Here is a 57,671-nt window from a genome sequence, read left to right on the forward strand (position 1 = left end):
AAGGACGAACTCCAAATGATAAATTTACTATTCAACACCGTTTGACATAGTTCCCTCATTTTTTGCTTGCAACAGTATTAGTCGTTCAGTGTGAACTGCAGCTTCATCTGCGGTGCAGCCAGGGCAACCATCTGCCCGAGGAGCTTGTTGGAGTTGTCGAAGGAAACCTGTGCCATCTTGGCGTTCATGCCTTCAAGGTAGGCGTGAATGTCAGCGGCGTTCTTGTATTCCTGGTCTGCTTCAATCTGCAAGTGCCGTGCAGCCGCAACCGTGTTCTGTTCGAAGAGGTTCTCGAAGTCTTCGAACAGGCCGAAGTTGGTGTCACCGAGCACAGCCAGTGTGCAAGAAAGCCAGTACATCTTGGTTGGTTCGTAGGTTGGCTTGGTGTCGCGGTAGCTTGCTGGGGTGTCGTTCACGTTGGCGTAGAAAGGCATTACGGCGTTGAACGTGTTTGGACCAAAGGCCAACCAGTGAATTGCCGCGATTTCTGCCGGCACATCGTTGCGAATCTGCAGGATGTGCAGTTCCTGGTTCCGGTTGATGCCGATTGGCCGCATCTGCTTCTTGTCGGCAGCAGAACCCGTGCCGTATGGGTCGTACTTGGTGTTCTGGTAGTGGGAACTCAGAACCCACTTCACATCCTCGATGCTAATCTTCTTGTCGGTCCGGCAAATGAATGGCAGGTCCTGGTCGATTGGCGTCGTGTCGAATTCAGGGTTGAAGTACTTCTGGCCGTACCAAGCACGGGGGTTGTTGTAACGCGTGTCCTTGATGGTGGCGCTACCGAAGATGTGGCGCAGGTTGTAGCCTTTCTGGTCTGGGTTCATGTGGTAGGTGGCGATGATGTCCTGCAAATCTGGCGCGGACATCGTGTCGTCGGAATCGAAGTCGAAGTCGTCGATGTTCATGCGGTTAGGCGCAATCACGTATGCGTCATCAGGAATCCGCTTAGCAGCCCAGTGGTGACCACCGATAGATTCGAACCACCAAACTTCCTGGTTGTCAGAGAAGGCAATCCCGTTTGATTCGTAGGTCCCATACTTCTCGATAATCGCACCAAGCCGCTTGACCCCTTCACGGGCGGAGTGGATGTATGGCAGCGTGATGGTTGGCATGTCTTCTTCACCAATCCCGTTGTCATCCAGGGGATCAACGCCCAGAATTCGTGCGTTGGTCGTGATGGTTTCGGTGGAACTCATGGCGATGTTCTCGGAGTTGATGCCTGATGCACCCCAGATACCGTCCTTATCGTCAGCGTTAGGCGTGGACGTGTAACGCAGAGGGTTGTCGGGCAGGTCAATGTTGAACGTGCTCAGAACACTCTGGTAGTGCCGTGGCTGGTCTTCGGGCTTAACCACGATGAACTTCTGTGGCTGCAGAGGCACATTCCCGTCTTCATTACGCGCAATGATGGTGGAACCGTCAATGCTGGCGTCCTTCCCCACAAGGACCGTGGTGCAAGAACCTTTAACTCGCTTACTCATTATCTTCGCTTCTTTCTAAATTTGCATAATTCTAGTTTAGTGTAAAGCCGGTGCTGACACAACCGGCACGCACCGACAATCACGCGCTTTTGTGCTGTCACCACTGCTCGTGATTCCAGGTACGACCGTCGATTTCCCCCCGCATTAGTTCCGCGGCGTGGGCTTGCTCCCGGCAGAACTGGGCCAAAGCCTGATAGAAGGTCTTGGTGGCAAAGTCGGTGGCGGCTGCAGCCTGCTTTTGCGCCTCAGAAATCAGCCATTTTTCTTGATCCGTCATCACTCCACCTCCCCGGCCCGCAATTCGCGCACGGTCTGGTGCAGCTGCGTGCTTTCATCTTGCAAGTCGGTGAGGGTGTCAGCCATGAGGTCCGCCCCCCGCGCGCTAAGTTGCTGAGCAAACCATTCGGCCTGCTGCCGCTGCGAATCGGGCCGCGGCAAACTGAGGTACTGCTGGTAGTGCACAAACAAATCCGCATGCTCCTGCTCCGTCATGCGGGCAAATTCGGCAATCAGCAGTGGCGGCAGCATTTGCAGCCCGGTTTTGCGGGCCAACGCCGCAAACGGGGCGAGCAGTGCGTCGACCGTCACGCCTTCACGCCCGCCCAACCGGTAGTCCCGGAGCGGGTGCCCGAAGTTCACGACCAGGCCCAGAGTTTTGCCCGTCAGCAAACCGCCGTCATCATCGTACACGACGCCGCGCACCCACACCTGCTCCAGCCACGCCCACATCTTAGCCGGTGCACTGTACCAGTATAGCGGGAATTGCAGCACAATGCGGTCAGCTGCACGCACCTGAGCTTGCGCCGTAGCAATCTCGGCAGCTGTCAGCGGCTGCTCCCCCAGCTCCAGCCAGGTAGCATCCGGCACCAAAGCGGCCGTTTCTTTCAGGAAACTCTGCGTATTGCTGCCCGCTAAGTTCTGGTGGGCGACCACGATGAGCGTGTGCATGTTCTACCTCCGTTTTTCCGTGGAATAAAAATATCCCTAAACAAAATCAGTTGTGTTATCCACGCCGAATTTTGTTTAGGGATACCCGTTACGTTAAAGATGGAACCTAGGCATGTTGGCCCGTGAGCTTGTCGGCTTCGGCGTCAATAGCTGCGAATCCAGACTTGCCATCCTTCTTTGCTGGGTGCTTAGCGCGGTCTTCTTCAGCCTTCTGAATGAGGGCCTTGCGCTGCTCCTTACTGAGTTTTCCTGCCATGTCTTCTCGCCTCTTCTCATAGTCACGCTATGCAGACTCATGGTCTGTAGATTGCTTGAAGTGTTGGAGGGTTATCAACTCTCTACGACGATTATTATAGCACTCGCATTCGTTAAGTGCTAATAACTTTGGTAAAGTTTTTGCTACGCGTTCTTGTGCACAACTCGCAGTTTGCTGCGGCCGGTGCCGTCCGGGACCACCTGCAGTTGGTCCGGAATGCCGGCCTTGAGCGTGTTCACGTGGCTGATAATGCCGATGGTGCGATTTTGCCCCTCAATCGATTCGAGGGCCTCCATCGCTAGGTCCAAACTGGCACTATCCAGCGACCCGAAGCCTTCGTCGATGAACAAAGCATCAATGGCCACGCCGCCGTTTTCCTCTTGAATTACTTCTCCGAGCGCGAGCGCCAAGCACAGGGCCGCGATGAAACTTTCGCCCCCCGATAACGTGTGCACGGACCGGGTTTCGCCGACCTGATCATCGTACACGTCGATTTCAAGACCGGTGCGATTGGCCCGCTTGACGGTTGAATCGGTATTCAAGATGAACTTGTAGCGTCCACGGGTGAGCTTGCTGAGCCGTTGCGAACCAATCTGCAGCACGCGCTCGAAGTACGAGCCGAGAACATACCGCTCCAAGCCGAGGTTCCGCGGATTGCGGCCGTTAAACGCCCGGACCAGGCTATCGAGGTCGCGGACGGACTGCTCTGTCTTCTGCCAGCTGTGCAACCGCTGGGTCAGCTTAGTAATAATGTTGGCGTTTTGCGTCACGCGCTGATGCTCCCCGCCGAGCTTGCGGGTGAGGTCATTAGTAACGGCCTCCGCCTGCGCGTTTTGCGTCTGCAGCGCGTCAAGGTCGGGCAGCTTGCTGGAACCAATTTGGGTCGCAACTTCTGCCAGCATCTTCTGGTTGGTGACCACACGCGCGGCATAGTCCTGCACCTGGGTGCGCAAAGCTGGCAGTTGCGGCAATGCATCGAGGTCTGCCGCGTAGGTCGCAAGCGGCTCGGCGGCCCCATACTTCGCGGTCAGCGTTGCCGTGACCGTTGCCGTCCGTTGCTCAGCATCCGCTTGCGCCGCCGCGACCTGCTGCTTTTGTTCCTGCTCCTGACCGGCTAAATGCTCAGCTGCTGTTTGCTGTTGCTGCATTTGGTCGTTTGCCGCTGCCAGCTTCAGTTTGAAGTCCGCAGTTTTTTGCTCCAGGCGCTGCTGGTGCCCACGCAAGACTTCCACGTCAGTATCCGCATTAGCTCCGAGCTGGTTGCGCAGACCAGCCACCCGTTCGGTCGCGCGTGAAACCGCAACGGTTGCGGCATTGAGGTCAGCGCGCTGCTTGACCAGAGCATCTTGCAACTGGGGCAGCTGGTCCTGCAGCTGATTCCGCTGCTTCAGCAAGCTTGCCTGCGCGGCTGCCCGCTGCTGCGCGCTAACCTTATTTTGCTTGACCACCACCGCCGCAGCTGTGATGCCGTCAAGCGCCGCCGCAATGGAATCAGCCTTGGCTAAATCCGGAAAGGCGGTGCAGTGGACGTAGCTGTCGTACAAATCCTTGCACGCCGCATTCCGTTTGGTCTCCGCTTCTGTACACCGCGTTTTGGCCGTCGTGGCGGTTGCCTCTCGCTGGGCGAACTGATCTTGAAAATGCTGCAGCTGATCGCTGCTGGCATCGAAGGCTGCCTGCGTCGTCACATCCGCATCCATCGTCGCCAGGTGCGGGTGGTGCGTCGATCCGCAAACAGGACAAGCCTCATCAACGCCTAGCTCATTGGCCAGCAGTGCAGCCTGACTGCGGTAAAAGCCCAGTTTCACTTGTTTGTGCCGCTGTTCATCAGTCGTCAGCGCCACTTCGGCCGCGTGTGCCTGCTTTTGAGTGCGTTCTGCAACTTGGCGTACCTGCGTGAGTTCTGCATCGGCCGCGCTGAATTCCTTGGCACTGGTCTGTAGCTGGGTCAGGGCTAATTCCTGCTTGTGCACCAGTGCCTGAAAATTCTGCAGATCATCGCTGGTAAGCGTCTTGTTGGCCGTCGTCAAGCGCTGCTGCATCCGGGCAACATTCTCTTCTGCAGTAGTGACCGCCCGCTGTAAGGCCGTCGCTTGGGCCTGATCTGCCTGCACGGCCTTCCCGGCATCGGCTAACTCCTGCAACTGCTGAATCGTGGTGGTTAACTGGGCGGCTTCCTGCGCACTAGCAGTCATCGCATCCTGCTGCGCATCCAGCGCCGCCCACGCTTCATGGGCCGCCGCACCGTGTGTCCGGGCCGCACTTAACTGGGCGGATGTTGCCTTGAGTTGCTGCAGCAGCTGCTCAGCCTTCGTGCGAGATTCTTGCTGGCGGGTGTAGTCTGGCTGCTGCGCTTGCACCCATTCCAGCTGACTGATGCGCTGCTTAATGGCATCGGTGGCCGCCGCGCCAGCTTGAAGTTCTGCTTGTTCCTGCCGCAACTGCTTTTGCTTGGTAAAGGCCGCCGCCAGCGTTGTCCCCACTTGCAGCTGCTCAGCCGTTTGCTTCATTTTGGCCTGGGCAGCTTGCAATTCCGCACCATGTCTTTGTAGCTGCTCTTCATCTGCAGCCTGCATGGCATGCATCTGTTTCAGCTTCGTATCCATCTCGCCCGCTGCCAGCTCCTGCCCGGTCGCGGTGCTGAACCCCTCAACAATTTCCTCCATGCGGTCATGTTCGCTAGTCATCTGCGCGCGCAATGTCCGCAGGTGATCTTCAATTGCGGTCTGCCAGTTCTTGTACAGGTCGGTCCCGAACAACTTACGCAAGAGTTTCTCCCGCTCACCGCTATCCGCATCGAGGAACCGGCGAAAATCTCCCTGAGGCAGCAGAACAATCTGCCGGAACTGGGCCTTGTCGAGTTTGAGCAAATCCAGCATGGTTGCTTTAACTTCGGTCTGCTTGGTGAGAACCGCTTTTTTGCCATCCTGATTCGTGATTGTCAATTCGGGTATCCGCGTCGTCAGTTCACCCGTTTTTTTGACCCGCAAGGCACGACGAATAAAATATGACTTGCCTTGGTGGGTAAAATTGAGCTCAACAACGGTATCATCCGCCGCGGACGCGAAGTCGGAGCGCATCGTCAGCGCCACCCGCCCGTTGTCTCCCTTAGCACCGATAGAATCTGAGCCGTACAAGGCAAAGAGCAGCGCGTCAAAAATCGTGGACTTCCCCGCCCCAGTGTTCCCGCTAATCAAAAACAGCGGTGTATCGGCAAAATCCGTGAAGTCTACCGTCTGGTCCGCATACGGGCCGAAATTCACCATGCGTAATTTTTCAAACTGCATTATTCAGCACCTCGCACTTCCTGTAGCGTCGCTTCGGCCCACTGCCGACTGCCAGCAGACAGTGGCGCCCCCGTGGCTTCGGGGTAAAAATCAGTGAGCAAGGCCATCGGGTCCAGGTCCTGAATCTGGGCGTGCATCTCCTGGTCAAGATTGACCTGGGTTTGCCGATCCACCCCGGTGCAGTGGGGGTAGCGTGCGCGCAGGCGGTTCATGAGGTCGGGAATAATCTCCGTATCAGTCAGCGTGAATTGGACAAAGTCGTCCGGGGCCACACCTAAGTCGCGGTCTGGATCCATGATGTGCGCAAAGCTGTCAGTTACGTGCCGAAACTCCGGTGTCTGCGGAATCTGCACGAACTCGCGTGTCATGGTTTCCGTGTCCAGGATGTAGCAGCCCTTCAGCATGTTCGTTTCGGACACATCGTATTTCACCAGCGAACCCGCGTACTGAATGTGGTCGTTCTGAATTGCGTTGCGGTTATGCAGGTGACCCAACGCGACGTAATCGAAGGCATCAAAGGCGCTCACAGGTACGGCGTCCAGACCACCAACGCTAACACTGGTTTCCGACGCCCCACCGTTTTCGCCGACGTGGCTACTGCCGGCGACGAAGAAGTGACTAACCAGCACGTGATGCTTATCTGGGGCAAACAATTCCTCCATCGCGTGCACGGTGCGCGTCACCGCGTCCCCGATGCGGCGCAAACTGTCGTCTTCAAAATAAACCTGCGCCTGGCGCGGTTCGAAATACGGCAGCAGGAAAAATTGCGTGTCGCCAATCGTCACCGGCTGGAATGCGCCGGCGATAGTCGTGTTCACGTGCAGTCCGGTCGCCTTAAACCATTCGTGCCCCGTTGCCAGGCGCGGGCCGGAGTCGTGGTTGCCCGAAATCACGAGCAGTGGCAATTTGTCATCCAGATTAAGCGTCCGCAGCATCTTATTGACGGTCCCGACAACGCGTTCACTCGCCAGGCTCCGGTCGTACACATCCCCGGCGATAATCATCGCATCCACCTGGTTGTCCTTGGCCACCTGACGCAACTTGGCGAAGCTCCGTCGTTGAACGTCCAGCAGGTCAAAACCCGCTAACTGCTTGCCAATATGCCAATCTGCTGTATGTAAAATCCGCATGGTGCCACCTCCATTTTGTATGCGCTTATTATACCGCATCAGCCTATAGCGAACAACTGTTCGAATGCCGAATTTTAAAAAAGTAGCATTGCCTTGCGCGGGGGGGAGTGCGCGGGCAATGCTACTTTTTTCTATATATAGAGCTTAGCGCTTGCGACTGCGAAAACCGAAGCCCACAATCAGCGCCAGCACAACCAGCACCGCCGCGCCAATTAGGTACGGCAGGAACCCGTTGCCCCCAGTCTTCGGGAGGCGTACCTCGTCGGGCACTGGAGGAATCGGGGTGAGCTGGTCGGGAATGGTGACCTGAAGTTTTTCAACATGGTCCTCCCCAACTTCTGCAACTTTCAAGCCATAAGCCTTGTTGAACGGCAAGTCGTCACCATCATAACTAATTTGTTTGAACGATTCGGGGTCATCAATTTTACGTGTGTGTGTATCGCCATCGGCAAACTTAAACTGATCATCGCCGACCTTCTCCGGCCTGCCGAATTCGTTGATTTTGAAGGTAAAGGTACCTTTGAGCGTGTCAAACTTGGCAGGTGACTTAGTTTCCTGCAACTGGTAAGTTCCGGGATCCATCGCTGTCTTGAAGTCCACCCCACTGTCCGTGGTGGTCACCGTCTCTAATTCTTTAGCTTGTCCCTGCGCATCTAACTTGAACAGCTTAAATTCAGCATTTTCAAGCGCGTGGGCGTCATCAGCATTCACCTTGTCCAGATGCAAGATGTAGTGCTTCTGAATTGGATTATCCGGGTAACGGTTGTTCTGAATGACATTGTCTAGCCATTTAATCTGGCCGTCTTTGGTAATTTCCACGTTGAACTGACGGCCATTGTACGGGTCAGTATAGTTCGCAGGGACCCCAGTCTCTTGGATTGTGTAACCAGAGCCAGGAGCCACGTTGGTAAAGTTGACTTGCCCATCAGCGCCACTAATCGCGTTTTGGACAAACTCACCCTTATGGTAGAGGGTAAAGGTGGCATCCGCCAGTGCTTTACTTGTCACACTGTCATACTTAGTAAACGACACGTTAACCGGATCAGGCCGTAACTGTGTATCAACCTTATTAGACATGGCGTAGAACTCATCGTTGTTGTCATACGTGAAGTGCGACATCGCCTTATTCTGGATCAAGTTTGGCGCGTCATTGTCCACGTGGTACTTAATCCGAACCGTGAAGTCCTTGCCGTAATATTGTTTCTGCTTTGATTGCTCGTTAATCGTATTAACGGCACTATCACTTAGGATAAGGTGAATATTCTGTCCAGAAGCTTGTGAGTTATAGGCAAACGGATTACCAATCTCGCGACCATCCAAACCGTACAGCGTCACATCCTGAATGCCGTTTACCGACGTGCCATCTTGTAAATCGTCAAAAATATCCATGCCCGTGGGCAGAACCAGTCCCTGTGTGGACAGATTAATGGTCGGCTGGTTGATGTAGTAGTAATAACTGCCGCCCTTATCGACATAGCGTTCATTCTTGGGCAAGACCCCTGCTGCTAAATCGTTGTCGTCGGGATTGTGCCCGGGTTGCGGATTGCTGAAGTCCCATTTGCTACCCTCTTGCAGTCCAAATACATCCAGGTCGTTGTCGTAGCGCTGGTCAAAGCCTTGACTGTTATCGGCAGGCTCAACCGTCTTGGTTGGTGCGCTTTGCTGCACCGGGAACGGCGAGCTACTGGAAAAAGCGGTCCACGCACGACCCCAGGCGGAGCCGAATGTGAAGTCGTTACTGGTACCGGAGAGTGGGAAGGAAACCGTGGCAACTGGAAAACGTTTCGCCCCGAGATAGTCGTCATCTTTATAGGTAAAACTACCATTCCAACCGTAGTACGTTCCGTTCATGTACCAATGATTCTGATCAGCATATTTGTGATAGCTTAAAATAGTGCCATCACTCAGCTGACCGTCATCAGCGCCATCCCCAGCAAACTCTGTTGATTCAATATAGTTACCACCCTGATTACCGTTAAGTGAATTGAACGATAACTCACCTTCTAGACCAGTAAAATCAATCTTTTCATGAGCTTGAGAAGTAGCGTCATAAAATTCAAAATTGATATCCATAGCCTTGATACCGCCATACAGTACCCCAGAATATAAGTTATCCGAGAAAATAATGTACGGATTGGTGTTAGGTGCCACACCAGACTCAGAGCCATATATAATGTTGGATACCTTAACGTCCGCCCCAACAGTTACGTAATGGCCGTCCTTTAGGGCCATACCAACATTGTCGTAGTTCAAGGTCAACACTTCATTGTCGATGATTTTCCCATTACCGCCGTCGTTTGACTTAAGCCTCGTGTATCCAACCCCGGTCATGCCAGCACCGTTAAGGAAGTTCATGTAAGTCCTGTTATTATCACGCCAACCAATGTTATTACCTTCACTCGCCCAGGTTTGCAGGTCACCACCGCCCCATCGGTTTTCTTGTGGACCAGTTTGGTTTGCCCCATTGAATTTGGAAATTTCGCCGCCCGTACTTGAGTGCATCGTCACATTCGATATCGCATCCGGATCAATTATCAGCGCCTGTCCCTGATTCGTACCAGCATCCCCGGCCACCGTGCTCTTAGATCTGAAGCCCGCGAACGTGATGGGAATCACCAGTACCAGCACCATTAACATTTGTAGTATTTTCTTACGCATCTTGATGGTGCCTCCTGTCAGTTGATTTGTGGAACATTACTGTCTTACTGGCCCGTCCTTTTGCCATTTCAGCCGCCAGATTGTGTAACACAGCAGTGTGAAGATGACCCAGAACAGGGTAACGATGAAAATGACCGCGTAGGCTGTGGCCGCCTGCTTGGCGTGATGCACCGCATCGGCAATCTTGGCCGTGTACGGCACGCGGTGGCCAGTCACCAGCAAGCGGTGCGTGTTAATCATGTACGGCGTGCAAGTGATGAGCGTGGCCAGGTCGCGGCCAGCTTGCCGGGCAAGCGGCTTAACGTTCGTTGGTTTGACCGTTTGCTTGCGCTCCACCTGGTACGCACGGTGGACGCCATTCACGGTAATGACGAATACATCGCCCTTTTTCACCAAGTGCAGGTTCGTGAACAACACCTTGGTCGGAATCCCGTTGTGAGCAGAAATCGCAGTGTGCCGGTCTTTGCCACCAACCGGCATGTCCGTCCCCCGAACAACGCCAGCACCAAGATTAAGTGACGCCTCGGTAGCAACGTCAAATACTGGCAGGCTGAGCTTGATGCTCGGAATGTCGATGGTGCCGAGCATGTGTGCCTTCTCCGCCTTCGACAAGTTGTTCGCGCTGAAGGAATCGCCGACCTGATCACCCTTGGTCTTCTGCAACTCCTGTACCCGTTTTGCCTCGCGCTGATTGGCCGCCGCCGTCATCTGCAAGTTATGCTGCATGACGAAGTGGTTAACCGCCATCTCTGCGAACGGAAAGGCGAACACAAGGAGCCCGGCGCCAAACAGGATAATCATGATGATTTGTCTTGCCTTACCCCGCACCGAACTCGCCCCCTATGAATTGTCAATATGGTGCATGCTGCAATCGGTAGTTATCTGCCAAATGCAGCTATGTAGGCAAGACGACGCGTACCGTGGGCGGCGCCGTCTTGCACTGTTGAATCTAGAAAAAATCGCTTAAGCTTCCTTACCGCGCTTCATCACAATGAAGCCAGCGCCAAACAGTGCCAGGCCAACAAGGGCGAAGAGGATGAACCCCATGCCCCCGGTCATTGGCAGGATAGTACCGGGTTCCTTGGTGTTCTTGATGGAAATGAGCTCGGTTTTTTCAATCTCAGTTTTATCAACGGTAAAGTTGGTTGTTGCAGAAGCGGGCAGCGCGTAGCCATCTGGCGCTTTGGTTTCAATCAACTTGTAGTTACCGTACTTAAGGTCGTTAATGGTCAGATTACCGAGTGTTTCTTTTTCAGAAGAAGTAGTAAATTTCGTTGCTCCATCACGGCTAGCAACCCAAGTGATAGATTCAGGATTGTAATTACCATCTGTAGGTTGTGCGTCGTTTGCAAATTTAAATGAAGCATATTCTCCGTTTGCGTTCACGAGGTAGAATTCTGCCCCACCGAGTTTTTCATCAGTATTGCTAGAGTCAACCTTACTGAATCGGTGACCACCAAATGGAACCAGTGGTACAACTGTTTTAAGCGTGTGCTCATTAGGCGTGTGCCCAAAGTTAAAAGTCAGTTCGTTATCAAGATTATGACCACCCTGAGCGTATTGATTCAGAGTAACCGTGTAATCGATGATTAAGGTCTTACCAGCGTATGGGGCAAGAGCTGCATATTTACTTGATGCAAGGTCGCTGAAATCAAGCGTCCATGATTCTGGGGTCGTCGAAAGGTCCGCACCATCCTGCTTATTGGTAAATTGACCAGCGTCCTTCAATGCCATAGCATCTTCGCCGTCAACAGTCATTTTTGTAATGGCCCCAAAAGTTGCACCAACATCACTCATTGAGTCGCCAACGAGGAGTTGCTGGTACTGTGCAGTACCATCGTGGTTCGTACTAGTGATGTCGGCTGGAATAGGCAAAGTAACTTCATACGTCAGCGTGTCACCGATTTGGTATTGGCCATCTTCCTTAGGATTCTGAATCTGCTTCGTCAGCATTGAGTCCTTTGGGTACAGATTAATTTCACTCAAGGTTTGGGTGCGATCTGCATTTTTAACAGGTAATGCCACAATCATCATTGCGGATGTCGCAAAGTTTTCTGGTGTGGTGGATTCAACGAATGCATAAACAGAATCACGTTCTACCTGATGTCCGTCATTGGTGATAGTTGTCTTGGTAGGCAAGTTAGAGAAGATTGCATCACCGTCATCGTTCGTGGTTTGTGTGTCGACTGCCTTTGAAGAGGAAATCACTTCATTTGGGTTAGACTGCAGTGTGTTTTCAATCGCCTTGGCATTTGTTCCGTCATATTTGCTGTAGAACAACTGTGTAACGTTGTAGATGTCAAATCCAGCGCCCTTAACAGGCCCTTGGTCATCAATATCAGGCTGATCAATACCGTTGTTTTCAACCTGCTTCCCTTCACGGGTTGCACGCTTGTGAATGTTGAATGTTACGGTCGTAGCGTCATCCGCCTTAACCGTCGTTGCCCCAATCAGGCTAGCGAACGTGCCCAGAAGCACAGTGAGCACCATGAGGATGTGCCCTAGTTTTGTCGAGTGAAATGTCTTCATTATTTTTCTCCTTGAAGTCGAGGCGTGGAATCCCACGCGCCCAGATTATGCACGCGTTGTTTCGCGTTTTTTCCAGAAATGTATGACAAGTAACATTACAACAAAACCTAAACTTGAAAGAATCCAGTTTCCAACGTCCCCTAACTGTGGAAACAGGCCTGTATTTGGTAATAATGGGTGTTCTGTAGTGCTACCCGGTTTGGTTGGCGTGTTTGGCGTCTTGGGGTGGCTCGGCGTATTGCCGCCAGGAGTTGGCGGCTCAAAGGTATTCGGAAGCGGTGGTAATTCTTCGGAGTTGTAGACCCGCGGCTCACCCTTGATGATTGCCGCCTGGGTCACCTGCCCCGAATTTGTCGCCGCCAACTTGGTATCGTTCACCACGACCGGCACCAATGCCCCCGCACTGGTGTACATTCGGTCTGGAACGGTTACTTTAATCGCGCCAGCATCATTCTCGTAGCCCTCAGCACTCGCGACTTCCGCAAATTCATAATTCCCAGCTGGAAGAGTGAGGCCATTCAGAGTTACCAGTCCTGAGGCTTGCGAAGTGAATTTGCCAACATCAACATCGCTACCCGGATTGGTGCTGGTCGTCCAGCGCAATCGCAACGGATCAGGCTGCTTGGCGGCCAGGTACTGCTTGCTGCCGTCAGTACTGCGGCGGAAAAGGACGAATTTCGCACCCGGCAGCCGTACCTCGCTGCCGTCATAGGTCAGGCCGTACTTGAAGAAATATACGTCCCGTGCATACACCAAGTTCTTCGGGTACATGTGGACCGTCGTCAGTTTAGCGCCCGCCGCATCAACCATGCTGGCAGAGAGGACGATGGGTGCGGTATCCCGCTGCGTATCTACCGCCACATCCGTGCCCGTGGTGCCCGACTCAACGACGAGGTACACGGCCGGCAAGCCGTTTTGTGTCCGTGGCAATTGCAGCTGGGCAATCCCATCCTCCCCAAGCGCACTGTCATGGGTCGTCGTGGCGGTCGCGACTTCGGTCAGGTTGTCTTGCTTAGCCTCAGCAAGCGCCGCGTCCGCATTCATCGCCGCATACTGCCGGACGAACGTCTGCGTGTCCTGGCCACGCTGGTGCGCTGCTTGATACAGGGCTGACGCATCGTAAACGCTGAAGGTGACGCCATTCAATCCGGTCGTCGCTGTCATGATTTGGGCATCACTAGCTGCCCGCTGACCGTCATTTTGGTACCATGCCTGATCTTTTGCGTAAACGTCGGTGTACAGACGCTTGTGCAGTACCAGATTGAACGTGTCATCTGCGGCTTGAACCGGTTCACCGCGCGCCAGTAAGGCAATCAGCAGCATCAGGGGTGCGCAGACGAGCAATATTTTTTTAAATAGTCGCAATGTTTCGCATCCCCTCTCCTGTTAACTACTGGAATTCTACGCGTCATGCAGACAAAAAAACCGCCAGTGAGATTGCTCTCACCAGCGGCTGGTCATACATATGACGCAGGGACGAACGGATTGACATATCCATTACTAGCTTGAGTAACCAAAAAAATTAAGTTGGTCACTAAACTAAAACTCCCAGACGTGTTTGCTGCGGCATCACACCAACAACCCGTTCAAATAACTAAAGGAAATCCCCCGAAAACCTTTATTGCGGAATTGAGTATATCTCATGAATAATTTAATGGCAACCAAAAAATGTAAAATTAGTTATTGGAATCTGCACCAGGGTCAATAATCAATTTGCACCAAAGCACAACGAAAGCGGATACATGTTAATCAAAAGGTTATTTCGCCAGTGTTTCACATTCCGTTCAACCCCAGTATGTTGCATTTCTGCAACTTCAATCAAAGATTAGTCAAATCGTCACCCGTTTTGTTACACAGATGAAATATTTTCCTTAATTGTTGAAATTTTCTGAAATTGTATTCAACCAGTCAGTTTGCTTTGTTATTCACACAATAAATATCAGGCCATTTGCGTTATTTAACGAGCTTAAGAAATTCTGAAACAATACCATGAAAGCACCAAAATCCATTAACGTAATGCAGCGGGTTTCAACCCACCGCAAGCTAACCGGTTCTTTTTTTGCCAAATAAACTACGCCGAAAAAGCAAAAAAATGGTGGGACAATGTCTGACCCACCATTTTTTGCACATTATTCAATTAATCACGCCAACACATTAACCGTCCGCTGATCAATCACCCGCAGATTCCGCTCCAGCTCCGCCGACCGTAGTGGCCGCACGTTGTCGAACGTATCTTGCACCAGCTGGACGTTCTCCGGCACGTTGTTCTTCTGCACCAGCATGACGGCCTTCAAGAACATGTACGTGAAGCGGTTGGCAATCATCACTTCGGACATCGGTTCGTTTGCATCAATCTGGCGCACCAGCGTCACCGCAAAGTTGCTGTGACGTTCAACCAGCGCCGTCACGCCCGCAATAATCGTGCGCCACGCCGCACCATACAGGGCGAAGTTCCAGTCGCGGAAGCCATCCACCACGTGCAGAACTTCCCGGCTGAGCATGAACACGCGGTTGTCGTTCATGAGACGTAGGGTCCAGAACAACACGTCAAGTTCCGATTCGTCCCACGTGAGGTTCTCCAGCAGTATATTGGTCAGCTGCTCCACCTCATCTTCGGTGCACAACCGCTCACCGGTCAGTTCGAAATACTTCCCGGCAATCAGCATGTGGTCGAAGAAGGCCAGCTGTTCATCCCCAGGTGCCACTTCTGGGTGGTTATCGAACCATTCCTTGAGCTTGGGCGCATTCCCCGCCACGTACAGGGCGTGAATGTCGTCACGCACCTGGCGACTGGTTTGCGACAGCCGGTCAGAAATATTGGCGAACTGGCGCAAAGAAACCCCCATCCGCAGCAGCAACTTCTGCAGCTTCTGCAGGGGAATGTCCTTCTCGTCGGCTTCGAACTGGGTCAGCGCGTTGGTGGTAATGATACCCTGCGCTGTCGCTTCGATAGTGAATTCACGCTTTTCCCGGATGTATTTGAATTGCTTGCCAATACCCATGGTCATTTCACCTCCGCTACAGAATCTCGTCCAGGATTTCTTTGACGCTGCGTGTATACCGGTTGTACAACTGGTTGGCGCTCATGTACTTGAACATGTCCAGTAGTTCACGCAATTCTTCCTTATTCTCTGGGGTCGGTGCATTGCGTTCGATATAGCACAAGTTGAGGAAGCGCCGCCGGTAGATAATTAAACTAATCGTCAGCGGGATTTCCTGGTCGTTAAACAACCGCAAAAGCACCTGGGCATACGCGGAATCACGCATCATCAAGACCTCGGCCGCGTTCAGCAGGGCCGTCCAACCATCTTGGTACAACGACATATTCCAGCTGCGAATATCATCGAGCCGGTTCAATAATTCGCGTGCCAGCAGGTACACTTGATTATCTGGTAACAAGGTGAGGGAGTTCCCAAAGAGGATGACCTCATCTTCATTCCACTCGGGCAGGCTGCGCAGATTCGTGGATAACCGTTCAAGGTCACTGTCGTCTACGAGCACCTCACCCGTGAGGTCACAAAAAAGACCGGCAGCAGACATCATGTCGGCGAAGTCAATCATGGACTTAGAGGCCCGGTACGTTGCCACCTGGCCTTCAACAATTTTGCGCATTCCGTCGGCGTCCGCCGCCCGGTACGCGCTAATCACCTTAAACAAAAAGGCGCCCGCGTGGCCAGTACTGCGATCACTCAGGCTAGCAAACTCACGAAAAGTAACCCCCATATTATTGAGTAGTTTTGTGACTTTGCCGGCAGTCAGATCTGCCACATCATTTTCAAACTTGGAAACCGTCGCAACTGATACCACACCCTTGGCCACATCTTTAAGCGCAATGCCGCGGTCTTGGCGCAGTTGCCGAAAATTTTCACCAAGCATTATGTTTCTCCTCATCGGCGTATTATATGGTTCATTCTACCCCATTTACGGCCAAATGCGTTAACAATATTTATTATTCGTTTAAGCTGACGGTTTAAATTTTTTTACTACACAAAGTGACAAAATAAAAAACACAACGAACACTGGCTTTTCGCCTGTTCGTTGTGTCCTTTGTGATTGTTTTAACTTAGCTTATTCGCCGTAAATCGCCTTAACCTGTTCCTGGGCGATTGGGTGTTCCAGGAATTCGTCGTAAGTCGTGCCGGCACGGTCAACGACACCCTTTGGTCCCACCTCAATGATGTGGTCGGCAATCGTCTGGATGAATTCGTGGTCATGACTGGTGAAGATTACGGCCCCAGGGAAGTCAACCAGCGCGTCGTTCAGGGACGTGATGGATTCGAGGTCCAAGTGGTTGGTTGGGTCGTCCAGAATCAAGACGTTTGGTTCTTGCAACATCAACTTAGCCAGAATACTGCGAACCTTTTCGCCCCCAGACAACACGGACAGCTGCTTGAGCACGTCGTCACCGGAGAACAACATCCGGCCGAGGAAACCGCGCAGGAATGTGTTGTCCTGCTGGTCCTTAGGTGCGAACTGGCGCAACCAGTCAAGAATCGTGTCCTGACCGTCGCCGAACGCACTGTTCAGATCCTTAGGCATGTATCCACGGCTGGTGGTCACACCCCACTTCACGCTTCCGGCGGTTGGCTTGACTTCTTCAGCGAGCAGCTGCAACAGCTGGGTCGCGGTCACGTCAGAGCGGCTGATAATGGCCGTCTTTTCGCCCGGGTTCAAGATGAAGGATGCGTCACTGATGGCCTTTTCGCCGTCAATGGTCAGCTCCAGGTTCTCGGCCCGCACCAGGTCGTTCCCGATTTCGCGCTGCTGGGTGAACTTGATGTACGGGTACTTGCGGGTACTTGGCTTGATGTCGTCCAGCGTAATCTTGTCCAGCTGCTTCTTACGGGAGGTTGCCTGCTTGGACTTACTTGCGTTCGCGGAGAACCGTGCTACGAATTCTTGGAGCTGCTTAATCTGCTCTTCCTTCTTTGCGTTCGCGTTGGCACGGAGCTGCTGCGCGAGTTCAGAACTCTTACGCCAGAAATCGTAGTTCCCGACGTAAAGTTCGATCTTGCCGAAGTCAACGTCACACATCTGCGTGCAGACGGCGTTCAGGAAGTGTCGGTCATGGGAAACAACCAGAACGGTGTGTTCGTAGTCGGCCAAGAAATCTTCGAGCCAAGAAATTGCGGCGGTGTCGAGCCCGTTAGTTGGTTCGTCCAGCAGCAAGACGTCGGGGTGGCCAAACAGGGCCTGCGCCAGCAAGACCTTGACCTTCTCGCCTTCAGTCAATTCAGCCATCAGGGAGTAGTGCATGCTGTCATCAATGCCGAGCTGCTGGAGAAGCTGGGCAGCGTCGCTTTCGGCGTTCCACCCGTCCATCTCGGCGAATTCGCCTTCAAGTTCAGCGGCCTTCATCCCGTCTTCTTCAGTGAAATCAGCCTTCGCGTAGATGGCGTCCTTCTCCTGCATCACTTCGTACAAGCGCACGTAACCCTGAATCACGGTGTTCAGTACGGTCTGGTCGTCGAACGCAAAGTGGTCTTGCTTCAGGCTACTCATCCGTTCGTTCGGGCCGAGTGCAACCGTCCCCGTTGATGGTGTGAGCTTGCCTTCCAGAATCTTGAGGAACGTGGACTTGCCGGCCCCGTTCGCCCCGATAATCCCGTAACAGTTACCCTCCGTGAACTTCAGGTTGACGTCGGAGTAGAGCGTGCGGTCGGTGAAAGTCATGCTCACATTATTTACAGTTAACATTAAATCTCCTTCTTGCCTGCCCAGCGGAAGGTAAGGAAAGGCGTCCGCAGCTGGCGATTGTGTAGTGGTTTTGATCCGTTAAATTTGCATATACTAATATCTTACCAGATACCCCGGTACATGTCGCATTTTCGGCAAAAGATTTGTTCCTTTTTCATAACTGTCGTGCGGGATTGCTGAAAATTACAAAAAAAGCGTCCAGCACCAAGAATTCCTGGTGCTGAACGCGTTGTTTACGGGCAGATTTGTTATTTTGGCGACTGCTGCAACTGCCCGTAGTTACTGAGCATCCAGTCTAGGTAGTTCGTGTGGTTCGGCTGCGTCTCGCGGACACTGACCACGCGCACCCCATGCTTCTTAGCGTACTGTACCACCTGGGTGACGATGGGGCTATCGGATTGCTTGTTATTCACGAACACGGCAATTTTGCCGCTGCGCAAGTCCGCCCGCAGCTGCGTCAATTCTTGCGGCGTCGGGTCGGTGCCATCCTCGATGCTTTTGGCGAAGCTGGTATCGATTAACTTGTAGCCGACCGCCTGCAACCCGTAATCAAAGACGGGCTCTGAAGACGCGGCGTACTTGTTTTTGCCCGTATTCGCCAGCTTCGTCACGGCATTCTTGAGTGGCTGGAGGCTCTTCCGGTACGCCGCCGCGTTGCGCTTGTACGCCGCCGCGTGTGCTGGATCAAGCTTAGCGAACTTGCGCGTGAGCGTCTTGGTCAGGGCGAACATCACTGTGGGATCGTAAAATACGTGTTCATTATCCCCGTCCTTGCGGTGCAGCACGTCCGTTGCCACCTGCAGGCTCTCGGCATCCGGGTTGGCCGCGTTGACGAGCTTGTCCAGCCAGTCATCATAACCGAGGCCGTTGCTAATCACGATATCAGCATCTGCCACCAGCTTACCGGTCGCCGTTGTCGGTTCGAAATCGTGTGGATCAGTGTTGGCGTTTGCGATAATCGCCGTTGCGTGCCCGTACTTGCCCAGCACCGCGCTGGCCGCCTCCTGGTACACGCGCAGGCTCGTGACCACGTGCAACTTGCCGGACTGCTTAGCGGGCTGCGTCTTGCCGCACGCCGCGAGCACCACCAGCAGGAGCACTGTCATTAATAGGGAAATTCGCTTACGCACAGTGTGCCACCTCATCCTTTTCGTCCCGTTCACTTACTTCTTGTACCTAAATTCTACCTTAGTGCCGGGGTGAGGGCAAATCCGCTGCTGTTATACTGAAAATAAAGTTCTGTACCATTATTCGTGAAACAGGCACGACAAGAATGAACAGTTTTCCGAACGTTCTTGTTAATTTACGGGATAAGTAATCGCTACCAGTCTTTTGCTAGTCCTGATTGAAACAAGCCACAAACGTTGTAATAGCGGCTTTTTCTGATGTTTACATAAGCATAAACGGGCGATATTATGTATATGTAAACAAACGATTCTCGCTTTACAAAGTGTTTTGTGTAGATAGCACAGTCGAACAATCTAAAGGAGAGACAATAATGCCAGAGACAGCTACTGTGGAACCACAAACTTCAGCTGAAGATCAGATTAACGATCTCGTTGCCAAGGCGCAACTTGCATTTGATGCGTACCAGTCATACACCCAGGAACAGGTTGACGCAATCTGTCAGGCAATGGTGACCGCTGCTGCCGCCCACGCCAAGGAACTTGCAACGCTTGCGTACAAGGAAACCGGCCGTGGTAACGCGGAAGACAAGACCATCAAGAACATCTACGCCGCTCAGTACATCTGGAAGCAGATCAAGAACGACAAGACGGTTGGCACCATTGAAGTTGATGAAGCCAAGAAGATTGAGAAGATTGCCGAACCCCTCGGCATCATCGCTGGGGTAACCCCCGTAACCAACCCAACTTCCACCGTTATCTTCAAGATTCTGCTGGCCCTGAAGACCCGCAACGCAATCATCTTCAGTCTGCACCCACAGGCACTTCAGTGTGGGGTTGCGACCGCACGGCTGATGGCCCAGGCTGCGGTTGACGCTGGTGCGCCAGCTAACCTGGTTCAGTGGATCTCCCACCCAAGCATCGAAGCTTCTAACGCTTTGCTCCAGCACCCTGGCGTATCCATCGTGCTGGCAACTGGTGGCCCTGGCCTGGTTAAGGCTGCATACTCAACCGGTAAGCCTGCCCTCGGTGTCGGTCCTGGTAACGCCCCTGCTTACATTGAAAAGACAGCCAACGTGAAGTCCGCGGTTACGGACATCATGCTGTCCAAGACCTTCGATAACGGGATGATTTGCGCAAGCGAAAACAGTATCGTAGTTGACCGCGAAATCCTCAGCGAAGTGAAGGACGAATTCACCAAGCAAGGTGCTTACTTCGTTCCTGAAGCAGACCTCCAGAAGCTCTCCGACGCCGTGATTGACCCCCAGCGGCACACCGTTCGTGGCCCCGTTGCTGGTCAGTCTGCCGAGAAGATTGCCGAACTCGCCGGCATCAAGGTTCCTGCTGGCACCAAGTTGCTCATCGGTAAGCTTGATGGCATCGGCACCAACTTCCCATTCTCTGGCGAAAAGCTGAGCCCAACGTTGTCCATGTACGTTGCGAACACCACGGATGCCGCAATGAACATGTGCCTCGGCCTGCTGAACTACGGTGGTCTCGGCCACACAGCCGTTCTGCACACCCAGGACAACAACATCGTTGACCGCTTCGGCCACGAAATGCCTGCTTGCCGGATTCTGATCAACACCCCAGGTTCACTTGGCGGTATCGGTGGCCTGTTCAACGGCCTTACCCCGTCCCTGACCCTCGGGACCGGGACGTACGGGAAGAACTCTATTTCCCACAACCTGTCCACCGGTGACCTGCTTAACATCAAGTACGTTTCCCGTCCTACCCGCCACCCAATCGAATTCATCAACGAACTCCGGGCACTCGTGCAGGCACGCTAAACTGCAAACTAAACTAAACGTCTAAACGACCCCTGTTTGTGCCAATTGTTGGTACTAACAGGGGCCGTTTTATGTTTTTCACCAATTAACTTACAAATATATAGTTATTTCTTGCACAAACCGGCCAAGCAAGTGTTAGAATTTGAAGGATGACTATACGGAGGCAAAGCAACCCATGATTGAGCAATACGAGCTTGTCCAACAAGCACCAGGCTTACCATTTAAATACTTCGCGCACGACCCACTGACCGACATCAACGTTGCGCCCCACTGGCACCAGGGGATTGAACTGAACTTCCTGGTCGCCGGGGGCACGCTTAAGTTCGTGACCAACGGCCGCACCCGGGACTACGAACCGGGCGACATCTGGGCCGTTAACCGCCGCGACGTGCACAGCGCGACAGGTGACCCCGCCCTTGACTGGCAAGAATTCGGCTTCATCATCGATGACAAGTTCCTCACCTCACGCCTGACGGAAAGCGTCAACTGGCACCTGGGGCTGGAAGGTAAGCAAACGGGGATGGTCATCCCCACCGCCTACTCCGAGATTCGCGAGCACGGACTAGCAATGCACCACTTGCTGCAGCACCAGCTCACCGACTTCACCCGCCTGCAGGTACTCAGCCACTTCTATGCACTGCTGGTGGTGCTGGGAGAAAACTTCGCCACCCCAGTCGCGAGCGCTGACATCAACCCGAACCCGCGGCTGATTAATGCGGTCATGACAACCATCAACCAGGAGTTCGACCGCCAGCTAAGCGGCAGCGAACTCGCCCGCATTTTCCACGTCTCCCTCACCACCTTGAACCAGCAGTTCAACGCCAACGTGCAGATGCCCGTCAACAAATACATCCGCTTCGTCCGGCTCCTGAACGCGCGGCGGATGTTGCTGGAATCTGACAACACGCTGGAATACATCGCCAGCGCGTGCGGCTTCAGCAGTGACAAGACGTTCGTGCGCAACTTCAAGGAATGGAAACACATGACGCCGTCTGACTACCGGCATGCGTTTGCTAGGTACCACCGGGTCGACGCATCATGCCTCTAGAAGTGCAGCACATCAAGGATTGGCCATCACGGCCAATCCTTTTTTAGTACCACTGGTTGTAAAACTGCAACCAAACGCTTTCAAAAATGTCCCCTTGAGTAAACGGATGCATGCTAAACTAAATGGGTAAGTGAAAGGGGATACATACATGAGCTTTGATAAAACCCGCATGCTGCACGGCAAACTATACCGTGCTGATGATCCGCAACTGCGGACAATGCACCGGCACGCGCAGCAATTATTATATTTGTACAACCAAACCGCACCGGAAGACGACAGTGCTCGGGCCAAACTGCTAGCCCAAATCCTGAACGTGCCCGCAACCGACGCCCACTTCGAACCGCCGATGCGCATGGATTACGGCGTCAATGTGCAGGTCGGCAAGAACTTCTACGCCAACTTTGATAGCATTCTCCTCGACGTTGCGCCAATCACGATTGGCGATAACGTCATGTTCGGCCCCCGCGTTGGCATCTACACGGCCGGCCACCCGCTCAGTCCAACTGTGCGCAATGATGGGCTGGAGTACGGTCACCCCATCACCATCGGTAACAATGTCTGGCTGGGCGGCAACGTCACGGTGTGCCCCGGCGTCACGATTGGTGATGACGTGGTCATCGGTGCCGGCGCCGTCGTGACGCGCGACATTCCCTCCGGCGTGATTGCCGCTGGCGTACCCGCCACCCCGATTCGGCCCATCACCGAAGACGATGAAACCTACTGGCAGGCTGAAGCCGCTAAGTACTACAGCGCCAAGAACAACATTTAGGAGGAGAGACGATGACTAAACTTGTAGCAGTGGATATGGATGGCACCTTTCTGCGCAGCGACATGACCTATGACGAAGCGCTCTTCGCCAAGTTGCACGAACGGATGCTGGACCTTGGCGTCCAGTTCGTCTGTGCCAGTGGCAACCAGTACTTCCAGCTGCAGTCGTTCTTCACCAAGTACCCCGACGTGATTTACGTGGCGGAAAACGGGGCGTACATTCGCAGCCGGGAACGCGTACTCAAGGTGTACGCGTTCAACGCAGCGGTTGTCGCCCAGATTCTGACCGCACTGCGCAGTGTCGCCGACATTAAGCTGCTGGTCTGCGGGCAAAACAGCGCCTATGCCGAAAGCACCATGGATCCGGACCACGTCGAATTCATGCGCAACTACTACCACGAGCTGGAGGTCATCGATAGCTTCGACCACATCGACGACGCCATCTTGAAGTTCGCTATCAGCTGCCCACCAGAACAAACGGCAGCAATCGTGGCAACGCTCGAGCACAAACTCGGCGCGCTTGCGGACGTCACTAGCAGCGGCCACGGCGACATCGACATCATCCAGCCGGGTCTGAACAAGGCGGCTGGACTCAAGGAGCTGGGGCAGCTGCTACACATCGACCTCAGCGACATGATGGCATTCGGCGACGGCGGCAACGACCTGGAGATGATTCGCGAAGTCGGCACTGGGGTCGCGATGGCGAACGCCCAGCCAGACGTCAAGGCCGTGGCCGACGCGGAAACCAGCGATAACGAAACACAAGGTGTGCTGGCGTATTTGGCAGCACATCTGGAATAGCGATATATGTAAAATGGAGCGCCCAGCTGGACGCTCCATTTTTTACTCTTTACAGTTACTTGGAATGGTGCTTTGCAGGGATTTCACCTGTACTCTATCACCCAACGGAAAAACCACATCAATTCACACCTACTGCGCCTGCTCAAGTTCAGCCTGACTGACCCAGCCCTGCTCAAGCACATATTTGCTTAAGTATTCATAGTAACTTCGAGGAAAAATTACCCTTGTTGAGTCGATTATTCGGGCAAAGACGCGACGATTGGTGCTGTTGTTGTGTTCAAGTAAGTTCATCAAAGCGACACTAACGGAAAAATTATACGCAACACTAACTTGTTCCGGCACCAGCGCAATTAACTGTTTGGTAACAGTTAACATACGGTGCATAATTGTGAACTGGCCTTCGTTCCCTGCTTGCTCAGCGACCATTAGGACAATTGACGCGTTGTTCCGTACATCCGCATCCGTCATTAACGCCTGCCGTTCAACTATTTTTCTGACTTTGGGCATAATCCAGCTTACAGATTCTTCGACGCTGACCCGATCAATCAAAGCACCGATTAAAAATAAATCGACTCCACTAAATGTAGACAATTGACCGAAGTATTGGCTTACCCGACTAACTAATCCGGGCGCAAATTGGTTAGATTCACCAGTATGAATTGCAATTAGTTCATCAATGCATGCAATTACCATACGTTGATACCCGGACAAATTCTGTATTTTATGTTGCGCACCTACTAGCGATTCACGCAATGTCTGCACCTTAGCTAAATTCCATGTGCCGGTCGCCAGATACTGCCAATCATCCTCATTTGCAACGGTCAGAATATGACGAATATTTAAATCGCGATAATCAATTCCAATCAGGCCAAACGTAGATAACAGCCGACTACCTGCTAAGTCTATTTGGTCATTTTCAAAACGCGACATTGACGATGTACCGACATCCGTCAAATCAGTTAAACGCACACCGCGTTCTTGGCGTACCCGTTTAACGAACCCACCCATTGTTTCCACTGTCAAAAAATCACCGTCATTTCTGTACCTGTCAATCGCAGGCATAATCGTTCTAGGTACGATACGTATCCGTCAAAGTTAATGGCTCGCGCCGCCCGCATATAAGGTTTGATCGTATCCTGTAATACTGATTGTTCACCAAGCTGCTTACATTCTAGCTGTGCTAGTGCCGCTAATGAATTGACCAGCAAGATATCTTCGTCACCATTAACTGTAACCGACTCCTTTTGTAGTCCTGCCGCCACTTTAATACGCAAGTCACGTGGCGCACCGTGAATTAACAACGATAGCAGCAATTCAGTCATGGCCTTTAGATAATACACTCGGTACCCGGTGAATTCATTAGCTGAGTGTTTTCCCCGATAACTAGTAATGTCCTTTAAACCACTATTAGTCATGAATAACGCTGAAATCATAACTAGCTGGTAATCGTCAATCGTCCAACTAGAACTGGTAGCTAATTGGTTCAAAACTTTGCTCTCGCATAGTGCGGTTAGTTGCTGCATTTCACCACTCACTAAATAATTCAGAAAGCTGTTAAGTACAACCGTCTTGTAGTCCTGCTTCTCACTAACTGTATTGGCTTGCTGGACCATTCGCTTAAGTGATTCTAAATCTGAGTAACGTGCCCGCCACAGTTGATCAATCAACATCGTGTGTTTCTGACTGAACACAGGGATTGCGTTATACAAATCTTCAAAGCGGATACCAATATTTGTCATCACCGCAAACATACTCTGATTCGCCAGCTTGCTTTGGCCACGTTCAAAGCGGGACAAGGCCGAAGCACTCCCCGGCAAAGCTTCGGCTAATGTGATTCCGCGCTGAATCCGCTGTTGATGAAAAAAATTTCCTAAATCATTTTCACTCAAATCTTCAGTCATTATCTCACCCCAAATTATGCAGCAGTACACCCTTCTGTGCTGCTGTTTGTCTACCCGCTAATTATACCAAGTCAGTTCTGATTCACCAGCCTAACTGCTCCCACCAGGCGCAAAAACACCCCGCACCCAAAGCACGCTGCTTTGAATGCGGGGTGTTCATTTTGCTATTAATCAAATACCGACCGGAACCGGATAATCGCGAGTCCACAGAGGAACATCCCCACGGTAATCGCCAGCAGCAGCCAAATCACGAGGTTCCAGGAACCCAGCGCGCTGCTAATCATCCCGAACGCTACCGGCCCAATCGCCGCGATGACGTACCCGCCGGATTGTGCCATCCCGGACAGGCGCGCAGTGTCAGCGGCACTGTCCGTCCGCTTCTGGAAGAAGATGATGCAGATACTGAACGCGGCCCCGGATGCCGCACCCATCACGGCCGCGAGCACCACGTTGAACGCGAGGTTCGTGCTACCCGTCAGCAGGCCAAGCGCACCAAGCACAAAGCCCAGACCGCCGAAGAGGTTAATCGCCGCCAGCCCGTGTTTTCGCTCCGCAATCATTGGTACCGTCATCGATAGTGGCAGCCCGCTGAGCTGGAAGACCGTCGCCAGGTTACCAGCGGCGATGGTCGAAAAGCCCGCGGCGTGCCACAGGGTTGGCAGCCAGGTCACGAAGGAGTAGTAGGCGATGGACTGGAGGCCAAAGTACGCGAGGACAATCCAGGCTTTGGGCGTGCGCCACATCGAGCGCGCCGCGGTGTGCTGGCCGGTTGCTTCCACTTGCGGTTTACGCATCTGCGGCAGCGCCAGAATCCACACAACCAGCCCGAAGATCCCGACAACCGACAGTCCGCCCAGCGCGGCAGTCAGCGAGGTGTGCTTAGCAATCGGTGAAGCGGCAGCCGTCCCGAACGACGCCGCCAGCGGCATCATCGTTGTGTACAGTGTCGTCTTGGCGGCCACACTGGTCGGGAACTGGTCCTTGATGATGGCCGGCAGCAACACATTACCACCCGCAATCCCGATGCCAATGCCACACGTCCCGAGCAGGACCGCCCACGTTACCGGAATCAGCCGCAGGTAACTGCCGACCGCCAGCACGATCAACGCGCCGAGCAACACCGCTTCGTTGCCGTGCTTGCTGCCCCACCGCCCCATGAGCGGCGAGACGATGGCGAACATGAGCAGTGGAATCGTGGTAATCATCCCCGATAGCGACGCAGGCAGCCCGATTGCCTGTTCGAGCATGGGCAAAATCGGCGGCATCATCGTGATGGGGAGCCGCAAATTCGCCCCCACCAGGAGGATTCCTAATGTAATTAACCACGTGCTGCGCTTCTTCGTCATGTGCTTTCTCTTTTCTGTCAAAATTGCCGTGCCTTAATAGTAGCACAACGGCAACCATGCAGGAAAAGGCGAATTTGCATATTACTTAGCGTCGGCGAAATGCTGCAGGTGCGCAGCCAAATACGCACCGGTGTGGCCAGCTTGACTGCGGGCCACATCTGTCGGGGTGCCAGTCGCCACAATCTGGCCGCCTTCACTGCCACCACCGGGTCCCATGTCCACGATGTAATCGGCGTTGGCCACCACATCCAGGTCGTGTTCAATGGCCAGCACCGTACCGCCCTGCTCAATCAGCTGCTGGAAAACGCCCAGCAGCACCTGCACATCCAGAGGGTGCAAGCCAATGGAAGGTTCATCGAAGACAAAGAGCGTGCCGGTCTGCTTCTTGCCCATGTGCGCGGTCAGTTTGAGCCGCTGAGCCTCCCCACCAGACAGCGCCGGCGTGCTTTCACCCAGGTGCAAATACCCTAGGCCCATATCATGCAGCGTCTGCAGGGTCGCCGTGATGCCATCCTGATCCGTTGCGGCAAATAGTTTCAGCGCCGTGTCCACATCGAGGGCCAGAATATCGGCAATCGAGTAGCCGTGCCACAAAACCCGCAGCACTTCTGGCCGGTAGCGACGGCCGCCACAATCGGGGCAGGTCTGCTGCATGTCTGGTAGGTACTGGATGTCGAGGCTAATCTGCCCCGTCCCGCCGCACGTGGGGCAAGCACCCGCCGTGACGTTGTAGGAGAAGTGGCTAGCAGTGAACTGCTGCTGCACCGCCGCCGGTTGCGCGGCATACAGCGCGCGCAGACGGTCCAGAATGTCGGTGTACGTCGCGACGGTCGAACGCACATTTTTGCCCACCGGACTGGCATCAATGGCAACCACCCGCCGCAAGCCGCCCCGCTCGGTGTGCTGCACGAAATCTGGCGCCGGCTGTTTCTTAGTCGCCTGCAACGCCGGCACCAGTGCGTCGAACACCAATGTCGACTTGCCGGCACCAGAAAAACCGGAAACGACACTGAAGGCGTGGGTCGGGAACTTGACGGTGAGGTCGTGCAGGTTGAACCGATCACTGACGGTCACGCCGAATTGCTTGCCCTTAAACAGGCGCTGCAAGTCAGCTTGTGGCCGCACCCGCAGCCGCGTGGTGCCATTCAAAAATGGCGCAATCAGGCTATGTGGTGCCTGCCGGATTGCCGTTACGGGCCCGGCGTCAACCACGGTCCCGCCACCAGCGCCGGCATCCGGTCCAATTTCGAGCACGTAATCCGCCGCCTCAATGATGGCCGTATCGTGGTCAACCACAATTACGGAGTTACCCTGGGCCACCAGTCCGCGCATGACGTCGATGAGCCCCTGCACGTTGGCGGGGTGCAGCCCGATGGACGGTTCATCCAGCACGTACAGCACACCCGTCGTCTTAGTCCGCAATGTGCGGCTGAGCTGAATCCGTTGCAGTTCACCGGTCGACAGACTGCTGCCGGCGCGCGCGAGGGTCAAATACCCTAGACCCAGTTCAATCAGTGGCCGCAGAATCTGGTCGAGCTCCGCCATGATGTCGCGCGCGAGTTCTTGCATGTCTGCAGGCAGCCAAGCGTACACTTGCGGAACAAACGCGGCCAGTTCTGTCAGCGTTATGTCGCTGACCTGGGCGATATTTTTGCCCACAAGCTCCTGGTGCAACAGTTCCGGTTTGAAGCGGCTACCGTGACACGTCGGGCAGGTCCCGAAGCGGTAGAACTTATTCAGCCGCGCAATCGCCCGTTCGTTGGTCGTGGTGGCCATGGAATCGACGACCGCCGCCCGCGCGTTTTCGAAGACGGCGTTGTCCATATGGAAAATTTTGCCGGACTTGCTGGGAATATTGATGGCGTACTTCTTGTGCGGCCCGGACCAAACCATCTCCTGCTGCTCCTTGGGTAAATCCTGGAACGGAGTATCAATGTCGATACCGATCTGGTCGGCAACCACATGCATGAAGTTGCGGCCGGGCAGTCGCCACGATGCCACCGCCCCTTCGCGAATCGTCTTGGTCGGGTCTGGAATCAGCCGGCTTTCATCCAGCGTCTGGGCCATCCCCGTCCCGCCGCACGTTGCGCACGCACCAGCGGAGTTGAAGGCGAAATCCTCCGCGGCAAACGCCATGAACTTGACCCCGCACACGGGGCAAGTAATCTGCCCCATCCCGCTACCCGGTTTGTTCGGCAGATCCATGCTGCGCGCAATCGCGAGCGTCGGCGGCACCTGGTGCCCATTGGGACAGCGCGGCGAACCCAGCCGCGAAAAGGCGAGCCGAATCACGTTGAGCGCCTCCGTGCTGGTGCCGACCGTGGAGCGCACGCCCGGCACAATTGGCCGCTGCCGCAACGCAATGGCACTCGGAATGTGGTCAATTGTGTCCACATCGGGCTTACCCGTTTGCCCCATCCGCCGGCGCGTATAGGTCGACAGTGCGTTCACGTACCGGCGCATGCCCTCCGCATACAATACGCCCATCGCAAGCGATGACTTCCCCGAACCAGACCGTCCAGTAATCGCCACCAGCTTGTGTAGCGGGATGTCCACGTTCACGTCCTTCAGGTTGTTGACCCGCGCGCCACGCACCACAATTTTGTCAGGAATCGAATTTTCCACGAGTGTGCCTCCGTTTCTTATAGGGCTATTCTAACACCAGCCTCGCACATTTAAGATGGACAGCACAGCCATGTTTGCCTCCGAACCGCTCCAGTTCCGGACAGAATAGTAAGTAAGGCTTACTTTAGATTAACCCTTGCTTGATTGCCGCAGCGACGGCTTCTGCGCGCGAAAAGACGCCCAATTTCGTATAAACAGCGGTTAGGTGCAGCTTGATAATGCGTTCGCTCAGATGTAGTTGGTCAGCGATATCGATGTTGCGACTGCCTTGCGCGACCAAGCTCAGAATTTCATGTTCACGGTCAGTTAGTGCCACACTTGTTTCCGATTCTGAGCTAGCAAAAGCTTTAGTCAACACAGCTGGTTCCAGGAAGGTCTTACCAGCCGCCGCCCCCCGCACTGTCGCAATGATCGTGTCGGCAGTTGCGTCTTTTAGCAAAAAGCCCCGGGCACCCAAACGCATGGCCGCCTGAATGGGCTGCTGATCATCAAACGTTGTTAGGACCACCACCGGCAAGTCCGGTTGCGTCTTACGTAACTCCGTCAGCATCGTGATTCCATCCATCCCCGGCATCCGAATATCGGTCAGCACAACATCCGGGTGCAACTCAGCAATTGCCGCCAGTCCACTCTGACCATCAACTGCCTCGCCGACCACATCCAGGTCCGGTTCGGTCGCCATAATCATCCGCAAACCGGTGCGTAATATTTGGTGATCATCCACAATTAATATTTTCAGACTCATACATTCTCCTTCATCACCGTCGGCACGGTTAAAGTTACCGTAGTGCCTTCGCCTGGCGTGCCAACAATGGTGAGTGCCCCTTGCAGCTTGGCCGCGCGCTCGTGCATCCCCTGCATTCCGTAGTGACCTTTGCGCTTGCCGACGGTTCCCGAACCGAAATCAATTACCTTTAACGTGAAGACATCGGCGGCTGTCGTCCCATTGATAATGACCTGCCGCGTATCGGTGTGCTTCACGACATTAATCATGGCTTCAGACACAATCCGACTGATTTCCGTTAACTGCTCATCGCTGAATTGCGGTACGTAGTTCAGTCGAATTGTCGTCGTCAGCTGGTAGTTTTTCTTGAACGCATCGGCCAGCAGTTCTAGACGGGCGTCTAAACTCTTCTCCGTGGTGGCGCGTAAATCAGTCAATGTTAGCCGGGAATCACGCAGGGTATCGCGCGCAATCGTAGTGGCACCCCCGATAACCGTTTCTGCTTGATTGATTTTGCCCTGCTGCAGGAATTTCTGTGCTGCCTCTAGCTGCATCACGGTGCCAGCCAGTCCTTGAGTTAAAGTATCATGCAGTTCGCGTGCAACCCGCTGGCGCTCGGTGCGAATCGTCGACTCCTCAACCTGTGCATAGGCAATTTGCAGTTCAGCAACTAAGTCTTCCGCATGCTGTTTTTCCACCAGTTGCCGTTCGTAATAGCGCCAGTAATACACAACCACGCCCAGCATGAATACCATTGAAACGAGAACTAATGCCGCTTGGATTGGGCCTTCAAAGATAGTGTAGACAATCAGCAACACAACATTTACACCAATCAATAACCGCCATAGACGACGTGGGTGCACATAGATATTCATGATTTCAATAGCAACAGTTGGAATCAAGCCCATCAGTAACACCGGTGTTAGCGCGTGCAACACCCATGTGGTTTGCAGAACAAACAGAAATTGCAAGACGAACAAAATCATCGGTTGCAGCCGCGCCAAAAATGGACTGAACCATAGCAGCAGTATTTCCATGAGCACCCCACCCACAACAATTAACTGCTGCATGCTCACATCCATATCGGTGCGTAGCTTAATTACCCACATTTGTGGCACCAAACCAGACTGTGTGTTCAGTACATAGATGGTGGCGAACCCAATCACCACCATCAGGACCATCAGTGGCCCCCGAATTTGGCGCAATCTCTGCTGATAATCTTTTTGTCTCATCATTTTTCTATCCATCCTTATTTGCTTTAAGAATACATCAGAAACACCGAAACGTATGCAACGTTTCGGTGTCTCTGAGAATATTATTCTGCTGCGAGTGCGTCAATAGGATTCATCTTCGCGGCCCGACGTGATGGCATCCATGCTGCGATAAGGGCAATCACAAGTGCGATTACAAACGTCCCCACAACATTACCTATACTGATTTGCACAATCGCGAAGTTCGCGAGACTAGATAGAGCCATGTTTGCCAATGCCCCCAGTCCATAGGCAATGATGGTTGCCACAGTCGCGCTGGTGACGCCAAGAATGAGTGACTCGCTTGTAAATAAGCGCCGAATATCCTTCTTGCTCTGCCCCAAAGCCCGCAGGATCCCGATTTCCTTCACCCGCGAGGAAACAGACATGAACATCGAGACGATAATCATGAGCGCGGAAACGACGAGGGAGATGCTGGCAATCGCAGCCAGCAATGTCGAAGCAAGGTTCACGTAGGTTTTCACCGTCTTGATGAAGCTAGTCAGTGCGGTGGCAGTGAATACGCGTTTGCCGTTACTTTGCAGTGCATTAATGCGCTTTTTTACCCCACTAACCGCAGCAGTACTGCTTGCGACAACGGAAACGCTCGTTGGCAGCGTTGAGACGTTCGCCTTGACCATCGCGTGGGTCAACGTGCCGGTATTCATCGCGGTGAGATTCGTCATCCCCATACTGTTCTTCGCTTCGGCCACACCAGAGACGAGGACGTTTGCCTTCACTAGCACCATCTTACCCGCCTTATTTTCGGCCTGGTAGCTAACCGCAATGTTATCCCCAACGACCTTGCGCCAGTCCTTATTGATTTTCTTCGCATCCGCCTTATCGAGCACAATTTCGCCAATGCCAGGCTTGGTCCCCTTGAGCAGGTTATCCGTGTTTGCAGTGTTATTCCAGTTCTTAATCGTACTGAGCGTCACTGTCTTCTGGCCGTCCTTCACGGTCGCCGCAGTAACCGTGTAACTCTTGTCCACATCAGCAACATTTTTTAACTGCTCAATGCGCTTAATCTGTGCATTCGTCAAGTTGCTGGTTGTTCCACCAGCCGTCGCTGAGGTGGACATTGCGGCCATCGCCGACGAATTTCCTGCTGTCTTCTTGTCGTATTTGGCAACGGTAACTAGCCTTGGATTAGAAATACTGGTCACCTGATTATCAATATACTTTGACACCCCGTTACCAATTCCGTTGAATAAAATAACAGAAAAAAGGCCGATAGTAGTCCCGAGTACAATTAAAGCGTTCCGCCCAAAATTAAATTTAAGGTGCTTCAGTGCAGTTTTGTAGCTAACGATGGCGGGTAATAACCGAGATTTTATCGTCCCGTCCGTCTTCATCGGCTTGTAAGCTGGCCGCAGCGCAATGTCTTTGTTAATCCGCCCATTTTCCATGTGCACAATCCGCGTTCCCGCATCAGCCACTATCTGTGAGTGGGTCACCGCAATTACCAGGCGCCCCTGACTGGCGATGTTGTCCAGAATCTTGAGCACTTCCGCGGTATTTTGCGCGTCCAAGGCACCAGTTGGTTCATCAGCAATAATCACCTTTGGATCACTGGCCAGTGCTCGGGCAATGGCAACTCGCTGCTTTTGCCCACCAGAAAGATGATTAGGATACTTGCCGGCTTGTTCAACCAGTCCCACTTCCTTGAGCAACGCGCGCGCCCGTTTTTCCCGTGCCGCCTTATCCAGTGTCGTCATATCAAGAGACACCAATACATTATCAAGTACAGTCAGGTGATTAATTAAGTTGTAAGACTGGTAAATGTAGCCGACCGTTTCCCGTCGGTACCGGTCCAGCTCCTTTTCGTTATTATGGTCAAGCTGTTTGCCATTCACGTTCACACTGCCTTGGAAATTCCGGTCAAGGCCCCCAATGATGTTCATCAGCGTGGACTTACCACCCCCTGATTCACCAAGGATTGAGACGAACTCACCGAGATTAAAACTGAGATCAATCCCCTTCAGCACCGGAAATTCCTGCCGGTCCAAGAAGTATGATTTTTGAATGTTGTGTAAAGTAAGATAACTCATAATGCCCTCCAAATTGGCTTTGCTTAATTGATGTCCTCACTTTACCAACCTTTAGCACATCCGCCATCGTCTGAACGGGCACAAATGGGTTGCCCGAAAAGGCAATTGCAATTGATTAAGGTTACTTTACAAAGCTATGCAAGCGGTTCCCGCACATGTAATTCGGGGTTAAAATAACGTTATATGGAGGAGCAAACCCGCACATGAAGAAAAAACATCCGTCGCTAAACGCCATACTCGGCACCTTTTTTACCACTGTTATTGTCCTGTTTATTTTGCTGCACATCACCCCGTCCATGGCGGTGCGCACGAGCTTGTTTCTCAAAGGCTTCTATGGTGAAGCCTTCACCGCCAAAATCACTGTAACCAATAAGCACACCGATGCCAGCGAAGGCGCTAGAGGGACGATATACAAAGTCGCACCCAAACCCAAATCTAATCGGACTTACACCTGGGATGAAGCGCAACTGAACGAATACATCGTGCACACATGTGTGCTGTCATTTGCGGACATCCACTGGTACGGGTAGTCAAACTGCAAGATTAATTAGGTGCGTTTGACACCATCACCGAATCCGTGCTATAAATTAACCATCAATTAATTCGGAGGTCACGTCCATTGAAGTTCTAAGCAAGTTGTCAAAACTCAGCACTAGCAGCACGCCCAAGCAAGGGGTGCAGTGTGCGGATTTGACTTCCTGCTGAACTTCTCTGGCTGGCCATTGCCCCCAGAGTCGTCTGGGGGCTTTTTATATGCTCACGCAGCCAGTTAACCGCTCCTAGTGCCTGTCACCATGGAGGATTGCCTATGTCGTCAATTACAATTACTAACTTAACTTTCGCTTACCCAGGGCACGAGAATATTTTCACCAACCAGAACCTAACACTCGACACAAGCTGGCACCTGGGACTGACCGGGCGCAACGGGCGGGGCAAAACCACGCTGCTCAACTTGCTGCGCGGCAAACTGCACGGTGGCAGCAACACCAATATTGCGGTGCCCGTCACGTTGAACTACTTCCCGCAGACCATCCCCGACGAGACGCTCGACGCGTGGCAGGTGGTCGATGCCGTTAGTGATGTGGAGCTCTGGCAGGTGCAGCGCGAACTGACGCAGATGGGCGTGGCCGAAGACGTGCTTTACCGCCCCTACGCCACCCTGTCTGGTGGTGAACAGACTAAGCTATTGCTGGCGGTACTGTTCGCCGACACCGTCTCGTTCACACTCATCGATGAACCCACCAACCACTTGGATCACGCCGGCCGGCAGCAAGTGGCCGCCTATCTGGCCCGCAAAGACCAAGGCTTCATCGTGATTTCCCACGACCGCGACTTCCTGGATGCCGCCACTGACCACACGCTGACCATCGAAAAGCAGCAGCTCGTCCTCACCCAGGGGAACTTCGGCGCCTACGAGCACGCCAAGGCGCGCAAGGACCAAAACGAGTTGGACGAACAGGCCAAGCTCAAGAAGGATATCGGCCGCTTGAAGCAATCAGCCAGCGCCAAGGCCGACTGGTCGATGAGCCGGGAAAGCGACATCCACGGTGATCCGCACGTTAAGGGGAGCGGTGGGACCGGCCACAGTGGGTTCGTTACCGCCCGCGCCGCCCGCCTGATGAAAAAATCTAAGACCATTGAACACCGAATGGACAAGGAAATCGCGGACAAGGAAGCCCTGCTCAAAAACATCGAGTACATCGACCCCTTGGCCCTCGACTACGCACCGGATCACCACCAAGTGCTGCTGCGGGTGCGCGATTTGACCCTCAGTTTCAACGGCCAGCCGCTGTTTGCGCCGCTCACGTTTGAAGTCAAACGCGGCGACCGGGTGGCGCTGGTCGGTCCCAACGGTGCGGGCAAGAGTTCGCTGCTCGCCGCTATCTTGCAGCAAGCCACCGCGGCGACGGTGACCGGCCAGCAGGTGGCGCCGTTCACCGGCACCATTAGTGGGGAAATCGACCTCGCCCAGTCCGCCAGTCGCGCCCTCGTGCGCCAGCAGTACGCCGATAATAAGGGGCTGCTGCCGGCGTTTGCCGAGGCCCGCAAGCTGAATTTCCAGGACCTGCTCAACAACCTGCACAAGCTCGGCGTAGAGCGCAGCGTCTTCAACGTCCCCATCGAAGAGATGTCGGGCGGACAACAGAAGAAAGTCGAGCTGGCCGCCAGCATGGCCACCACCGCCGCCTTCTACATCTGGGACGAACCGCTGAACTACCTCGACGTGTTCAACCAGGACCAAATCATCCAGGTACTCAAGCAGGTGCAGCCAACCATGCTGTTCACCGAACACGACACCCACTTCATCGACGCCGTGGCCACCAAGACCATCGAATTGCAGCCGTTAACTAAATAAGTGCATGTAAAAGGCCGGTACGCAAATCAGCGTGCCGGCCTTTGCTAACTATTCTGCTTCATTAATGTACCGTTGACCGCGGAAGCCCACGTACGAAATCCCCGCCACCGTCAGTATCAGCGCCACAATGGAGACCCATTCGGCCAGTAAGATGCTGATGATGCACAGGATCCCGCCGCCAACCATGACGAAGCCAAGCTCGCGGCTCATCTTCTTCCAGGCTTCAGGGTGGTCCCGCCACTTCTTCTTGCCGGGGCCGCGGTTGTAATCCGCCGGAATCTTCGGCATGTAGTTCCCGAGCACGATGAATATCAGCCCAACCAGGGTCATCGCCACGGCCCAGATATTGACGTTCGTGCCCAGGTTCACCATGATGGTCGCAATGTAGAGGACGAAGGTGAGCACGGGGATGACACCCAGGGTTACCTTTTCGAATTTTTTCGCCGCCCCTTTTTGCAGACTATTCAACCAGGTCACCGCCATCATGATAATCTGCAGTGCGACCATCAAAATAATCAGCCCGAACACCGCAATCGGCTTGTCCACGAACCCATTCGGCTTGTTGTGCAGTCCCCAGTGAATCGCCATCTTGGCGGGCAGCCGGTCGTAGTTCGCGAGCCCGTAAAACAGTGGCATCACAATCACCACGAGGCTCCAAAACAGGTATTTCATTCTTTCTTTAAGCGTCATGTTCCTTATCCCCCAGACCGAGTCCGTATATCCACGTCAGCACTTCTTCAAAGACGCTGGCATTGAGTTCGTAGTAGATGAAATTCTTCTTGCGTGTTTCTGTAATCAGGTCGGCTTGCTTGAGCAGCTTCAGGTGGTACGACACCGTCGCTTGTGTTAGTGCGGGGAAATGCTGGGCGATATCGCCCGCCGACATTGACCCCTGCCGCAGTAATTCCAGAATCGACCGCCGCATCGGATCCGCGATGGCCTTCAAGGTGGCACTCATCGACATCTGGCTCGCTTCCTCTCTTGTTTAGAAACCTTTCTAAACAAATTGTATATACTTTTGCAAGCGAATACAAGGGGAAATTGCATCGCCGGCAAAATTTTCCGCCGCGGGTAATTGTTCATGAATCCGTCACAGCTCAGTGGTATACTTACGGAACTTAACGCATATTCGGAGGAAAGCCGCCATGATTGTTTTACGCTTGCTACTCGGCTTCATCGCCATCATCTTCATGTTCATCAGTATCTTCAGCACCATCCCTGTCAGTAAAATCACACGCCGCCTCAACCAGCAGACCAAAGCTGCTAACGCCAACTCAACGCAGGCGGAACTGGCAAAGCAGCGCGAATATTTGCGACTCAAGAAACCAGCCCGGCTCACGCTGACCATCTGGATTGCATTCATGCTGATCCTCGTCGCGACTGGATTCTGCTTGCGCGAAATGCTCGATAACGTCAACCTCGCGTTTGGCTTCGGGTGTGTGGTCATGTTCCTCTTCGCCGGTCTGCAACTGCTGTACCGGCGCATAGTGGTGCATGGCAACCAGCTGCGTGCGGCGTATCTGGAGGCGCATCCGGAAAACGAATTGCACTTCTATACGTACAACCCCGATGACGTAATGCGGTACCGTTCCGCCAATGCGACCGTGATTGTGCTATCCCTGGTGACGGCGGTGCTGTTCTTGCTCGCGGCGACGCTTTAACGGTTTAGTCCAAAATAAACGGCTGACTGCACGAATTGGTTCGTGTAGCCAGCCGTTTTTTTGATGCGTAAATTACCAATAATTAAAACCGCGCTACTCCCGCGCCGCCAGTGCCTCCAGCATGTCCACATGCTTCAGCCGCACGTGGGTCACCCACATGACAATGGCCGTGAAGCCCGCCGTGAGTACTGCCGCCGCGACGTAACCCTCCCAGCCGATGATGGTTGGGAACATGATGGTGTCGGTCGCTGCTTGCTTCAAGATGAACCGGGTGAGCACCTGGCCGACCCCGAAGCTGGCGATGATGCCGGCGATGGTCAGCGCGATATTCTCACGCACGATGTACATCGTCACCTCGCCGTCGTAGAACCCGAGCACCTTGATGGTCGACAGTTCCCGCATGCGCTCCGACACGTTGATATTCGTCAGGTTGTAGAGTACGACGAACGACAGCATCCCCGACAACAGAATCAGAATCACGACGACCGCGTTCAGGCTCTTACTCATGTCGTTGACCGTGCTGAGCGTGTCGGACATGAACGTCGTGTTGACCACGTTCCCGTCCTTCAGCAACTTGCGGGCCAAGTGACGTTCGGCCTTCTTGCTCATGGTTTTGGTTTTAACCAACAAGCCGTTGGTCTGCGCCGGCTGGCCCCAGACGTGCTGGTAGGCCGTGCGACTGAGGTAAATGAAGTGGCCCGTATAGTTCTGCACAATCGCCGCCACGCGTACAGACTTGCTCTGCCCGTCGCTATTTTTAACCGTCAGCTTATCGCCCTTACTCAGCCCGAGAACCTGGGCCGCCTTGATGGTCAGGACCACGCCCCGCTTTGGCAACGCCACTGCCTGCTTCTTCGCATCTTGCAAACTGACATACTTACTAAAGCCCGCACGTTGGGCCGGCACAATCATGCTGACCCCGGAAATCGTGTCGGCATTCGTCCGCAGCTCCACCGTGTCGGTCGTGGCGTCTTCAGCCGACTTGAACTGGCTTTGCCCCTGCAGAACATCCATGGCCTTGGCTGAAGTGTGGTCATCTGCCAGCCGCACAATCGCCTGGTAATGGAGCACGCCGCCGAACTGAGCGCTGGTGGTACCCATGATGGAATCACGAATCCCGAACCCAGTCAGAATCAGGCCTGCACCCCCGGCAATCCCGATGATGGTCATGAACATGCGCGACTTGAACCGGAACAGATTCCGCAGCGAAACCTTGCTGTGGAAGTTTAGGTGCCGCCAGAGGGGTTTAATGCGCTCCAGCAGGATTTTCTTCCCGTTCTTCGGCGCCTTGGGCAGCATCAACTCAGCGGGCTTGGTCCGCAACTCGGCGGGCGCCACCACGGCCACCGCGCCGATGGTCGCGAGCATTGCCATGAGCGTCGCGAGGCCGATATCCTGCCACTGCGGCAGAATCATCTGGCCGGTGAAAATGTTCATTTGACTGATGTACAGCACAAACCGCACAAGTCCCTGCTGGCCAATGATGACCCCGAAGACAATCCCGAGGACAGCTGCAATCAGCGCGTACAGGAAGTAGTTCCGCGCAATCGCGAGGCGCGAGTATCCCAGTGCCTTCATCGTCCCCAGCTGGGTGCGATCTTCCGAAATCATCCGGCTGACGGTGGTAAAGGTAATCAGCGCCGCAATCAGGAAGAAGAACACGGGGAACACATCACCAATGGCCGCGATGCGATCCGCGGAAGCGCCGTAGTCACTGAAGCCGGCCAGGTCGGCGCGCTTGCCGTACGTGTAACTGGGCGTGGGAATGGCTTTGTGCACCTTGGCTTTGGCCGTATCTAACTTAGTCTGGGCCGCGGTGAGTTTAGCCGCCTGCGCCGTGAGTTCCGGCGTGGTTGTCATTTGGCCGTGTGTAGCCTGGGCAATTTGCGCCTTGGCTTGGGTCACCTGCGTCTTGGCCTTATCTAACTTGGCCTGCTGCTTGTTAATCGGCTGCATGGCCGTTGCCGTCAGTTCCGCTTTGCGCGCAGCTTGACGGTGTTTGAAAATTTTGCGCACCTGCTTGAGCTTAGCGTTCACGGCCGTCTTATAGCTCTTGGCGTAGGTATCGCCACTTGGCCGCTTCGTCAGCCGCAACCCAATGCTAGTGTAGACGTTCAGATCGAGATTTTGCTGCTGCACGTAAGCGAAGTACGCCACCGTGCCACTACCAATGTTCGCGTTACCGCGGTCGTAGTTGTTGTTGATGTACAGCGGCGAATCGGCAAACCCGACGATTTTGTAACTGCGCCGCTTGAGCGTGTCCGTCTGCTTCAGCTTATAGGTGTCGCCGAGGTGGAAATTGCCGTATTCCTGCGCCCGCGAATCAAGCACAATTTCATTCTGGTTCTTGGGCAAGTGCCCACTGCGCACGAGCAATTGGTTCAGCCCGTCGTTATTCCGGTAACCATAAACGTTAACGACCGACTCGTCACTTGCAGCCAGCGCAAACGTACTCTTCGTGGCCGCCACCTGCACGCCGTTGACCCGCTTGGCCAGCTTGACGTCCTTGGCCGTTAACCCAACCGTGCTGGTGATGGACATGTCCTGCAGCTTGGTGGCGTTCAGCTCACTAGTCGCCGTGTCGCGGTAGCCGGGGCCAATCCCCTTCACGCCGACAAAAATCAGCACCCCAAGCATAATGATGAGGGTGATGGCGATGAAGCGCCCGCGCGTTTCCTTAATGGTGCGCCGCAGCATCTTGTTCAATACTTTGCCTTGCATCCGTGCCACCTACCATTCAATCTCGTCGACGGGCAGCGGCGTTGCGTTATCTTCCACGCTGCGCACGCGGGCGTCGTTGATGTGAATGACGCGGTCGGCCATCTTTGCGATTTCGGCATTGTGCGTGATGATGATGACCGTCGCGTCGTGGTCGCGGCTCGCGTTGGCCAGCAGCCGCAGTACGGCCTTCCCCGTCTGGTAGTCCAGCGCACCAGTTGGCTCGTCGCACAGCAAGAGCTTGGGGTTCTTCGCCAAAGCACGCGCAATGGCGACACGTTGCTGTTCCCCACCACTAAGCTGGGCGGGAAAATTGTCGAGCCGGTCAGCCAGGCCCACTGCCCGCAACGTGTCGGCCGGATCGAGCGCGTCAGGCGTGAGCGCCGTGGCCATCTCGACATTCTCCAGGGTCGTCAGGTTCGGAATCAGGTTGTAGAACTGGAACACGAAGCCGACATCACTGCGCCGATAGCTGGTCAGTTGCCGCTCGGAGAATTGGGCGATGTCCGTGCCGTCAACCAGCACCTGCCCACTTGTTGGCGAGTCCATGCCGCCCAAGATGTTCAGCACCGTCGACTTACCGGCGCCACTGGGCCCGAGAATCACGGTCAGTTGGCCCTTCTCGACGTCAAAACTCAAATCGTTGTTCGCAATAATCTCCGTTTCGCCCATCTGGTACCGCTTGAACTCGTTGCGCACTTCTATGTATGCCATTCTTTGCACCCCATGCTTTCCTGGTTTTCTATATTATAATGCAAATCCGCTTACATTGCCGCGTCAAAAAAAGCTCCTGTCGCCGGAGCAACAGGGGCTAATGGGCAAACTTCAAATGAACTGTTCGAGCATCACCATGTCGACTAACTGCACACCGTTAGCGAAGATGGGCGCGGCATACTGCTTGAAAAAGCCTTTGCGCACACCGTAGAACCGGAAGCCATTCTGCAGGTAAAAGTGGATGTTCTGCAGGTCAGCATCCCCCGTGCCCACAATCATGCGCTGACCAGGTACGCAGCGCTTTTTTGCCGCCGCAACCAGCTGACTGCCAATGCCGCGGCGCTGCATATCCGGCGTCACCGCCAGATCCTTCACTTCTACCGTCACGTCGTCAATCTCCGTCAGCAGCAGTACGCCCACGGTGCGGTTAGCAACTTGCGCCACCAGCACGCGCCCGGTCTGCATGTAACTGCGCACCTGGGTGATGTCCTCATCGCCCAGAAGCAGCAGCGGCAGCAGCGCGGTGCGGTCACGGCCGGTAAATTCAGCAATCATCACCATCAGCGGTGCACCTGCCGGCCAGCGTACCGGCCGTGGTACGGCTGGTTTGCCTGGTCCACCCACTTATGCAGGTCAGCTGGCGCGATGTGATACTGCCGATCCATCCGCTGGGCGAACTGGTCCCAATCTTGACCCGCATAATTGTCGTAATTCCCCCGCGCACGTTCCCGCGTAATGTAGCGGCGCAGTGCGGTCATGAACCCCCGCTTTTGGGCCAGATTCAGGTCCATAAAGGTGGCCCGGCCCGTGTCGGTCATCGCATTGGCATCATCCATCTCCGCCTGCTCACCCGACCCGGTGAAGAAGGCGCGCACGGTGATGACGATGAACAGAATCATAGCAATCTTCGGGTAGAAATACGCCAGGACAATGTTGGCCAGAATGAGTCCGCCCAGTTCCAGGTTGTGGTCGCCATAAATCGCTTGGTACATCTTCGCCATGTCGTCGCGCTCCGTGTACTTGCTGTGCACAATCTGCTTAACGATGATCCGCAAAATGAAGGTGACGATGAGGTACAATCCGCCATACATCATCACCGACGTGTTGGTTTCGACGCTGGTCATGATCCGGGTCTGCGCCGGCACCAGGCTGAGCACGAACATCAAGATGAGGTCCCAGATGATGGTCTTGCGTGCCACCGTCTCCACTTCCGCAAAAGCCTGTGCATGCTGGTACCAGATGTTAGCCACGAAGCAGAAGCTCACGGCGTAAACACCAATGGCCTTGAACATGGTCAGGTAATCCAGATTGCCGCCGTGAATGTTGATTGGCAATTCGAGAACCATAATCGTCACGATGATGGCAATGATGGCGTCAGCAAAGGCATCAAGCCGCTTTTTGATTTCAATCACTTATTTTCGCCCACTTTAATTTGATTTGCCTATTCTAGCAGTATTGGCGCCCATTTGCACCTCAGACTAAAGTCCAATAAGAATCTCGGTTTTACGAACGATGTACCGCATTGCAGAAAACGCGATAATGTTCATGTAAACAAAAACCAAATGCGCTACACTAATAGATAATTAACAAATGGCTTCGCGCCACGGAGGAAAAATCATGAGTGAAAAGCTTAAACAAATTCTCGTCATCGCCGGGATCATCATCTTGGCCATCATCCTGCTCCCAATCGTGGCGGGCATCTTCGCCCTCGTCATCCGCATTGGTCTATTCGTGGCCATCGTCGCAGCCATCTACTGGGCGTACAACAACTACATCCGCAAATAAGCGGCACCAACAGCAAGAGGCCACTGCGAGTCTAATCGCAGTGGCCTCTTGCTGTATCCGGCTTTTATCCGGCAAATTCTTGATAGTTCAAATCTTCCCCAGCAGCGCGCACTGCTGCGATGGTCCATTCTGGGGTACCACTTGCTGTGGCCGCAATAACTACGCGTGCCCGCAACCCATTCGTTGCGCCCATGTAATTGTGCGTTGAGCGTTCAACTTCTAGTGCCACATACTGCCCCGCTTCTGGGTAACGCAAACCGTTACTCAGGACGGCAGAATAGGGCATAAATACATCCGTACCATCATTAGTTGTGATGACGCCATAGCCACGGTTCATATCGAACCACTGAATCGTTCCATAAATCATACGTCAAATCCTGCCTTTCGGTGAGATTCAACCTACACTCATGGCGTGCGAGCCATCCTTGCGCACCGGCAGCCTCCCCCGGCATACAGGTACACATTTACTAACGCTCCAACTTATAATAGCATAACGTAAATCCGAACAAAATTATTGTCATCAATAACGTCGCGTAATCCCCCTCAGAATTACCTCGTCTATGTTATATCATCTAATATACCGATACATCAAGCTTTTCAAACGTGTTTTTACATATTTTTTCGTGATTTGTGTGACATTAATCATTTGCAATAACATCTTTTTGTAAATTTTGATAACTGAACTACCGGGTGGTAAACACTGAAAAACCCCTGCAAATGCCCATATACCAATCACAAAAATTGTCGGAACAACTTTTCGTAATAACAGTGTGTACTAATAGTTCACGCTGTTATTTTGTCACAAAAAAAGTTCGGTGAAATCATTCACCGAACTCAACCATCTTGCACGAAAAGTATAACATTTTCCCATCAGCACGCGCTTTTACCGCACTCATCTAGACCGATGTTCATTCAGTCACGGGAAAACGTGTTACTGTTCATTTTGTCAGATTTGTTATTTGTTCCGACCAATTCGTTAAATCTGCGGCTTACGACTGTGATCACGCACAATCTTCTTCCGTAGCTCTTCAATCAGGAATACCGGAATTGGGATGCAGGCCAGGAAAATCCATTCCTGCCAGCCCAGAGCACCGGTTTCGAAGACATCCTGCAGCACGGGCACGTACATCAGCGCCAGCAGCAAGAGGAATTCGGCGAAAATCCCGACGTTAATCTTGGAGTTCTTCCAAATCCCGATGGAGAAGACGGAAGCGTTCCGCGTCCGGCAGTTCATGACGTTGGCCATCTGGGTGAAGACCACCGCTGCCAGGGTCATGGTCGTAGCTTCGACGTAGATGTTGCCACTGCCGGCCAGAGCGACACTTGGCCAGCCATGCATCATGTTGACGAAGAAGTACCCGAGCGTAGAAACAGCGGCCCCAATCATCCCGTACCAAGCGAAGGCGCGCCACAGCACGTTCTTGGTCAGAATGTGTTCATTCCGGCTGCGTGGTGGTACCTGCATAATCCCGGGTTCAGCCAGTTCTGCCCCCAGACCCAGGGCTGGCAGCATGTCGGTCCCGAGGTCAATGGTCAGAATCTGCATCACGGTCAACGGCAGTGGAATCAGTCCGCGGCTAAACAGGAACAGCACGGATGGAATGGCTTCAGCAACGTTGGAGTTCAGGATGTACATCAGGAACTTCTGAATGTTGTTGTAAACCGTCCGGCCTTCTTCAATCGCGGCAACGATGGACGCAAAGTTGTCATCGGTCAGGATCATGTCCGCAGCATCCTTCGCCACGTCGGTCCCGGTCACACCCATCGCAACCCCAATGTCCGCCTTCTTCAAGGCAGGCGCATCGTTAACCCCGTCACCAGTGGACGCAACGATTTCGCCCATTGACTGCAAGGTGGAAACAATCTTGTACTTCTGTTCTGGTGCCACGCGGGCGAAAATCAGCTCGTCCTTGAATGCAGACTTCAGATCCTCGTCACTCATCGCAGCCAGTTCACTACCCGTAATGACGCGGGCCTTGTTGCTGGAAACAATCCCAATCTGGGCAGCCACGTTGCTGGCAACCACGGGACTGTCCCCGGTCACCATGATGATGCGAATGTTGGCTTCATGGCATTCCTTAACGGCGGCGAAAATTTCGGGCCGTGCGGGGTCAGCCATGGCGGCCTGCCCCACGAGCGTCAAGTTCTGCTCAACAGTCTTGATGTCCCAGCTGTCGAGAGATTCTGGCACTTCACTTGCGGGTACATCCCGGTAAGCGACAGCCAGGGTCCGCAGCCCGGATTCGGCGTAGTCGCGTTCGGCGCGGCTGGCACGGTCGATATCGTTATCGACAATTGGGCGCACGCCGTCTTTGTCCAAGATGGTGGTACATTGCGTCAACATGTCACCCAGGGAACCCTTCACGCAGATGCGTAGGCCGCCATCAGGCAATTTGTTGATGGTGGTCATCCGCTTACGGTCGGAGTCAAAGGTGAGTTCCTTAACCCGAACCATTTCCTTGCCGAGTTCGTCGGCATCGAGCCCCGCCTTTTCCGCCATGATGATCATTGCGGCTTCGGTTGGGGTCCCGAGCAGCTTCGGCGTCCCGTCGTCAGCTTGCTGTACACGGGTGTCGTTGTCCAGCGCGGAAATCTCGAGCAACAGCTTCAGTTCGGGGTGCTGGTCCAACTTAACCTTGTGTCCACGGTACTTGATGTCCCCGTTAGCAACGAAGCCCTGGCCCGTCACACCGTATTCCTTGTGTGGCAACCAGATGTGGTTCACAGTCATCTGGTTCTGGGTGAGTGTCCCGGTCTTATCGGAACAAATCACGGTCGTTTCGCCCAGCGTTTCGACACTCGACAAATCCTTCACCAGCGCGTGCTTCTTGGCCATCCGCTGAACCCCTTGGGCCAGCGACAACGTCACGGTTGGCAGCAGTCCTTCAGGAATAAAGGCCACAATCATCCCCAAGGCGAAGATGAACGCCTTGGCCATCGGGTAGTGCACGAACACTACGGCCAGGATGAAGAATGCCATCCCGATACCAATAGCAATGATGGACAGCTGCTGGGTCAAACGGTTCAGTTCCTTCTGCAGCGGTCCGTCCGTCTTAGTCTGGCCTTGAGTTAAGGAAGCAATCTTCCCGAACTCGGTGTTCATCCCGGTTGCCATCGCCACCGCGAGCCCGGTCCCGGCGCCAACGGTCGTGCCGGCATAAATTAGATTACTCTCGGCAAACTGACCTTCGCCGGGGTCGTACTTCACATTCTTGCTTTCCGGTACCGATTCACCGGTCAGCGCGGACTGGTCAACCTGCATTGATGATGCTTCAATCAGCATGGCATCCGCCGAAATCGCGTCGCCGGCCTGCAGGGCAAAGACATCCCCCGGAACCAGCTCAGTCGTCTCAATTTGCACCAGCTTGCCGTCACGCCGCACGTGCACGTACGTTGGCAACATCTTCATCAGCGAATCCGTCGCCTTTTGCGCGGCGAATTCCTGCCAGTAACTGAACACACCATTGATGACGTTCACGCACCAAATGGCAATCCCGAGTTCCGGCATCCCCGCAACAATCGCGATGATACCCCCAACCCACAGCAGAATCGCCATGAGCGAGGTGAAGTTCTTGAGGAACATCCACAAACGGGACTTCTTCTTGCCTTTTTGAATTTCGTTTGGTCCATACTCTTGCAACCGGGCAGCGGCCTCGGTACTGGTTAACCCATCCCGCGACGTGTCCATTTCCTTGAGGGCAACTTCTTCGGGCTCCTTTGCGAGTTCTTGCGGAGTCTTCGTCAGTTTACTCATATCCATTCACCGGTCCTTCTAGCGCGATACACCGTGTACCGCCATTACAAAGTGGTAAAACCCAACTTCGCGAACGCTATGTACGTTCTGTAACAGTATTCTAACACCAAGCGTCAAAGTAAACACTTAATCCGCAACGAAATTCGCCAAAGTTTTGCGCATTCACTTCAAGACAATTGAAGATATCTAAACACGGTTCACCCATAAACACAACAGTTCATCAACTCTCGCAACAACTTTTTATGCTAAGTAAACGTTCGTAGAAATTTTAAGCACAAGTTCAAAAATCAAGAAAACATGTTAACTACTTTGCAAGTTGAAAAAGAAAACAAGCACAAAATGCTCCAGGCATTTTGTGCTTGTTTGTTTTAGTTAAATACCATCTGTGACTTATACAAGCCCGCATAGAAGCCCTTTTCCTCAAGCAACTGCGCGTGCGTGCCCTCTTCGACAATCCGTCCATCGCGCAGGACCGCAATGTCGTCGGCCTTCAGAATCGTCTTCAGGCGGTGGGCGATGACGAAGCTCGTCCGGCCGCTAATGACGTTGTCCATGGCCGCCTGAATCTTCTTCTCGGTCACGGTGTCAACGTTCGACGTTGCTTCATCGAGAATCAAAATCCGCGGATTGGTCAGAATCGTGCGGGCGATGCTGACGAGCTGCTTCTGGCCGGCGGAAAAGACCGACTGTTCGTCGCTAATCTGCGTCTGATAACCGTCCGGCAAGCTCGTGATGAAGTCGTGGATGTGGGCCTGTTCTGCGGCGGCATACATCTCGGCTTCCGTGGCGTCGGGCTTGCCGAAGCAGATGTTCTCGGCAATGGTGCCGCTAAACAGCTGCGGATCCTGCAGCACGATGCCCACGGTGTCGCGCAGCTGGGTCAGGTCGAGCTCACGGATATCCACCCCGTCGATGGTGATGGCGCCCGCGTCCACATCGTAGAACCGGTTAAGCAAGTTGATGACCGTCGTCTTGCCGGCCCCAGTTGGCCCGACCAGTGCGACCATTTCACCGCGCTTAGCCTTCAGCGTGACTCCGTGCAGGATTTCCTTGCCCGGCTGGTAGCCAAAGCGCACGTTGTCAATCACTACTTCATCATGCACTTCGCTAACCGGCAAGCCGTGTGCCGGCTTAACTTCATCCGGCTGCTCGTGCACCTCGCTCACTCGGCGAGCCCCGGTGATGGCCAGTTGAATCTGACCATACATGCTCGTCATCTGCATGATGCACTGGAAATAGTTCTGGGCGTACTGGACGAACACGACAATCAGTGCGAGCGCCGCACCGGTCGACATGCCGCCCTGCATGACAATCCAGCTACCGCCGAAGATGACAACGGCGGATGTCAGCAGCATCATCCCGTTCATCAGGGGCTGCAGAATCCCGGACCAGATTTGGCCCCGCAGTGCCGTCTTCTTCACGGTCTGGTTGAGCGTTTCGAACCCGGCAATGGAGTCTTCCTGCAGGCCGTTCGTGATGATGACCTTCTGGCCCGTCACCTGTTCGTTGATGTACCCATTCAGCTTCCCGATGTCGTTTTGCTGCTGGTCCACCGCTTGGCTCGCCACGCGGATGTTGACCGCCGCGATGGCAAGGGCCAACGGCGTTGTCGCCAGGCCGACCCAGGCCAACGTGGTGTTCGTGCTGAACATCATGTACAACGACCCGACAATCTGGGCGATGCTGTAGAACGTCTGGACGAAGGCTTCGTTGACGGCGTTGAAAATATTGTCCAGATCACTCGTGAAGCGGGCGAGGATGTCCCCGTCGCTGTGGGTGTCGAAGTACTGCACCCGCATCCGCTGCATCTTGTTGAACAAGCCGGAACGCATTTCCCCCGTTGCCACCCCACCAATCCAGGAGAGAATCATGGAGGTCCCGAAGTCCCCGAGACCAGATAGTAGGTAGCAGAGAATCAGAATGCCGGCATCGAGGTTGAACTGGCTGAGGCTCCCCCCGCCGTTTTGCCAGGCGTGCAGGAATTCGGTTAGGTCCTGCACGGTCTTGCCGAGATATACCGGGGCTAAGGAGTTGAAGACCGCAAAGAAGATAACCACAACTACTGATGCCAGCAGCTGCCACGGGTACTTACTCATGTAGAAGTAATAGAACTTCCCGGCCCGTTTCAGGTTCTGTTTCATTATGCGTTCCTCCCTTCCTTAGCCTTCTGCGTGGTGTAGATTTCTTGATAAATCGGACTGGACTGGACCAGCTGTTCGTGTGTCCCGCGGTCAACGACTTGCCCGTGGTCCATGACCAGAATCTGGTCGGCATGGATGATGGACGAAATCTTCTCGGCGATAATCACGGTCGTCGTTCCGGTCAGTTCGCGGGCGAGCGCTTCCTGCACGAGGCGCTCACTGCGGGCATCCAGGGCACTGGTCGAGTCATCCATAATCAGGATGTTCGGCTTGCCGATGACCCCACGGGTGATGGCGAGTCGCTGCTTTTGGCCCCCAGAGAAGTTCGCGGAACGTTCTTCCACCGTGGCGTCGAACTCGTTGTCGAGCCGGCGAATGAATTCTTCTGACTGCGCGACATCTGCGGCCCAGCGCATGTCGGCTACGGTCGCATTCGGCTTTCCCTGCCGCAGGTTCTGCGCGATGGTCCCGGAGAACAGCGTCGCGCGCTGGAGCACCATCGAGATGCTATCACGCAGCGTGGCCTCCGCGACGTCGCGCACATCGCTGCCCCCGACCTTGATTTGGCCGCTATCGGGATCAAACAGGCGCGGAATCAGCTGAGCCAGCGTGGACTTACCCGCCCCGGTGGCCCCAACAATCCCGACCATTTCACCGGGTTCAACCTTGAAGGATACGTCGCGCAGAGTTGGCAACGCATCCCCAGGATAACTGAACGTCACGTGGTTGAACTCAATGCTCCCGGACAATTCAGTCTCCGGCACGTCCTTGAACGCCATCGATGGCTGATGCTGCAGGACGGTACCAATTCGGCCGAGAGAAACGAAGGCACGGGTCGCCCCCGTCGCGATGAACCCAGCGTTGATGATGGCCATGAACAGCTGCATCATGTAGCCGACGAAACTAGCGATGGCCGCCAGGTAGGCCGGGTGGTCCGTGATGTTGTGCCCAATAATCAGGACTGCGGCCCCGATGGCGATGTTGGCAAACGCGAACACCCCGGGCATCATCATGGAAAAGATGTAGCCAATCTGGACACTGACCTTGGTCATCTTGTCAGACGCGCCGGCGAACTTCTTCTCCTGGTTTGCTTCCTGATTGAACGACTTCACCACGCGCACACCCATCAGGTTCTCGCGCGCAATCGTGTTGACCTGGTCGATGTAGCCTTGGACCTGGCCGAATTTTTTGCCCAGCACGGTGAGCCCAATCCAGGCGATGATGGCGACAATCACGATCATCAATACGACCATCCACCACATCTCGGGGATGGTCATCATCGCGAGCACGAGCGCCCCGATGAACATAATCGGCACGCGCGCCACAATCTGCAGTGCCTGCATGATCATGCCCTGCACCTGGTTGATATCGTTGGTCATCCGTACCACCAAGTTGCTGGCGGCGAACTTCTCGATGTCAGCGAACGCGAACTTCTGCACGTGGTGGTAGATGTCACTGCGCATCTTGGTCGAGATATTCAACGCCGCGCGGGCACTGAATATCGTGTTGGCGACCCCAGCGATGATTCCGAGGAGCGCGAGCAAGAGCAGTTCAACCCCGTAACGGACCACCGCGTCGTTGTTGCCTTTGATAATCGCGTTCATGACGCCCTGCAACAGTTTGGGCTGCCATAAGTTGGCGAACGCATAAACGAATGTTGCGACCATCGCTGCCACCTCGACGCCCCAGAAGCGTCTTAAGTATGGCCATAGTGTCTTCATAATTTCCTCCCCTGAGTCGGCCAGGAAACTTTGATCCAATCGGCACAACCCTAATGCTCAGGTGCTGGCATTTAGTAAAAATCCACAGCACTATCATTTTTAGCTTAGTATTACCTAATATAACACAATAAATACAGTGTGCGCACGCCTGTTTGGCAATGTCCAGAAATGATGGACAAATCACGGATTCGAAGCGCAAACCGTTAACACATCCGCTGCGGCATGAAAAAAACACACCGCGACGAAAAGTTGCGATGTGTCAATTAAATTGCGGATAAAATTACATATTCGCTTCTATTCAGCGTTTGCGCGTAATGCCCGCACGGCAAGGGTCATGGCCGCCATGTGTGATTCTTGCCCAAAGTTGCGGGCATCATGCGCAGCCACATTGGCCAGTGAGTCGCCCGTAAACAGCAGCTGGCCGAACACCGCGCCCCGAAATTGGGCGCACGCAGCCATGGCGGCACACTCCATTTCCACCACAGTGTAGCCTGCAGCAAGTGCCGCCGCAATCTTGGCCGGTGTTTCGCGGAAGAACGCGTCGTTGGTCCACGTCTGCACGGCACGTACCGGAATGTGTGCTGCCGTCAGACTCTGCTTAATCTGCGCCGCAAACTCCGCGTTCAAAACTATGTCTGCGGCTGCGGGTAGATAGTGGAAGGATGTTCCTTCGTCCCGCAACGCCTTAGCCACCACCAGAAACTCATTCTCTGCGGTATCCGTGAGCACGCCGCACGAACCGACCGCAATGATGTGCTTGGCCCCATACGCAATCAAGAATTCCAGCAACTGCACCGCCGCGGCCGCGCCCAGTGGTGCGCGGCAAATACCAATATCCGTTCCCTCTACGTTCAGCGTGTAGACAGTGAACACATTCGAGACGGTCTCAAACGTGCCGCTTACCGTGTGCGGGTACTGCGCAACAAACCGTGCCACATTTTCCTCCGTGATGAACGCAAAAAGCATGCGGTCGGGAAAAACGAAGCCCTCATCGCGGAACGGGTTAATCACCGCGTCCGGGTTGCCGTCATAGTTCAGCAGCGTCAAATCAGTCATTCAAAACACCCCACATTATGCAAAATATAGTTCCCGCGTTGATCCGTTCAGGTACGTATCGAGCACCGCCTGGACCACCGCGTTCAACTTAGCCTTCTGCACCGCACCGGCAGTCACGGACTCATTTGCTTCCACATGACCACCGGGGAAGGTCAGGGATGGTTCGAATTCCGAATCATTTTTCGCCAGCACGAGCAAATCGTCTTGGCACCGAATCAAGCAGAAGGTAGTCATTTCACAAGGGTAAAAGCGGTCCATTAGCACACGTTCTTTCTAAATGTTTAATCGCAATTTTACGCCGCAAACCTACCCACTGTCTACGTCCATTTTTCACCACTGCCCAATACGCAATAATGCACCGCCAATCCGCGTCAACGCACCAAACTTGTACCCGCTCGCGGTCTGCGTTAAAATCGGAAGCAACATACATCGTTTTTTGTCGCATCACACTTGGGGAACAACGCACCAGCTGCAATAGGGGGAAATCATGACACAACCAACAGACCACGCAATCGAACGGGCATTAATAGAGGTAATGCGCCACAAGCCGTTTGAAAAAATCACCGTGGACGACATCGCCCAGAACGCCGGAATTGACCGCAGCACGTTCTACCGCTACTTCCACAACAAGTACGAGGCGCTCAGTGCGTCGATGCCCATCCTGATTACACCGGAGATGTTCGCTGAGCTCGACCGGATGCGGCCCAGCTCCCGGCTGGACTCCATTATTTGGTGGGTCGCCGACAACCGCAAGTTGATGCGTAACCTGCTCGTCGAAAACCAGCAGTTCTCTTCCTATCAGGAACTGGTACGCGTCGTCACCAAGATTCTGGGCGACTTCAACAACGCCGTCACCGCGGCCAACTCGGAGCAGCTGCCGCCAATCGTGGCGCTGATTCGCGAGGCACCAAACCCTAAGCGCATGGTGCACTTCGCCGCCGCCATGCTCGTGTCCGTGCTGACCGACTACATTGGCAACGACGTCGAGATTCAGGCCGAAGACGTCATCACCGACCTGCACTACCTGTTCGACCGGCTCGGGCTGGACGATGCCAGCGGCCACTTCGGCAACATGTCCCCAGACGCATACCTAGGGAGGGCAACGGCGAATGATTGATTACGTTCTCGTCCACGTACCCGCGTTCGTTTCTGCACTCATCGCTCTGAACGCTCTTGCCGCCGTCATCACGGTCTTCCACACGCCGCGCAACATCGCCGCAACGTGGGCCTGGCTGCTGGTGCTCGTGCTCATCCCCGGGTTCGGTTTCTTGCTCTTCATGTTCACCGGCCGCGGGTTGGGCCACGCGAAGTTGTTCAAGATGCACACGCAAGATCGCATCGGGCTGCAAGAAGTCATTGAGACGCAAAAGGCGGCAGTGCCGAAGCTCGCGCATACCGACGCCGACCGCGTTGTCCGTGAACGGCAACAGACCGTCGAGCTCTTCCGCCGCATCGACCGGGCGCCATTAACGCGCCGTAACGCCGTCAAGATTTTCACCGACGGCAATGACAAGTTCGCCGCGCTGCTCACCGACATCGCCCACGCACAGACCAGCATTCACATCGAGTATTACACCATCTACCCCGACAACATCGGTGCCGAATTGCGTGACGCCTTAGTGGCCCGCGCGTATGAGGGCGTCGAGGTCCGGGTCGTGTACGACGCATTCGGTTCGAACGGGATTAACGCCAGCTTCTGGGCACCCCTCACCGCTGCCGGTGGTCGCGCCGTGCCGTTCGTCACCTCCACCAACACCATCGCTCGCTTCCGCCTGAACTACCACGATCACCGTAAAATTGTCGTGATTGATGGCAAAATCGGCTACACGGGCGGCTTCAACGTTGGCGACCAGTACCTCTCCCGCAGCAAGAAGTTCGGCTACTGGCGCGATACCCACCTGCGCATCATCGGCCACGGCGTCTCGCTGCTGCAGATGCGCTTCATGATGGACTGGAACGCCTCAGTCACCAGCGACAAGCACCTGGCCTACACGCCGTTTTACTTCCCCGCACCCGATAGTCCCGTTTCGGGGACGACCAGCATGCAGGTAGTCACCAGCGGCCCCGACTCACCGGTTGAACAAATCAAGCTGGGGTACATCAACCTGATTAGTTCCGCCAAGCACCGGGTCTGGCTCCAGAGTCCCTACCTCGTGCCCGACGATTCCATGATTACCGCCCTGCGCATGGCCGCGGCGGCCGGTGTCGACGTGCGCGTCATGATTCCGTGCATGCCCGACCACCCATTCATCTACCGGGCAACGCAATACTACGCGCGCCTGCTCACGGAGTTCGGGGTGAAGGTCTACACGTACGATGACGGGTTCCTGCACGCCAAGACGATGCTGGTCGATGATGATCTCAGCACGGTCGGCTCGGCCAACCAGGACTTCCGCTCATACGGCTTGAACTTCGAAGTCAACACGTTCATGTACGACACCGAAATCACCAAGCAGCTCGCCCAGATTTTCACCGACGACCTCGCCCAGAGTACCCTGCTGACCAAAGACATCATTGGCAGCTGGGGCCACTGGCTGCGGTTCAAGCAGAACTTCTCGCGCCTGTTGTCACCAGTGCTGTAAACAACAAAGCGAGCACGTCCAATCGCGGACGTGCTCGCTTATTTTTATGCCGCCTTTAATCTGACAACGGCACTATTTTCTGACCCGCCAATCAAGAATCAACAACACAACCCCAACGGTAATGGTAACCGCGCCAACTAGCTCAAGCACCACACTTAACACCGGCCACCGCATTAGTTCCACAATCGTTGTTACAATGATTAGCGGCATGATCAACCGATTGATAATGAGCAAACTGTGCGTGTACTTGGTCGGATGTGCCTTAATGTATTTCACCCTACTCACCAACTTCCCCCCAGAATAGCCGTAATTTGCGCTAGATTCAAGTACAGACAGCGGGTTAGCAAATTGATGAATAGTCGCAAAAATGACACGAAAAGCATCCCCCAAAGCGGCGTCAAACACGGTATAATTTGGATACCAAACTCGTCCGCAACCGCTAAAGGAGAAGTCGCCATGCTGAATCTTGCCCATACCGCGCTGGTCGTCATTGACCTCCAAGAAGATATCCTGAACGCCGCCCCACTGGCCCCCAACTCACTAGATGACATGCTGACCGCCAACACCCGGCTGACGACCGTGCTGAAGAACACCAGCGCGCTCATCGCCCTGGTCAGCGTCGAAACCGCAACGTTCACGCACCTCTACCCGTTCGCCGCCGAAAAGCGCAGTATTCCCACATTAACCAACGCGCCCGACCTCAGCCTGCCCATCGCCAGTGATCAGAGCGCCCGCAACGTCATCCGCGTCACCAAGCACAATCCCGGCGCGTTCGTCGGCACCGACCTGGACGTCCAGCTGCGGCGCTTTGGCATCGACACCATCATCCTGACCGGCGTTTCCACCTCTAACGGGGTGTACGCGACGGCGCTGGATGCCTTCCAGTACGCCTACAACGTCATCGTGCTGGAAGATGCGTGCAGCGACCGCGATGAAGAGAAGCACAACTTCTTCTTCAACAAGATGTTCGGCCGTATCGCCCGCGTCGCCACCACCGATGAAATCATCGGCGAACTGGGCGAAGAATAACCCAAAAAACGCATTTCCACGCCAGTTCGCGTAGAAATGCGTTTTTATTTAGGCTAAGTCTTCACCGTTAGTGGCAATGACCTTCTTGTACCATGCGAAGGAATCCTTGCGTGAACGGGCGAGTGTGCCTTCGCCCGCATCGTTCTTGTCGACGTAGATGAAGCCGTACCGCTTGTCCATCTGGCCAGTGCCGGCGGAAACCAGGTCGATGCAACCCCAAGGCATGTAGCCGACCAGGTCAACACCGTCCTCGTCCACGGCCTTCTCCATCTGCTCGATGTGGGCCCGCAGGTAGTCAATGCGGTATGGATCGTGAATGCTGCCGTCCGCTTCAACCTTGTCGTAAGCGCCCAGCCCGTTCTCCACAATCATCAGTGGGACACGGTACCGTTCGTACAGCCAGTTCAGGCTGGAACGCAGGCCAACCGGGTCGATGGTCCAACCCCAGTCACTCTTCGGCAGGTGTGGGTTAGCTGTCTGCTCACTCTCGCCGTCGAAGTTGTAGTCAGGGTTGTCCGCCTTGGCCGTTACGGTGTTGGAGCTGTAGTATGAAAAGCCGATGTAGTCGACCTTGCCGGCTGCCAGTGCCGCGCGGTCAGCATCCGTGATGTCGGGCGCGTAACCGGTCTTGCGCAGGTATGCTTTCATGTATCCAGGGTATTCGCCGTTAACCTGCACATCACTCCACCAAGAACGCTTCTGCATCGCTTTGTCCGCCATCAGGATGTCTTCAGGTTTAGAAGAAGCGGGGTACTGCGGCGTGAAGTTGATCATGCTCCCAATCTTGAAGTCGGGGTTGATGGCGTGACCGAGCCGCACCGCCTTGGCGCTAGCAACCAGTTCGTAGTGGCTCGCCTGGTACATCGCGGCCTCACGCTCTGCTGGCGTGCTGTCGTCAGCAAACAGCAAGCCGGAGTTGGTCGCCATCGAGAACTTGCGGTTGTAGTCAGCCTGGTTGTCGATTTCGTTGAAGGTCATCCAGTACTTCACGACGTCCTTGTAACGGTTGAAGCAGACTTCGGCGAAGCGCAGGTAGAAGTCAATCAGTCGCCGGTCCCGCCAGCCGCCGTATTCCTTGATCAGGTGCCATGGCATTTCGAAGTGCGCCAGGGTAATCACGGGTTCGATGCCATACTTCTTGCATTCGGCGAACACGTCATCGTAGAACTTCAATCCTTCTTCGTTCGGCAAAGCTTCGTCGCCGTTCGGAAAAATCCGTGTCCAGGCAATGGAGGTGCGGAACGCCTTGAAGCCCATCTCGGCGAACAACTTGATGTCCTCTTTGTAGTGGTGGTAAAAATCAATGGCTTCGTGGTTCGGGTAGTTCTTCCCGGGCAGCACGCCGTCCGTGATCTCCCGCGGCGTGTTCGCGTCGCCGGCCGTCATCACGTCCGCCAGGGATACGCCCTTGCCGCCTTCCTGCCAGCCGCCTTCGAGCTGGTGGGCAGCAACCGCGCCGCCCCACAAGAATCCATCTGGTAATTTAGTCATGTGTTAATCCCCCTATTTAAGTTACTTGTTCGCGTCCGCCAAGGTGTGAATGCCGTCTTCCAGCAGCTGCACCTGGTAAATCGTTTCTTCATCCTTCACCGTCTTCGGCTTGCCGTTAATGATGGCGTCGTAGAGTCCGGCGTAAACCCGGCTGTAGTCGCCCACTTCCGACACCACTTTTTCTTCGTGGTACCTGCCGGCATCGTCGAGGTAGGTGAGTGTGCCGTAATCTGCCGGCGTGTCGATGCCGAAGTCGGCGTGGTCCGGCATGTAGAAGTGCTTCAGGTCCACTTCCTGGCGGTCCATCGCCTGCTTGACGAAGACGCCACGCTTGCCGTAGACCGTGAAGCTTGGCCGCGGCTTAACCCGGAAGTAGCTGGACTTCACGGAAACCTTGATGCGGCCGTAATACATGTCGATGTCAAAGTAATCGTTCATCCGGCCGGGACCGAGCAGCTGCTGCACGTCGTAGTGGACCGAATCCGCCTTACCGAAGTACGAAATCACCTGGTCGAGCGTGTGGCAACCATGGCCATACAGGAAGCTGTTTAGAATGCTGAAGTTGTTACCCTCAGGTACGTAGGCGCGGTAATAGTCGTACGTTGATTCCAGTTCAAGAAGTTCCCCCAACTTGCCACTGCTAATCACCTTTTGGACCGTCAGGAAGTCTGAATCGTAGCGTCGGTTCTGGTAACACTGCACGAGCAGGTTCTTCGCCTTCCCCAAAGCGAACAGTTCCTTAGCCTCGGCCACCGTCTGTGTGAAGGGCTTCTCCACCAGCACGTTCTTGCCGTGGTTGAGCACGTCCTTGGCGTACTGGTAGTGCACCTCCGCCGGCAGCGCCAGCACCACCAGCTGAATCTCGGGATCATTATAGATGTCATCGAGATTGCTGGTATACTGCACGCCGGGCACGCGTGCCCAGTCGTCCTTCATGTGCCGCGCGAAGATGGTCTTCACGCGAATCTTATCCGGCAGCTTGAGCGCAAACGGTAGGTGATACCGATTCGCGCTCTTGCCGTTACCAATATATGCAATGGTTAATTTTTCCATCCTGCACCTCCTGCATGGCCTGAACTTACATCTTCCAGTGTAGCCCGGTTACCCGCCCGCGCTGCTGAATTAGCCGCCGATTGGTCACAAGTTTTAAAAAAGAAAGCAATTTCATAAACAGGCTAAACATTATGTTCAGAATCAGGTATGGTTAACCGTGAGAGGACGTGAGCCAATGTTATTAACCGACAAA

The 57,671-nt window shown here is 54.2% G+C and carries 48 protein-coding genes (1 of these 48 running past the window's edge); 12 read left to right on the top strand and 36 right to left on the bottom strand.

Translation table 11 applies throughout. From position 1 onward, the window contains the following. Positions 1–77: 77 nt before the first annotated feature. The 14 genes from FC18_RS07385 to FC18_RS07445 form a co-directional block, all read right to left on the bottom strand. Positions 78–1,484, bottom strand: coding sequence for a C69 family dipeptidase (locus FC18_RS07385; protein WP_056975917.1), 1,407 nt, complete (start codon positions 1,482–1,484; stop codon positions 78–80). 97 nt (positions 1,485–1,581) lie between these two features. After that, complete coding sequence (locus FC18_RS07390) at positions 1,582–1,761, bottom strand: hypothetical protein (protein ID WP_054677990.1); 180 nt, start codon at positions 1,759–1,761, stop codon at positions 1,582–1,584. Then, complete coding sequence (locus FC18_RS07395; RefSeq protein ID WP_054677992.1) at positions 1,761–2,432, bottom strand: NAD(P)H-dependent oxidoreductase; 672 nt, start codon at positions 2,430–2,432, stop codon at positions 1,761–1,763. Before FC18_RS07395 ends, FC18_RS07390 begins: the two co-directional genes overlap by 1 nt. Positions 2,433–2,538: 106 nt before the next feature. Next, positions 2,539–2,688 carry a hypothetical protein gene (locus FC18_RS12215; RefSeq protein ID WP_169790599.1) on the bottom strand — a complete coding sequence of 50 codons (150 nt, stop codon included), beginning with the start codon at positions 2,686–2,688 and terminating at the stop codon, positions 2,539–2,541. A 143-nt stretch (positions 2,689–2,831) separates the two neighbouring features. Beyond that, positions 2,832–5,975, bottom strand: coding sequence for an AAA family ATPase (locus FC18_RS07400; protein WP_054677994.1), 3,144 nt, complete (start codon positions 5,973–5,975; stop codon positions 2,832–2,834). Then, positions 5,975–7,105 (bottom strand): exonuclease SbcCD subunit D, encoded by a 1,131-nt coding sequence (locus tag FC18_RS07405; protein ID WP_056975919.1) that lies wholly within the window; start codon positions 7,103–7,105, stop codon positions 5,975–5,977. The genes FC18_RS07400 and FC18_RS07405 overlap by 1 nt, the downstream gene beginning before the upstream one ends. 144 nt (positions 7,106–7,249) lie before the next feature. After that, on the bottom strand, positions 7,250–9,763 hold the full coding sequence (locus FC18_RS07410; RefSeq protein WP_156660890.1) for an MSCRAMM family protein: 2,514 nt from the start codon (positions 9,761–9,763) through the stop codon (positions 7,250–7,252). A gap of 36 nt (positions 9,764–9,799) precedes the next feature. Continuing rightward, positions 9,800–10,591: a class C sortase gene (locus FC18_RS07415; RefSeq protein ID WP_054678001.1), complete on the bottom strand. Its 792-nt coding sequence runs from the start codon at positions 10,589–10,591 to the stop codon at positions 9,800–9,802. Between the two features lie 135 nt (positions 10,592–10,726). Next, a complete protein-coding gene (locus tag FC18_RS07420; protein ID WP_054678002.1) occupies positions 10,727–12,292 on the bottom strand; it encodes a SpaH/EbpB family LPXTG-anchored major pilin in 1,566 nt (521 codons plus the stop codon). Positions 12,293–12,337: 45 nt separating this feature from the next. Next, complete coding sequence (locus FC18_RS07425) at positions 12,338–13,657, bottom strand: pilin N-terminal domain-containing protein (protein WP_156300855.1); 1,320 nt, start codon at positions 13,655–13,657, stop codon at positions 12,338–12,340. Positions 13,658–14,433: 776 nt separating this feature from the next. Continuing rightward, positions 14,434–15,300 (bottom strand): Rgg family transcriptional regulator, encoded by an 867-nt coding sequence (locus FC18_RS07430; RefSeq protein ID WP_056975924.1) that lies wholly within the window; start codon positions 15,298–15,300, stop codon positions 14,434–14,436. Positions 15,301–15,310: 10 nt separating this feature from the next. After that, positions 15,311–16,168: an Rgg/GadR/MutR family transcriptional regulator gene (locus FC18_RS07435; RefSeq protein ID WP_054678007.1), complete on the bottom strand. Its 858-nt coding sequence runs from the start codon at positions 16,166–16,168 to the stop codon at positions 15,311–15,313. A 192-nt stretch (positions 16,169–16,360) separates the two neighbouring features. Beyond that, a complete protein-coding gene (locus FC18_RS07440; RefSeq protein WP_056975926.1) occupies positions 16,361–17,989 on the bottom strand; it encodes an ATP-binding cassette domain-containing protein in 1,629 nt (542 codons plus the stop codon). A gap of 248 nt (positions 17,990–18,237) precedes the next feature. Continuing rightward, on the bottom strand, positions 18,238–19,119 hold the full coding sequence (locus FC18_RS07445; protein WP_162207904.1) for a metal ABC transporter solute-binding protein, Zn/Mn family: 882 nt from the start codon (positions 19,117–19,119) through the stop codon (positions 18,238–18,240). A 368-nt stretch (positions 19,120–19,487) separates the two neighbouring features. Here FC18_RS07445 and FC18_RS07450 point away from each other — a divergent pair, with 368 nt between their 5' ends. The 4 genes from FC18_RS07450 (at position 19,488) to FC18_RS07465 (ending at position 23,520) form a co-directional block, all read left to right on the top strand. After that, on the top strand, positions 19,488–20,903 hold the full coding sequence (locus FC18_RS07450; protein ID WP_056975928.1) for an aldehyde dehydrogenase family protein: 1,416 nt from the start codon (positions 19,488–19,490) through the stop codon (positions 20,901–20,903). Between the two features lie 175 nt (positions 20,904–21,078). Beyond that, a complete protein-coding gene (locus FC18_RS07455) occupies positions 21,079–21,951 on the top strand; it encodes an AraC family transcriptional regulator (protein ID WP_054678015.1) in 873 nt (290 codons plus the stop codon). A 148-nt stretch (positions 21,952–22,099) separates the two neighbouring features. Further along, the gene (locus tag FC18_RS07460; protein WP_054678017.1) at positions 22,100–22,720 is read left to right on the top strand and encodes a sugar O-acetyltransferase; all 621 of its coding nucleotides are present in this window, start codon (positions 22,100–22,102) and stop codon (positions 22,718–22,720) included. An 11-nt stretch (positions 22,721–22,731) separates the two neighbouring features. Then, the gene (locus FC18_RS07465; protein WP_054678019.1) at positions 22,732–23,520 is read left to right on the top strand and encodes a Cof-type HAD-IIB family hydrolase; all 789 of its coding nucleotides are present in this window, start codon (positions 22,732–22,734) and stop codon (positions 23,518–23,520) included. Positions 23,521–23,649: 129 nt separating this feature from the next. On the opposite strand, the gene FC18_RS07470 is transcribed toward FC18_RS07465, so the two are convergent. The 7 genes from FC18_RS07470 to FC18_RS07500 form a co-directional block, all read right to left on the bottom strand. Continuing rightward, on the bottom strand, positions 23,650–24,543 hold the full coding sequence (locus FC18_RS07470; protein ID WP_162207905.1) for a hypothetical protein: 894 nt from the start codon (positions 24,541–24,543) through the stop codon (positions 23,650–23,652). Beyond that, on the bottom strand, positions 24,540–25,421 hold the full coding sequence (locus tag FC18_RS07475; protein WP_054678023.1) for a helix-turn-helix domain-containing protein: 882 nt from the start codon (positions 25,419–25,421) through the stop codon (positions 24,540–24,542). Before FC18_RS07475 ends, FC18_RS07470 begins: the two co-directional genes overlap by 4 nt. A gap of 167 nt (positions 25,422–25,588) precedes the next feature. After that, positions 25,589–26,767 carry an MFS transporter gene (locus tag FC18_RS07480; RefSeq protein ID WP_054678025.1) on the bottom strand — a complete coding sequence of 393 codons (1,179 nt, stop codon included), beginning with the start codon at positions 26,765–26,767 and terminating at the stop codon, positions 25,589–25,591. A gap of 81 nt (positions 26,768–26,848) precedes the next feature. Beyond that, complete coding sequence (locus FC18_RS07485) at positions 26,849–29,392, bottom strand: excinuclease ABC subunit UvrA (RefSeq protein WP_056975930.1); 2,544 nt, start codon at positions 29,390–29,392, stop codon at positions 26,849–26,851. 124 nt (positions 29,393–29,516) lie between these two features. Next, positions 29,517–30,137 carry a response regulator gene (locus FC18_RS07490; RefSeq protein ID WP_054678029.1) on the bottom strand — a complete coding sequence of 207 codons (621 nt, stop codon included), beginning with the start codon at positions 30,135–30,137 and terminating at the stop codon, positions 29,517–29,519. Further along, positions 30,134–31,351 carry a sensor histidine kinase gene (locus FC18_RS07495; RefSeq protein ID WP_162207906.1) on the bottom strand — a complete coding sequence of 406 codons (1,218 nt, stop codon included), beginning with the start codon at positions 31,349–31,351 and terminating at the stop codon, positions 30,134–30,136. The genes FC18_RS07490 and FC18_RS07495 overlap by 4 nt, the downstream gene beginning before the upstream one ends. 80 nt (positions 31,352–31,431) lie before the next feature. Continuing rightward, the gene (locus tag FC18_RS07500) at positions 31,432–33,417 is read right to left on the bottom strand and encodes an ABC transporter ATP-binding protein/permease (RefSeq protein ID WP_056975932.1); all 1,986 of its coding nucleotides are present in this window, start codon (positions 33,415–33,417) and stop codon (positions 31,432–31,434) included. Between the two features lie 203 nt (positions 33,418–33,620). On the opposite strand from FC18_RS07500, the gene FC18_RS07505 reads away from it, so the two are divergent. Next, positions 33,621–33,947 carry a hypothetical protein gene (locus FC18_RS07505; RefSeq protein ID WP_054678033.1) on the top strand — a complete coding sequence of 109 codons (327 nt, stop codon included), beginning with the start codon at positions 33,621–33,623 and terminating at the stop codon, positions 33,945–33,947. A gap of 278 nt (positions 33,948–34,225) precedes the next feature. After that, positions 34,226–35,773 carry a ribosomal protection-like ABC-F family protein gene (abc-f, locus tag FC18_RS07510; protein WP_054678034.1) on the top strand — a complete coding sequence of 516 codons (1,548 nt, stop codon included), beginning with the start codon at positions 34,226–34,228 and terminating at the stop codon, positions 35,771–35,773. 48 nt (positions 35,774–35,821) lie between these two features. On the opposite strand, the gene FC18_RS07515 is transcribed toward abc-f, so the two are convergent. Next, a complete protein-coding gene (locus FC18_RS07515; RefSeq protein ID WP_056975934.1) occupies positions 35,822–36,463 on the bottom strand; it encodes a DUF1648 domain-containing protein in 642 nt (213 codons plus the stop codon). Continuing rightward, positions 36,453–36,737, bottom strand: a complete 285-nt coding sequence (locus FC18_RS07520; protein WP_054678039.1) for an autorepressor SdpR family transcription factor — start codon at positions 36,735–36,737, stop codon at positions 36,453–36,455. Before FC18_RS07520 ends, FC18_RS07515 begins: the two co-directional genes overlap by 11 nt. Before the next feature lie 181 nt (positions 36,738–36,918). Between FC18_RS07520 and FC18_RS07525 the strand changes: the two genes are divergently transcribed. Beyond that, positions 36,919–37,434 (top strand): hypothetical protein, encoded by a 516-nt coding sequence (locus tag FC18_RS07525; protein WP_054678041.1) that lies wholly within the window; start codon positions 36,919–36,921, stop codon positions 37,432–37,434. Positions 37,435–37,527: 93 nt separating this feature from the next. Here the strand turns inward: FC18_RS07525 and FC18_RS07530 are convergent, their stop codons facing one another. From FC18_RS07530 to FC18_RS07545, 4 genes are all read right to left on the bottom strand, one after another. Next, positions 37,528–40,155, bottom strand: coding sequence for an ABC transporter permease (locus FC18_RS07530; RefSeq protein WP_056975936.1), 2,628 nt, complete (start codon positions 40,153–40,155; stop codon positions 37,528–37,530). Positions 40,156–40,164: 9 nt separating this feature from the next. Continuing rightward, positions 40,165–40,866 carry an ABC transporter ATP-binding protein gene (locus FC18_RS07535; protein ID WP_054678046.1) on the bottom strand — a complete coding sequence of 234 codons (702 nt, stop codon included), beginning with the start codon at positions 40,864–40,866 and terminating at the stop codon, positions 40,165–40,167. A 111-nt stretch (positions 40,867–40,977) separates the two neighbouring features. Continuing rightward, a complete protein-coding gene (locus FC18_RS07540; protein ID WP_054678048.1) occupies positions 40,978–41,427 on the bottom strand; it encodes a GNAT family N-acetyltransferase in 450 nt (149 codons plus the stop codon). Continuing rightward, positions 41,427–42,278: a TMEM175 family protein gene (locus FC18_RS07545; RefSeq protein WP_054678050.1), complete on the bottom strand. Its 852-nt coding sequence runs from the start codon at positions 42,276–42,278 to the stop codon at positions 41,427–41,429. The genes FC18_RS07540 and FC18_RS07545 overlap by 1 nt, the downstream gene beginning before the upstream one ends. Positions 42,279–42,483: 205 nt before the next feature. Here FC18_RS07545 and FC18_RS12085 point away from each other — a divergent pair, with 205 nt between their 5' ends. After that, positions 42,484–42,651 carry a hypothetical protein gene (locus tag FC18_RS12085; protein ID WP_156300859.1) on the top strand — a complete coding sequence of 56 codons (168 nt, stop codon included), beginning with the start codon at positions 42,484–42,486 and terminating at the stop codon, positions 42,649–42,651. Between the two features lie 64 nt (positions 42,652–42,715). Here FC18_RS12085 and FC18_RS11940 read toward each other — a convergent pair whose 3' ends face one another. From FC18_RS11940 to FC18_RS07575, 6 genes are all read right to left on the bottom strand, one after another. Next, positions 42,716–43,018, bottom strand: a complete 303-nt coding sequence (locus tag FC18_RS11940; protein WP_082403984.1) for a cold-shock protein — start codon at positions 43,016–43,018, stop codon at positions 42,716–42,718. Positions 43,019–43,627: 609 nt separating this feature from the next. Then, positions 43,628–46,405 carry a cation-translocating P-type ATPase gene (locus FC18_RS07555; protein ID WP_056975968.1) on the bottom strand — a complete coding sequence of 926 codons (2,778 nt, stop codon included), beginning with the start codon at positions 46,403–46,405 and terminating at the stop codon, positions 43,628–43,630. 368 nt (positions 46,406–46,773) lie between these two features. Further along, positions 46,774–48,546, bottom strand: coding sequence for an ABC transporter ATP-binding protein (locus tag FC18_RS07560; protein ID WP_056975938.1), 1,773 nt, complete (start codon positions 48,544–48,546; stop codon positions 46,774–46,776). After that, complete coding sequence (locus FC18_RS07565; RefSeq protein ID WP_056975940.1) at positions 48,546–50,267, bottom strand: ABC transporter ATP-binding protein; 1,722 nt, start codon at positions 50,265–50,267, stop codon at positions 48,546–48,548. The genes FC18_RS07560 and FC18_RS07565 overlap by 1 nt, the downstream gene beginning before the upstream one ends. A 294-nt stretch (positions 50,268–50,561) precedes the next feature. Further along, positions 50,562–51,323, bottom strand: a complete 762-nt coding sequence (locus tag FC18_RS07570) for a nucleoside phosphorylase (RefSeq protein ID WP_056975942.1) — start codon at positions 51,321–51,323, stop codon at positions 50,562–50,564. Positions 51,324–51,338: 15 nt separating this feature from the next. Then, the gene (locus FC18_RS07575; RefSeq protein ID WP_054678056.1) at positions 51,339–51,581 is read right to left on the bottom strand and encodes an NUDIX hydrolase; all 243 of its coding nucleotides are present in this window, start codon (positions 51,579–51,581) and stop codon (positions 51,339–51,341) included. 229 nt (positions 51,582–51,810) lie between these two features. Here FC18_RS07575 and FC18_RS07580 point away from each other — a divergent pair, with 229 nt between their 5' ends. Next, a complete protein-coding gene (locus FC18_RS07580) occupies positions 51,811–52,440 on the top strand; it encodes a TetR/AcrR family transcriptional regulator (protein ID WP_054678058.1) in 630 nt (209 codons plus the stop codon). Next, positions 52,433–53,905 carry a cardiolipin synthase gene (cls, locus tag FC18_RS07585; RefSeq protein ID WP_056975944.1) on the top strand — a complete coding sequence of 491 codons (1,473 nt, stop codon included), beginning with the start codon at positions 52,433–52,435 and terminating at the stop codon, positions 53,903–53,905. Before FC18_RS07580 ends, cls begins: the two co-directional genes overlap by 8 nt. A gap of 72 nt (positions 53,906–53,977) precedes the next feature. Here the strand turns inward: cls and FC18_RS07590 are convergent, their stop codons facing one another. Continuing rightward, entirely contained in the window at positions 53,978–54,379 is a 402-nt protein-coding gene (locus tag FC18_RS07590) for a hypothetical protein (protein WP_054678060.1), read from the bottom strand. Here FC18_RS07590 and FC18_RS07595 point away from each other — a divergent pair. Next, on the top strand, positions 54,362–54,934 hold the full coding sequence (locus FC18_RS07595; RefSeq protein WP_054678062.1) for an isochorismatase family protein: 573 nt from the start codon (positions 54,362–54,364) through the stop codon (positions 54,932–54,934). The two genes, FC18_RS07590 and FC18_RS07595, sit on opposite strands and share 18 nt — an antisense overlap. Before the next feature lie 48 nt (positions 54,935–54,982). Here FC18_RS07595 and FC18_RS07600 read toward each other — a convergent pair whose 3' ends face one another. Then, positions 54,983–56,425: a 6-phospho-beta-glucosidase gene (locus FC18_RS07600; protein ID WP_056975946.1), complete on the bottom strand. Its 1,443-nt coding sequence runs from the start codon at positions 56,423–56,425 to the stop codon at positions 54,983–54,985. A gap of 21 nt (positions 56,426–56,446) precedes the next feature. Beyond that, positions 56,447–57,478 carry a Gfo/Idh/MocA family oxidoreductase gene (locus FC18_RS07605; protein WP_054678064.1) on the bottom strand — a complete coding sequence of 344 codons (1,032 nt, stop codon included), beginning with the start codon at positions 57,476–57,478 and terminating at the stop codon, positions 56,447–56,449. Positions 57,479–57,653: 175 nt separating this feature from the next. On the opposite strand from FC18_RS07605, the gene FC18_RS07610 reads away from it, so the two are divergent. Next, positions 57,654–57,671: the beginning of a MurR/RpiR family transcriptional regulator gene (locus tag FC18_RS07610; protein ID WP_056975948.1), read on the top strand. The gene runs 831 nt beyond the window's last position; 18 of the gene's 849 nt are visible here — the first part of the coding sequence; the start codon lies at positions 57,654–57,656; the stop codon falls past the right edge of the window.

The sequence above is a fragment of the Lacticaseibacillus sharpeae JCM 1186 = DSM 20505 genome, assembly GCF_001436225.1.
Lineage (GTDB): Bacteria > Bacillota > Bacilli > Lactobacillales > Lactobacillaceae > Lacticaseibacillus > Lacticaseibacillus sharpeae.

Bases quoted from the DNA above. Each gene is read 5' to 3' on its own strand.
- FC18_RS07605 (WP_054678064.1), bottom strand. From the start codon at position 57,478: ATGGAAAAATTAACCATTGCATATATTGGTAACGGCAAGAGCGCGAAT.
- FC18_RS07490 (WP_054678029.1), bottom strand. From the start codon at position 30,137: ATGAGTCTGAAAATATTAATTGTGGATGATCACCAAATATTACGCACC.
- FC18_RS07465 (WP_054678019.1), top strand. From the start codon at position 22,732: ATGACTAAACTTGTAGCAGTGGATATGGATGGCACCTTTCTGCGCAGC.
- FC18_RS07460 (WP_054678017.1), top strand. From the start codon at position 22,100: ATGAGCTTTGATAAAACCCGCATGCTGCACGGCAAACTATACCGTGCT.
- FC18_RS11940 (WP_082403984.1), bottom strand. From the start codon at position 43,018: ATGATTTATGGAACGATTCAGTGGTTCGATATGAACCGTGGCTATGGC.
- FC18_RS07420 (WP_054678002.1), bottom strand. From the start codon at position 12,292: ATGAAGACATTTCACTCGACAAAACTAGGGCACATCCTCATGGTGCTC.
- FC18_RS07570 (WP_056975942.1), bottom strand. From the start codon at position 51,323: ATGACTGATTTGACGCTGCTGAACTATGACGGCAACCCGGACGCGGTG.
- FC18_RS07520 (WP_054678039.1), bottom strand. From the start codon at position 36,737: ATGTCGATGAGTGCCACCTTGAAGGCCATCGCGGATCCGATGCGGCGG.
- FC18_RS07500 (WP_056975932.1), bottom strand. From the start codon at position 33,417: ATGAGTTATCTTACTTTACACAACATTCAAAAATCATACTTCTTGGAC.
- FC18_RS07410 (WP_156660890.1), bottom strand. From the start codon at position 9,763: ATGCGTAAGAAAATACTACAAATGTTAATGGTGCTGGTACTGGTGATT.
- FC18_RS07555 (WP_056975968.1), bottom strand. From the start codon at position 46,405: ATGAGTAAACTGACGAAGACTCCGCAAGAACTCGCAAAGGAGCCCGAA.
- FC18_RS07580 (WP_054678058.1), top strand. From the start codon at position 51,811: ATGACACAACCAACAGACCACGCAATCGAACGGGCATTAATAGAGGTA.
- FC18_RS07515 (WP_056975934.1), bottom strand. From the start codon at position 36,463: ATGACGCTTAAAGAAAGAATGAAATACCTGTTTTGGAGCCTCGTGGTG.
- FC18_RS07575 (WP_054678056.1), bottom strand. From the start codon at position 51,581: ATGGACCGCTTTTACCCTTGTGAAATGACTACCTTCTGCTTGATTCGG.
- FC18_RS07390 (WP_054677990.1), bottom strand. From the start codon at position 1,761: ATGACGGATCAAGAAAAATGGCTGATTTCTGAGGCGCAAAAGCAGGCT.
- FC18_RS07495 (WP_162207906.1), bottom strand. From the start codon at position 31,351: ATGATGAGACAAAAAGATTATCAGCAGAGATTGCGCCAAATTCGGGGG.
- FC18_RS07590 (WP_054678060.1), bottom strand. From the start codon at position 54,379: ATGGGCAAGATTCAGCATGGCGACTTCTCCTTTAGCGGTTGCGGACGA.
- FC18_RS07455 (WP_054678015.1), top strand. From the start codon at position 21,079: ATGATTGAGCAATACGAGCTTGTCCAACAAGCACCAGGCTTACCATTT.
- abc-f (WP_054678034.1), top strand. From the start codon at position 34,226: ATGTCGTCAATTACAATTACTAACTTAACTTTCGCTTACCCAGGGCAC.
- FC18_RS07505 (WP_054678033.1), top strand. From the start codon at position 33,621: ATGAAGAAAAAACATCCGTCGCTAAACGCCATACTCGGCACCTTTTTT.
- FC18_RS07595 (WP_054678062.1), top strand. From the start codon at position 54,362: ATGCTGAATCTTGCCCATACCGCGCTGGTCGTCATTGACCTCCAAGAA.
- FC18_RS12085 (WP_156300859.1), top strand. From the start codon at position 42,484: ATGAGTGAAAAGCTTAAACAAATTCTCGTCATCGCCGGGATCATCATC.
- FC18_RS07535 (WP_054678046.1), bottom strand. From the start codon at position 40,866: ATGGCATACATAGAAGTGCGCAACGAGTTCAAGCGGTACCAGATGGGC.
- FC18_RS07450 (WP_056975928.1), top strand. From the start codon at position 19,488: ATGCCAGAGACAGCTACTGTGGAACCACAAACTTCAGCTGAAGATCAG.
- FC18_RS07565 (WP_056975940.1), bottom strand. From the start codon at position 50,267: ATGAAGACACTATGGCCATACTTAAGACGCTTCTGGGGCGTCGAGGTG.
- cls (WP_056975944.1), top strand. From the start codon at position 52,433: ATGATTGATTACGTTCTCGTCCACGTACCCGCGTTCGTTTCTGCACTC.
- FC18_RS12215 (WP_169790599.1), bottom strand. From the start codon at position 2,688: ATGGCAGGAAAACTCAGTAAGGAGCAGCGCAAGGCCCTCATTCAGAAG.
- FC18_RS07530 (WP_056975936.1), bottom strand. From the start codon at position 40,155: ATGCAAGGCAAAGTATTGAACAAGATGCTGCGGCGCACCATTAAGGAA.
- FC18_RS07600 (WP_056975946.1), bottom strand. From the start codon at position 56,425: ATGACTAAATTACCAGATGGATTCTTGTGGGGCGGCGCGGTTGCTGCC.
- FC18_RS07395 (WP_054677992.1), bottom strand. From the start codon at position 2,432: ATGCACACGCTCATCGTGGTCGCCCACCAGAACTTAGCGGGCAGCAAT.
- FC18_RS07440 (WP_056975926.1), bottom strand. From the start codon at position 17,989: ATGTTAACTGTAAATAATGTGAGCATGACTTTCACCGACCGCACGCTC.
- FC18_RS07480 (WP_054678025.1), bottom strand. From the start codon at position 26,767: ATGACGAAGAAGCGCAGCACGTGGTTAATTACATTAGGAATCCTCCTG.
- FC18_RS07405 (WP_056975919.1), bottom strand. From the start codon at position 7,105: ATGCGGATTTTACATACAGCAGATTGGCATATTGGCAAGCAGTTAGCG.
- FC18_RS07400 (WP_054677994.1), bottom strand. From the start codon at position 5,975: ATGCAGTTTGAAAAATTACGCATGGTGAATTTCGGCCCGTATGCGGAC.
- FC18_RS07525 (WP_054678041.1), top strand. From the start codon at position 36,919: ATGATTGTTTTACGCTTGCTACTCGGCTTCATCGCCATCATCTTCATG.
- FC18_RS07430 (WP_056975924.1), bottom strand. From the start codon at position 15,300: ATGACCATGGGTATTGGCAAGCAATTCAAATACATCCGGGAAAAGCGT.
- FC18_RS07435 (WP_054678007.1), bottom strand. From the start codon at position 16,168: ATGCTTGGTGAAAATTTTCGGCAACTGCGCCAAGACCGCGGCATTGCG.
- FC18_RS07385 (WP_056975917.1), bottom strand. From the start codon at position 1,484: ATGAGTAAGCGAGTTAAAGGTTCTTGCACCACGGTCCTTGTGGGGAAG.
- FC18_RS07540 (WP_054678048.1), bottom strand. From the start codon at position 41,427: ATGGTGATGATTGCTGAATTTACCGGCCGTGACCGCACCGCGCTGCTG.
- FC18_RS07560 (WP_056975938.1), bottom strand. From the start codon at position 48,546: ATGAAACAGAACCTGAAACGGGCCGGGAAGTTCTATTACTTCTACATG.
- FC18_RS07475 (WP_054678023.1), bottom strand. From the start codon at position 25,421: ATGACTGAAGATTTGAGTGAAAATGATTTAGGAAATTTTTTTCATCAA.